Genomic DNA, 56,497 nt, shown 5'->3' with positions numbered 1-56,497 from the left:
ACGCACTCGGCAGCCGCCGTGGGCGGGACCGGATTGGCGGTCGGCGTGCCCCGGATCATTTTCGCGTTCTTCGGCGGTGCACTGTCCGACCGTGCGGATCGGCGGCGGTTGGTTCTCATCAGCGGGCTGGGGTTGATTGCGGGTTCGCTCGCGTTGACCATGCAGTCGGCGGCCCACTGCAACAGCATCTGGCTGCTGTACCTGCTTGCTGCGGTCAAGGCGGTACTGTCTTCGGTCGCCGGTCCGGCGCGCGCTACCTTCGTCCCGTCGCTGCTGCGACCGGACCAGGTCGCATCCGGGGTCGCGCTGAACCAGCTCGCGAGCCAGTGGTCGGTGTTCGCCGGCCCTACCCTGGCCGGATGGCTCACTGTCTGGTTCGGACTCACTGTGTGCTATGCGCTCGACACCGCGAGCTATGTCGCCTCCTTGTACGGCGTGTATCGGCTGCCCCCTCTGGCTTCCGGGGCGAAAAAGCAGCCGACGTTCGGTCTGATCGTCGACGGTGTCCGCCACATCGCCAGCACACCGGTGATCGTCGGCTGTCTGTTGGCCGATCTGTGCGCGATGGTGTTGGCCTATCCCAACGCGTTGCTTCCGGCGTTGAACGCCAACCACTTTGGCGGGGGTCCGGCCACCCTCGCCTATCTGATATCTGCGATGGCGCTGGGCGGTTTTCTGTCCAGCGTGCTGTCCGGCTGGGTGACCCGGTTCGACCGGACGGGGCTGTTGATGGTGCTGGCGGTCATGGTGTGGGGCAGTGCGCTGTTCGCCGTCGGTCTCGTCGGCCCACTGTGGTCTGCACTGGCACTACTGGTGGTGGCCGGAGCGGCGGACACGGTCACCGTCGTGTGCAAGGGGATCGTGGTGCAACTGTCGACGGGCCAGGATTACCTGGGCCGGGTGAACGCTGCATCCCAATCGATCGGGGTGGCCGGTCCGGCGCTCGGTAACTTCCGGGCCGGACTGACCGGTTCTGCGTTCGGTGCCGAGACCGCGATAATGCTTGGGGGATTGCTGTCGGTGTGTAGCGGATTGTGTCTGCTTGTAGGCATCCCTTCAATACGGAGATTCTCGAAAACCCGAGCAGAAGCAATCCGCCAGCCCGCATGAGGATCGTTGTCGCCAATATCCGGCCTCCGCAGTTGCGGTTCGGTGAGAGATGTTGAGAGATGTAAGGAGTGGTTATCCGGATGGAGTTCCACCAGATCGAGCGACCCCCGGATGCGTTCCAGCAGCCGGTGGCTGCGGAGACGATCCTCGCGATGAGCCATCGCGCCTTCGGCACGGATGCTGACGTGGTGTCGGTGCGCGAGCTCGGGGGCGGGCTCTACAACACGACCTACGAGGTGGTGCTGCGCGAGCAGGTGACCATCCTGCGAGTGGCGCCCGAGGCCGCCCGCCAGTCGCGGCTCGAACGGTCACTGATGCGCAACGAACACGTGGCCTTGCCGTACTTCGCGCCGATCGCTGCGATGATGCCGCGCACACTGTTCGCCGACTGGACCGGGGAGCTGTGCGGACGGGACTATCTGTGGCAGACCCGGCTGGACGGTGTGCCGGGACTTGAGGGGCTCAAAACCTATCCCCGTTCTACGTGGCAATCCTTCTACCGGCAGCTCGGCGCAATCACCGCGCAGGTGCACAAGGTCCGCGGCACACGGTTCGGCCGAGTGGCCGGCCCGGGTTTCGCCACCTGGAGCGAGGCGGTGCTCGCGACCTTCGAGGACACCATCGCAGATCTGGTGGACGCCGGACTCGACGTCGCCGATCTGCAAGCAGCGGCCGCCGCTGTCTTGGCGAATGCCGCCGTCCTCGACGAGATCGAGGAACCGCGCCTGCTCCACGGGGACTTGTGGACATCCAACGTCATGTTGGCCGCGGACTCACCGGCGCCGACCATCGTCGGTGTACTCGACCACGACCGAGCCTCATGGGGCGATCCCGCAGCAGACTGGGGACTTTCTCTGATAAACAGCAAACCGCCCGAAGCGCAGGAGGCATTCCGGGCGGCCTACGGCGCAGCGCACCCGACCCCGCAGGCCGACTGGCGTGCGACCGTGTACCAGGTGCTGCATCTCGGAGCCATCAGGCTGGAGCGGCACCGAATGGGCCGATTCGCGAAAATCCCGGAGAGCTATGACGCAATGTCGCCACTGATCGGGCGACTGTGAGCCTTCAGGGCTTGCTTGAGCCGGTTGCCTGAAAATCAGGCAAGGCCGCTACCCGCCGAAGCCGAGTTCGCCGCTCTGCGCTAGTTCACGCTCAACGGCACCGACCACCGCAGCCACGGCGAGCAAGACGACGCGATCGCCGCTTACATCCGCTGGCACCACCAGCACATCCCGACGCCCACATCAACATCTCCCCGCTGCGCTGGGAACACTATCCCGCCGAGCTGCGCGCCACGTTCAAAGTGTTCTTCCTGGCCGTTCTCGACCATCCTTCGCCCGGAAGCCCCGACGGCGCGCGCCCTGCCGAACGCACCAGCGTCGGCACCTTCAACTACTGGTTCGCCGATCTGCGCATGTTCGCCCACTGGCTGATCGACCGCGGCACAACACAACTCAACGCCCTCACCATGGAAGGGAGGGCAGAAGCCGGATCGACGGCAATAATCGGCCTGAGCGGGTTGTCGAGGGCGTGTGCGACGTGGGGCTGCGGGTTCGTAGCGGCTTCGCCGCCGCTGGCGAGCGGTGCTGCTGATGGCCCCACTCCAACGTCGGCGCGTTCGCTGGTGGCGCCGCCACGGCGCGCAGCTGGCGGCGGGTTATATTGGCGCCGTGAGCACCCAAAGGCTGGTGGACACTTGTCGGGCAGACGACGAGACCCCGCCTTGTGCGGAGCCGGGCTGCGGGCAGTCGGCCGCCTTCGATCTCGTCGATTCCGACGGGTTTCGCACACCAGCGTGCCGCGAACACTATTCGAAGATTGTCGCCGCGGCGCTGGAAGACAGGCCACCCCCGTGGGCGAATGAACTGATAGACGAGTGCACGACAGGGGATGCAGATCCACAGGTCATCACCGAAAAACTCCTCAGTCTTATCGAGCCGTATGATGAATGGAACCTTTTCGACTACCTCGCAGACGCCGCACGCGAGCCCTTCACCGGCAACGAGGGAGGCGAGGACTCGATCGGAGAGCGCCTCCAAACCGTCGTTGAGGAACTTGGAGGGTACTTCGACGACGCTCTGATCGCCGCGGCAATCGCCAAGGCGGGGGACCGTGCGGCCGATCTCTGGTTCGGCTCCGAATGGTCGTCAAGCCTTGTAGCCGACCTGAAAGCGCTGGCCCACAGCGCGGATCTCGCGCAGTTGCTTATCGCTTACTACCGCCAACGGGACAGGCGGTGAACCATGTCCCCGCAACCAGAGGTCTTCACCACCCTGATCGAGCCCGGCCGCACTCAGCAATGCGCGAAGCCTGAATGCACTGCTCCAGCGGTATTTCTGATCCACACCTTGGAACCCAGTTGGACACCCGCCTGCGTAGAGCACAACCTGGCCCTCGTAGAAAGTCTTCTGGCTACGGACTTGACGCTGGGCTCCGCACGCCTCGTCAACCGGGCGGTCATCGAGGCGACGGGGCCCTGGAACGCGAAGATTGTCGCTGAGCAGTTGCTCGCCGTCATCGATCCCGACGATCTCTGGTTGGTGCTACTACACCTGTCCGCGGTCCTTGCCGTCGACCCGCAGTTCAAACCCCCGCTGGATATCCGCGTTGCCGCCGCAGCCGTGGTGCTCGCCGACGGCTACCCGACCGAGGCCGCAGCGCTGCGGAACGCAATCGTCCAAATGTCGGAGCCCTGGTTGGACGAGCACGCCAGTACGGACATCTGCGTCGACTTCCGTACCGTCGCCGAGTCGGCCATGGCCGCGGCCAAGATCTTGACCCGCTTCCCGGACTTCAGATAGCCCACAGCCTTCCTCCGCCCAACTCCGCGATGAGCGCGATTGCCGCCGCGGTCGAGTCGTCGGACTGGGTGAAACCCGCACAGCTATACGGTTCGGTTTCACCTGCCCCGGGTGACGACTCATGGGTTGGCTCCGGACAGGTCCCACTGCGACGTGATTGCCTCCGATTAGGCGGCGAGCGGATGTGGGATTCCAGTCATAGCGGACAGCGCCTCGGCGACTTCTTGGACGCTGGCGCGAATGTAGGTGACTGTTTGTCCGGTACGGCTGTCTGGTTCGGTGTGTCCGGCGTAGGCGCGGGCGACCGCGTAGCCGAAGTTGCGCTCTACCCAGGTCAGGGTCGTGTGGCGGAGCCAGTGGGTGCTGATCTGCTGGCGGCGGACCCACTCGAGGTGGGCACCGATCCGATTCCATAGGGAGTCGTAGCGGCGGTGCGTGACCACTCGGCCGTTGTGTTGACGGAACAAGGGTTCGGATTCGACGGGGTTGTCACCGTGTCGTTCGGCAATGTGGTGGAGCATGGCTTGCATGAGCGGGCGCGACACTGGTTGCCAACGGACCGTTCCGCCCTTCTCGCGCAAGTAGACGAGGCATTGCTGCGGATCGAGGTCCATTGGCCGTAAGGCGAGAGCTCCAGCGCGCCGACAGGCGGTTTCGATATGAAGGCGAAGCAGCATCGCATCCAGGCACGGGTCATTTCCGGTTGTCGCCGCGACGTGCACGATTTCGGCGAGTTGCTGGTCGGGTATCGCCCGCCTGGTGCTGGCCAGCCTGCGGGGTTTGGGTACCTTTCGCGCCGGGTTGTCATCGGGGCGGATGAAACGGTCTTCTTCGGCGTGCCGGTAGAGATACCGGGCAGCGGCGATGAGACTCTCGGCTGCGCTACGTCCACCGCGCGAGTTGCGACGAACGATAGCCTGTTGTTTGGTCCGTTCGGCGAGTTGCCGCAGCTCGGTAGAGGTTGGCTCGGTGATGACACGCGTACCCCATGCCTCCTCGATGCGTCGCAGGTACGGGCCGTAGACGCGGAGCGTGGTCGGCGGCATCGTGGCGATGATCGCAGGTATGTAGGTGTTAAAGGTTGGGACGTTGGCAGGTGGGGCCTCGACGAGTTGCTGCGGCGTGAGTCCGAGTTTCGCAAGCAACAGCCTGGCGGCCTCGATCTCGGTGGCGGTTGTCATCGGGCATCACCCATCGCTTGCTCATGCAACGGTGACAACGCCCGCTCGATAAGCCGCATCGGATAAACAAGGAGAAGCTTGCGGCGCACTGACGCTGCGACCAGAACTCGCTCACCCGGTTTGATCAGGCAGCGATGGCGGCAACCTGCCGGTAGAAGCAGATGGCCTCGATCTGTTAGCCGACAGTCGCCGTGCTGGTCCTCCCTGATGATGATGGTTCGTCCGACGACCTCGATTGCCAATCTGGACTCGGGTCTCCAGTTCAAGACTCCGACTGGCCTGCGGTCACTGAGACGGCCGTTGAGGCTGACCGACGCGACGCTGTAGTGGAATTGTTCAGCCTGGGCGTCGATGTCGCCAATTAGCTCCGGCATCGGAAGTTTTATCGGCAGATCGGAATCTGCCGGAACCGCGGATTGATTGGCGGACCAGGTCAGTGGTAAGGCGGTGCCTTTCGGGTCGCTACTCATTCGCTGTCCTGTTCGAGTGGTGTCTTCTTGCCCGCGACCCACTCGTCGACGTCAGCTTCGTCGAAGAGCAGAGGAGAATTTGGGGCATCGCCCGCTTTCCAGGCCCTGTCGTAGAGTTCGTGGCCTTTGACACGAAGATGGCGGATACGATCCGGGCTGTGTCCGGTACGGGCCGAGACCTGGTGGATTCGCAGAATTCGTCCGCGACCACCACCAGGGCGGCCTTGGGTGGATTCCATGACCGCACCCCGGGTCAGGTGAGGTCGGCCTGGGCGGCGAGGGTTTGCGCCTCGTGGGAGAACCAGAGCGCCAGCTCCTCCGCGTCGTGCTGGTCTATGCCCTTCTTGAACTCGGCCAGCAAGGTAACGATGACGAAGGCGGGGCGCACCCCCTCGTCAGGATCCTGGATCATGTCGACCAGAGCCGTCACGGCTTTGAAATCTCCACGCACCGTGTGAGCGAGCGCAGACATAGCAATCTGCTGTTCGCGGATCGAAGCTGGGTCTTGCTGGACGTGCGCCATGGGAAACACCTCATAGGGGTATCCGACGGGCGTAGCAAGGCTGACTATCAGCCGGCGGGCCGCCGGAGGCAGCGTGGTAGACCCGATCCGTGACGGCGAACGGGCCGTGGTCATCAAGATCGGGAACCGTCGTAAGAAAACTGCTTATGTCGACGGCGCTACATCCGGATTCGCTGCCAGCGATTACCGGGAAACCCCTTGAACAGGGGCGCAGCTGCAATTGTAGACCAGGCGGTATTGCAACTGCAACCGAATGGCTATCGGAATGCTTGAGCGGATCTGCCGCCGCACTCGGTGTGGCAATCGCGTGATTTTTGCCGAGGAGGGGCATGGTCGTGGCCCGCGCCCGGGTCACCCGACCATGAGCGTGGAGCTACTCGTCGTCCTCGTTGTGGGTAGCTGTTGCATCGGCGCGTTCGCCGACCCCGGATCGAGCGGTGTCGGATTCGGGGTCGCGCTCGGCCGCAGCCGCGATGCGGTCTGCAGCTTCGCGATCCATTGGGCATCGCTGGCACTTCCAAGCCGGATGAAGCACTGTGAAGTAAACTGCGGTCCTCACGATTTCGGGCGGTGGCCACAATGCAGTTGAAGCGCACCACCGCGTCCGGCGAGTCGGACCTCGTCCACACGCAACGCCTCCTAGACTCCAATCGAAGTAAGCGTGCCGATTCCGCCGGCCGGAGTTCGAGTCGTCGTCCGCCCACGCCGGACACGATGCCGACAACCGAAGGGTCATTGACCGTCGCGGAATTGTGGCACCTCTCGCCCGGAACGGATCACGTCAGGCGGGGAGGAGCGTGGGCTTCACCCGCCGGAACGAGGATCGTTCGATGACCCGCAACAACAGTGCCGCCACCCGGGCAGCTCGCAGCACTGCCCGCAGCACGGGTATGTCCTATACTGCGGCCCTTTACGCGCAACGCGCCGCAGTTCCGGTCACCCCCGAAAGTCTGGTCATTGCCGGATGGGGGCCTGACGTTGAGATATTCGCTCCAGTCACCGATGTTCGCGCCGACACCAACTACAGGCTCGTCTGGGTACATCACAGCTACCCCTCAATCTCCTGTCTCGGTACCGCCACCGGTCGCCACCTTCTCGCCCAACCACGTGTGACCCACCACCGCTACGGAGATCAACCACTGGTCGATATCCGCCCCCTCGTCGACTTCGATACACAGCGAAACGAGTACGGATCGATCACCATCAGCCTTGGCGTGGCGTCGTTCGATATGAGCGTCGGGGTCTTGAACGTCTACTGCGACGGTTGCCCTTTTCACCAGATGGAACTCGGGCTTGAACGCGCACTCGACACTGCGCGGGACCACAACGACCAGCACCGCGAGTTCCCAGGTGACTGGGGATATCAGCGAACGCCCGACGGCCGGTGGCGACGCATCCGCTCTTGACGAGAACACCCGAATTGGCCTTGGTGCGTCGATCCTTCGACCGGCCGCGTCGCGGCCTCGACATGCGCGCCTTGCGGGCATAGCGGCGCTGCTGCGGGCCACCCACGGATCGCTTACCGCTCGCGACGATCGCTGTCACTGCGGACTGAGTTGAAGGATGTCGTAGAAGCTTTCGCCCCACATAGCCCACCGGCGGACTCCGTAATCGTCTATCAGGTGGATCTCGTAGTCAGCGGCGAATGCGGTGGCATTCGCGGAGAACGTGCCGTTGGTGACGACGACGGGGATGTCGGCGTTATGGACTTGGCGTGCAGTGCCATTGACTTCGTAGAGGACGGAGGGCCGGATCGAGCCACGGTGGCGTAGCTTGCACTGAACCACGACGCGTCGTCCGTCCGGCGTCACCGCGATGACATCGGCGCCCTGGTCACGGGCCCCACCGCCGCGCCGCAGAACGGTCAACCCGTCGCGGTGAAGAAGGTCGGCTGTGAGCTTTTCGAACCCTGCCGGGTCGCATCGCTGGAGGTCGCGTTCTGTCCACCCTCTCCGGGATTCCACATAGGCGCGACGGCGGGCCTCCACCTTCCGAAGCTCTGCGATCCCTGCCGTATCACGAGCGACGGCAGCGTTGTAGGTGTCGACCAAAGGGAACGTCGCTTCCCATGCCTGCCAGATCGCATCGGATGGCAAGATGCCTGCGTCGGTGCTGGTGAACTTACGCCGGGGATCTCTTCCGAAGGTGTTCTGAAGTTCGGCTATTTGTGCTGTCACCGTGGCCTCGAGGGAACGAATCGCCTCGATTGTCTTGTTGCCGTGTTCGATGTAGGAGTTCAGCAGGTCGGCCATCTCCCGGCGGGTGTAGTCGCAGCTCCACCCGAACGGTCCTGGAGACTCGAGGCGCGTCCTTGCGTCCTCGATGCGCTTCTGGATCGATTCTCTGTCTGCGACGAGAAGATCCAAGGTCTCTCGGGCGATCCGGCCTTCGGCAACCCAGAGAAACGCTGCCAGCAAATCGTCGGCGTCAGCCTGGGCGATGAAGTCGCCCATGTGTTTTCTGAGACCTGCTTCTCGATACCTCCGCGGCCACACTGTGGTCGGATGCAGCACGGTGGGAATGGGTTAGGCAGTTTCCGATCCGGTTGTCAACGAGGCGGGACGAGCGATTCTCACCGCGGCAATCTAGCGGAGGAGTCCGACTGAATATCAAGTTTGCACGATGTGGGCTACGTGATACTGGGGGCATCAGCTGACTCAGTTAAGAGTCGACCGGAGTAGCTCCTCTGCTTTCGTTCTCGGCGTGCGTATCTTGAAATATATAGCAGCTGAACAACATTGGGCTATAGATGGGAGATATTTGCGGTGCCGACCTTTTGTGTTCTGAATCATTCGGCCTGGTCAAGCCAGTTGCGTGGCGGGTGATGGAACGGGTCTGTGTGGGCTTGATTTGACGAGGAATGTCGGTGGCATCTGTGAGACTGCTCGACCGTTCTACTGGTTCGGCAAGAGAGAAGAAATGGCCCGGCGTAATAACCAAGAGTCTGTTGGCGGTTTGACGAACTGCCCGAGTTGCGGCGTCGACCTTGGATCGGTGTTGAGCGAGCGACACCTTGCACCACTGGTCGACGAGATCCGCCGCGATCTCGAGCGGCAGTACGCTGCGGACAGCGACGCCAGGCTGGCGGTGAAAGAGCGTGAGATCGCAAGCAAGACTTCCGAACTCGCTGAGCGCGACAAGAAGTTCGGGCAGACGCAGGAAACGTTGGAGGCTGCGCTAAAGGAACTAGCGCAAATGCGCGCGGAGAAGGTCGGTTTCAGCGTCGAAATCGAGAAGGCCCGCCTCGCCGGCGCGGACGAGGCACGTCAGGAGCTCACACAGACGCTGGAAGAGCAACTGGAACTGGCGGAGAAGCGCGGCAAGGGCCAAGCAGTCGCCGAACTGCAGGCTCGACACAACCTGGACAAGCAGCAAGCCGCTGCGACAATCGAATCGCTCAGGACGCAGTGCGGTCAGCTGGAAGTCGAGCTTGCGGCTGGAGCGCGCGATCACGACGAACTGGTCCGCACGATCACCGCGCAGGCCCAGGCTACGGTGGCCGAGCAGATTGAGTCGCTCACGATGCAATGCGGTCAGCTCGAGGCCCAGCTTGCGGCCGGAGCGCGCGATCACGACGAACTGGTCCGCACCATCACCGCGCAGGCCGAGACCACCGCGGCCCAGCAGATCGACGCGTTGCGCGCTCAGTTGTCCGAGCAAGCCGCTGCTGCGCAGGAAGAACTGCGCGTCGCGCGGGAAGCTCGCGAATCCTCTGAGAATCAACTGCGCGATCAACTACGACGATCAGAAGACGACAAGGCCCAGCTTCGAGTAGAGACCGCCAGCCTGCGGGATCAGTTCGACGACGAGGTCCGCGAGAAGGCAGTCAAACTCGCCGAGGACAGCACACGCAAGGAACGTGCACGTGCCGAGGCGAAATCAGCGGCCACCATCGAGGATCTCAGAAACCAGCTGGCCTCGGTGACCGCCGAGCTGGAAAAGGCTCATCAGCATGCGTTCTCGTTCGGGATCCGCCGCTTGCCCGAAGGCGTGATTCGCCAGGAACTGTTCGCCGAGGAACTGCGCAAGCGCTGGCCTCAAGACGACATCGTCGTCGTTCGATCCGGTCAGAAGGGCGCCGATGTCCACCAGACGGTTGTAGAGAACGGTCAGGTCTGCGGGGTCATTGTGTGGGAGTGCAAGGCCACCAAGAAGTACAACAAGGCATGGATCGAGAAGCTGATCAAGGACCGTGACGAGAAGCGAGCACAGATCGCGGTGTTGGTCACCGAAGCAATGCCGACCGTACCTGCCATCGAAGGCTCGGGATGGATTGACGGGATTCTGGTGTGCGATTTCGAAACTGCCGTACACGTCGCGGGACCGTTCCGTCAGATGATCGCGACCGTCCGGCAGCATGAGCTGACTGACGCGGCGCGTGGGGACCAGACCCCGGAAAGGGTGTACACCTACATCACGGGCAGTGAGTTCATGTACTGCCTGGAAAAGATCGTCAAAATGGCGCAGATGGCACTCGACGAGATGGCTCACTTCCGTCGCCACGTCAACCGGCTCTACGGGAAGCTCGACACGGCCCAGCAGGAGATCATCGACACCATATGCACCATCGCCGGACGCTTCGAAGCGACTGGAACCATCGTGCCACCACAGCTGCGCGGCGAACTTCCTTCCAACGAGCGGCTGGCCCTGCCACCAGGCGACGACTAGTCCACATCCGAGCACATGGCGATGAACGACTGAATCGCTCGGAGAACTGGGGTGATCGGACGCAGGTCGGCGCGGGACTCCGCGCCGACCTGGCGCAGATCCGGACGGCGAGTGACAACGAATTCTTGAAGTACAGGGACTGGCGGAAATCCGACTCTTCATGGACAGCGAATGTGCAGTCATGGTGATGGCTCGTGCGGTGTGAGAACGACGATGGCCTGGGGGCGTCGCGCGCCGACGAGGGCTGTCCACTCGGTGTGGACTGAAATCCATCGGCATGACGGCGTGAACCTGACTTTCAATTCCGCGGTGGCGCCGGTCGCACCGCGATTCAGCTCCGCGCAACATCGAGCAATGGCGGCGGCGCTATGGTTGTCGATCTGGGGATTCTGGTGACTCCATGGTTCGAGAGGACCTGGACCGAGACAGATCCAGCGATTGATGAGGCAGGTTCCAAGATCGATGCGCGCGATCGCGTGAGTTGTCGGGCCGGGGTAGCCGGCGAGCGTGACCGAGTCCACATGCGGCGGTGGTGGGGGCTGTAGGGCGGTGATGTCGTGAACGATTCCGCGCACGGATCGTTTGCCATTCTCGACATAGACCTGTGCCACGATGCGCAGGTGTCGGCGTATGAGGCTGAACCGGCCCGGGGTGGTGACGGTACCGACCCAGCGGTCGACTGTTGATGCTCGATCGAACAGGTCGAGGAAGCCGAGGAAGTCGTCGAATCCGTCGATGTAGCCGAGGAGTTCGGGCAGGGTGTACTGGGATCGGGATAACGGCGCGGGGATCCCGAGTTGCCGTTCCAGTGCTGAGTTGAGCCGAGCGACTCCGGTCGCGGCGTCCCATTCGACGGTGCCGACTGGCCCCCGCAGGGGTGGCTTTTGTGCCGGTGTGCCGGTCCACAGTTGCACGGCATGAACCGCGCCGGCCGGACCGACAGCGGGAACGACGTGGACGTTCAGCGGGTGGACGCCGGGGATATCGCGGTATTGGCGTTTCCGTGTGACGAGGCACTGCTGAACAAGGGCGGATATCGCGGTCGATGCGCGCCTGCTCTGCGCTATGCGGGTGCGGTCGAGCTTCCCGAAGGGCTTGAGCTTGTCGCCTTCGGCAACGACGACGATTTCGCCGTTGCCCGATAGTGTTTCGGCGAGCACCCAACCCAGGAGCTGGGGCTGGGAAGTCGGCTCGATCGAGTGTGTCGCGGGGTCCTGGTTCGGGGTTGCGGGGCGTCGGCGCGGCAGCCGCGCCGGGGACGGGCACTCGGCTGGAGCACCGCCACGCTGTTCGTCGTCTTCCTTTTGTGCAGGTGTGTTGTGGAGGACCCGGTTCGGAAGATGCTTGGCTGGAATCGATTCAGCGTCGGCGTGCGGGTCGGTAGTCATCGCGGCTCCTTGGTTCTCTCGGCTATCGGAGCCGCCGGTGAGCGGGGGATGGGGCTGAGGCGGCTCCGTTGGATGCGACCGAGGTTGAACAACGACTATGTAGTCGGGTGGATCGGTCGGCCGGGCCACGGATGGCTGCAGAAGTCATCGGGTGGTTCGGCGGCTACATCCGGCGTCGCCTCCAGCTGATGCCGGGAAACCCTCACGGGGAGGGCGCAATTCACTTGTCAGTCGGCTGGGCCCTGTGGGCCCGGCTTGTCACCCGGCCTGGTGCCGGGTCACGTCGAGCAAGGCTTGTGGTGCGCCGTCGCACGGAACGGCGACGCAGCGGACGTCCACGCGAATCCACGGCTCGTCGTCGTCGAATCGCACTCGGAACGAACACTTTTCGTCGGCAGCTCCACCGAGAAGAGCGGCGCGGCACCGTTCGAGCTCATGACAGTCGTCGGGATGAGTTTGCGGGACTTCGCACTGCCAACGATCCAATGGCGGCGGCCCGAGCGCGATCCACTCGTGTACGAGGCCAGAGCGGAGGTCCATCAATCCCGCGGCATGGTCGGGCGGAACCGGCAGGCTTCGGAGGACCCCGACATCGAGGGAGGCCGGTGTCGGTGCCTGCATTCCGGTGATGTCACACACGACGATTCGAACAACCGGGCCGGTTGGTGTGGAGCAGCAACGTGCTGCGATGCACAGGTGCCGACGGATCGGACCCACGCTGGTCGCTGTGCCGATCCAGCGTTGCCCGACCGGCGCGGACAACAACCCCAGCAAGCCGGCGCGATCGTCACACCCGTCGAGTTGGGTCAATAGGCGCGGCAGGACACTCGTGCCGGTGATCTCGGGATTCTCAGTCTTCCTGCTGATCTCGCATCCGTGCGCGATGCCGGTGCGCGGATCGAGGGACAGTATGCCGATCGGCAGCCTGGGCGGAACTGCGGCGTCGGCGCGGCCCACCCACAGTTGAACGGCATAAACCTGAGCGAAGGGTCCGATGACAGGCACTCCGACGATCTGTAGCGGAAGCCCTGACGCAAGGCAGACTTGTCTCCGAACGGGATGTGCGGCTGCAAGGACTTGACAGAGGACCTCATCGAGCTGGGCAGCGACGTTCGCGCTGCCCGCAATCTTGGTCCTGTTGGTCTGCGAGAACTGCCGCACGCGGCCCTCTTCGAGGATCACCGAAGGCTTGCCGGACATGGTCTCCATGAGCACCCAGCCCTCTTTCGACCGTGCGTGGTGAGCACCTGAGCGGCGTGGCCCGCAGCGCTGTGTGCCGGACGAGCGAGCCGTATCGGAGTCGCTACTCGGGGCGGTCATCGATGATCACCTCCCGCCGTCGGCCGTATCCATCGCTGCGAACACCAGGGCCTGTGCAGTGAACCGGGCAGCGACCGCATCGGAGCAGTGGCGCGTCGCCCACTGACATTCGTCCAGGATCATCCTGATGATCGAGAACGTGTCCTCGGTGCTGAACGGCTCGGCGAACACCGGCACCACACAGCCGCACTCATCGACAATCACGCAGGCGATATACAGCGGGTCAACGACGCTGCCGGGCGCGGCGAGGACGGCGAACAGGGTGGCGATGGCTTCATGGTCGCCCCGCGCGGCATGAGCCAGCAGGGCCATGGCGATTTGCTGCTCGCGAGGCGACGCCTCGAGCGGAAGCGGAGTCATGACAACCTCCGGGGACAACAGTCCGGCGAGAAGCAGGCACGGGCTCCAGTCACAGCCGGAGCGTGGCTGCCCGCCGGAGCGGGGTCATCGGGTCCCTACGGGTCCCCGGAGAAACCAGACCTTATGGTCGGCAAACGTCAGAATAGCCGTGGAGTGTGACGAACGCAACACTGATTTGCCAAAAATTCTCTGAGATTGGTGGACACTGGTCGCCATGACCAGCGCCCCTAGCCCTGCCGTCACCCTCCCTCATCCGGAAAATCGCAACGCGGTCACGTTCGACCGGGGGGCGATGGAGCCGGATCGGCCCACTCAACGCGAGTACGAACTCTCCCGCGAACTCGGTCCCATCTACGAGGTGCGATTCGCCGAGCAGTTTCGGATGATCGTGATCACCGGAACTGAACTCGCGCAGGAGGTCTGGGACGAGTCCCGGTTCGAGAAGCACGTAGCCGAGGGCACGTTGAAGATGCTGCGCGACATCACCGGCGACGCGCTGTTCATGGCCCACACCCATGAGCCCCACTGGGGCATGGCCCATCGGATCCTCACCCCGGGTTTCACCAAGGAGGCAATGGCCTTATACCACCCCGCCATGGTCGATTCCATCGAAACCATGTTCGCATACTGGGACGGCAAACCCTCATCCACGCCGCGGGTCAACCTCACCCAAGACCTCAACAGCCTCACCTTCGAACTGATCGGCCGCGCCGGCTTTTCGACCAGCTTCGGCGCGTTCGAGCACGGCGAAGAGCTGCACCCCTTCCTCACCCAGCTCAACCGTGCGATGTGGTGGATTTCCAAGTCTTCAAATGCGTCTTCGCTCACCGAGCGCGTCCGGGCGACGCGTGAGCACGGCCCGCAGTACAAGGAAGACCTCGCCGCGCTGCGCGAGTTCGGATTGGCGCTGGTCGCCAAACGTGCCGCCGAGCCGCGCCAGGGTCCGAAGGACTTGCTCGACCTGATGCTGACCAACGCCGACCCCGAGACGGGCGAGAAGCTGCCGGAGGACAACATTGCCTACCAGGTCGTCTCGTTCCTGCTGGCTGGTCAGGAGACGACCGCGGGGACGCTCGGGTTCGCGTTCCACTACCTGATGCAGCAACCCGATATCGCCGACAAGGTGCGCGCCGAAGTGCGTGACGTGGTCGGCGAGCATGAGCGAATCTCCTTCGAGCAGGTTGGCAAGCTTCGCTACACCCGAGCCGTGATCGACGAGACGCTGCGCTTGTGGCCCTCGGCACCTGGCTACTTCCGCGCTGCCCGTGTCGACACCGAGCTCGGCGGGCGGTGGCCGGTCGCGGCGGGTGAGCCGATCTTCGTCCTGAGCTTGGGTTTGCAGCGCAACGACGACTGGCCCGACGCCCTGATCTTCGATCCGGACCGCTTCTTGCCAGGTGCGCCGCCCAAAGGTCCCTATCGGCCATTCGGCACCGGGGCCAGGGCCTGTATCGGCAGGCAGTTCGCCCTGCACGAGGCGGTGCTCTCGCTCGCGATGGCGACCCGGCGGTATGATTTTGGTCCGGATGCCGACTACACGCTGGCTGTGCACGAGCAGATCACCATCCGGCCATCCGGACTGCACGCCACATTGCAACGTCGCACCACCTGACGGGGGCCGGCAGACCCGGCAGGGGTCGCCAACGGAGGTGACCGATGGACAATTCGGCAATGCTGGACAAGATTCCATGGGTCATGGTCGAGACCCTGGATCCGGCAATCGATCCGGCGGTTGTGTCCGTCGGCGGGGATCCCCGGCCGTTCACGCCCCTCGATCGCGTCATTGAGCGTTTGCTGAAGAACCAGTCAATTCCGGCCAGCTACAACAAGATGGTCCGGCGCAAGGTTCGCCACGCGATCGAGGAGGTGCGGCAGAACGGCCGCGAATTCGACAGCGGCGACAACCCGGTCAGCATCGGCAGCGTCCACTATCGACTGGTCGCGTTGCCGGTGCCGGGACCAAACGGTGGGGTTCACGCCGTCCAGTTCTGGTTTGGTCCCGAGACGTCGCCGCGCCATCATCCGAAGGAGCGCCGCGCCGCAGGGGTGGTGTGGGACCTCGACAAGCAGGTCATCGCTCAGCCGATCGAATCGCAACGGCTCAGTGGTGTGCCGGATGATGAATACTTTCCGGAAGTCTCCCTGGCTGGCATATTCGATCGGGCATCGCAGTTCGATCAGCACGACGAAGTAATCCGGCTGCTCTACAACCCCGAGCCTGGCGATCGGCTTCAGTTCGAGGTGACGGTTCCGCACATGGCTGGAACGCTGATGCAGTGGCAGGTCACGATCCGCGCGCGCGATGACGACCAATGCCGGGGTGCCTGGTGGATGTGGGAGGACATCACCAGCCCTCTACACCCGCCGCGGCACCCAACACTCGAGCAGATCGGATACCGAGCTATCCACCGCCAAGCGGGCACGCACGCCGCCGTCGTGATGATCGCCTACCCGGCGACAATCTGCTACTGGCTGACCGAGGCCGCCCCGTGGATCCGGTGGACGTTCCTGAAAAAGCCGGCCGACGTGTTCCACCCTGAGGACCGGGCGGCGCTGAACATGCTCAACGCCGAACTCGAAATCGGAAAGTCCGCCGAGGTTGTGGTCCGCACCCTCAGCCCGGATGGCGACTACGTCCGCACCCGGTTGCTGCTGTCCCCATACCCGGGATACATCGGCAAGGGGATGATGATCGGACAGTTCCTTCGCGACGATGACGACCGCTCGCACATCCCCCTGTATCCGACAATCGTGTCGCCACAGGACATCGGGCACGACGAACAGATGCGACGGCACTCATCCCGGTGGCCCGCAGTCGCGCCCACACCAGGACAGCATTGGTCACAAGCGGTGCTGCCGGAAATCATCGAGACTGAAAAGTCTGACGACGAACCGGGTCAGGATGCTCCGGGGCGATGTAAAGGCAGGTCGGGCATCACCGCAGATCAACGCCGTGACACCGGTCGCGGACAGGCCACCGATCTCGAACCCGATATCTGACCGGGCTATCAACCAGTTTCGCGCGGTACGACCTGCCGTCACTGTGGTCCTGGCATCTGGCGCGGCTACCCGGTCGACTCGGTAGCCGGGTGGGGGTGAGTGTGCATCAACGCCGCGCGGATCTGCTCAACCGGATCGACGTTCTGCTCGACGAGTTGGTCGAGCTCCACACCGCTCTGCGTACCCTGCGCTGAGCTTCGCCGCTGCGCGGTACCGCCACCAAGACTCGCGTCCTGGTGGCGGTGCCGGGCCTTTCTCGTCGCTGGTCAGGTGGCGCGGCGGCCGGGGCGTGTGCGGTTGCGGATCGTCGGCCGGGGGCTGGGCGGGGCGGAGCCTCAAGGATGTGTCGTCACGGGGCTGGCGTGGTGGAGGTGTCGGGGTGGCGTAGTGGGCACCAGGAGCGGCGGTGTGCCGCGCCGAGGGCGAGCAGGATCCCGGTGGCCAGCCACGGCAACTCCAGCACCGCAGGGGTCAGGCGGGTGTGCTCGCCGAGGAGGCCGCAGCAGACGATGGCGATGGAACCGGTCGTGGTCGCGCACCAGGCCACCGTCGCCGCTGTGACCGCGCGGTGCAGCCGCGCCCCCTGGGCCACGGCGTGGTCGGTCCCTCCTTCGGGCGGCCGTCGGCCGTGGCAGAGCGCGCACTGTGGCCGCTTGGTGAGATGGACGACGGCGACGGTGAACGCGGTGATCGAGGCCAGGCCGAGGCCGATATCGGTGGTGACAGGGACCGCGACGATCGCGAGGGCGTGGAGCTCGGAGGCCACCGCGCTGAGGATGAGCACGGTGGGCATGTGCCGGGTGATCCGGCAGGCCGGGGTCACCGCGCAGCCCCGGGCGCCACCGGGTGCGGGTGCACGGCGCGAGGTATCCAGCCTGGTTCCAGGTGGCCGTGGCCGCAGCCCTTGCACCACAGCAGCTCGATCGAGCCGAGCCACGCTGGGGCCAGCCCGTCGGCGAGCCGGTGGTGGGTGACCCCGTACGGGCGCAGGCACACCCGGCACGGTCGGTCGACCTCGTTCACCACCGCGAGCAGCGTCGTGCGCTGCCCGCGGTCGGTGCCCCGCAGCTCAAACGACCGGTCTCCGAAACTGGCGTACCCGCTGCGCTGGGGCGCGGTCGGTGCCGGGCTGATCAGGGCGGGCGTGCGGTGCACGACGAGTTCGGCATGCCCGCCGGAGCAGGCGTGGATGTGCGCGGTCAGCCACCACGGGATCTCGCGACTGCTCACCCGGTAGGTGGTGACGGTTTGAGAGTCGTCGGGATTGCGGCCCGGGCAGCGTCGGCACGGATGATAGGTGTCGGCCCTGGTCCCGGTCACCACGACCGGGGGCGATGTCCCGGCAAGGGGCTCGACGGTGAAGGTGCGGACCTCGGCCGGGCGCGGCCGGGACCGGAACAGCGCTGTGAATGTCATTGGCGCAGATGCTCTTTCGATACTCGAATTAGTGGGGTGGGATTACGGTTTGTGGCCCACCGCGCCGTAAGCGGGGACAGCCAGCTCGCCCACAGCCCCGGCGGCGGCAGGACGTGGTCGGGGGTCGGGTCGCCAGTGGTTGACCGGCACCACGCCGGGCTCGACCAGCACCAGACCGTCGAAACAGGCCGCGATCGCCTCGGGCGGGCGTGGGGTGTAGACGGCGGCCCCGGATGTGGCGTAGTGGTCCCACATCAGCCGCTGGCAGGGGTCGTCGATGCTGTCGTGCACCATCAGATAGCTGCCCGGCGCGGTGGCCGCCATGATCTCGGTGACCACCCGGTGCATGTGCTCGACGCCGGTGATGTGGCCGAGGACGTGCCCGCACAGCACCGCGACCGGCTGGCGCAGGTCGAGCACGTCGCGGGCAGCGGCCAGTACGGCGTCGGGGTCGCCGATGTCGGTATCGGCGTGGCCGACGGCCCCGTCGTCGGTGGCCGAGGTCAGCAGGGCGCGGGCGTGGGTGAGGACCATCGGGTCGTTGTCGGCATACACCACCCGCGCCCGCGCCTCGATGGCCTGGGCGATCTCGTGGGTGTTGGGATCGGTGGGCAGCCCGGCCCCGAGATCAAGGAACTGCCGCACCCCGGCCTCGGCCAGCCCGCGCAGGACGCGGCACTGAAACCGACGACACTCGACTGCGGTCACACCGATCCCGGGGAAGATCCCGAGGCATTGATCGCCGACGGCACGGTCGATGTCGTAGTTGTCCTTGCCGCGCATCCAGTAATTCCACACCCGCGCCGAATGCGGGATGTCGGTGCGGATCTCCCGGCGGTCCGGCCCGCTCATCGCCCAGCAGAGGCGGTCTCGGGCTGCGCCGTCGTCGCGGTCACCCCCTCCAGCCAGCCGACGAACCCCGTGTAGTCCACCTCGGCGCTGACCTGCACCACATGGCCGTCGGGATCACAGGACAGGCGACCGTCCTCGCCGACGAGGATCCGCTCGTCGCGGAAGGTGACGAATCCGAGGTCGAGGGCGGCGGTGAGGGTGAGCGGGTCGTGCATCCAGCTGCCCGACCGGCTCCGGCACCAGATCGCGAAATTCGCCGCCGGGAGCCGCGCCCACTGCGGAGCGTCCGGCGCGGTCAGGCGCTGGTACAGCAGCCAGTCCGGTGTCACCCGCAGCGCCGGGACGCCGGTGTGCTCGGACAACACCAGGCGGGGGCGTCGGCACATCCGCAGCACCACCCCCGCCGACCGGGGATCGACCCGCAGGTTGTGGGACGCGCGCGAGGGATCGCGATACCGGGCCGGGTCCAGCCAGCCGCCCATCTGCACCAGCTCGATCCGTTCGGCGACATGGGGTGCGGTAGTGAGGATTTCGGCGAGGTTGGTCAGCGGCCCGCAGCCGATCCACCGCAGCGGCTCGCTCTCCTGCGCGCACAGGCCCACGATGGTGTCGACCAGGTCGATCATCGGCGGAGACGGCAACCACATCAGAGTCTCGTAATCCATCGCCAGCCGATAGCCGCCCGTTCCGAATCCGGTGATCACCGGCACGTCGGGGCGGCCGAGGGCATCCAGCATCGCCCGCGCGCCTCGTGCTCGCCACCCGCCCCCGCCGGGGGTACAGATTTCATCGGCGGTCACCACGACCAGCCGCCGGATCGTGCGGGCCGCCACCACCAGAGTGATGGCGTCGTCGGGATCGTGGAGCACGTCGGTATCCAGGACCACTAGCCGGTCGTCTGCGACCGGACTCGAGGCCACCGACCCCTGATAGGTAGGGGTGAGCGTACCGATATTCATTCAAATCTCCTGCAAGAGAACAGACATGGGGTGCGCAGGTGCGCCCACCCGCACACGACAGAGGCGGGCGCGCCTGGCCAGGGGGGTGGGTCAGGCAGGCCAGCTGTCGGAATCGCTGTCGAGCCCGAAACTGCAGTCCGCGGAGCGGATCCGGTGGTGGATAAGCACACGGGTCAGGCGAGCGATCCCGACGATCACGTCGGCGATGATCACACCGGTCACGATGTAGGCCAGCAGGGCGGCCAGACGGCGTGTTCTGGTCAACAAAGGGATACTCCTCATCTCGAATCTCTGAAAAAGCAATGACGTCAAGGGGTTTCGATGACGGGCCGGTGATCACCCCCTGCATGGGAGTCGTGCTGCTCTGAGTGGTTGCGGGCCGGGCTGGTCATGGTGAGGAGGTCACCGATCAGCCCGTCGAGCGTTGCCAGGACCGCTTGCGCGGCGGGCCCGAACTCCACCGGCACCCCGGCCTCGGCGGCGGTGGTGGCGGTGGGTGGTGCGGTCGGCCTGTGGTGCAGAGACATTCGCTACCGAGGGTCAGGAGTTGGTTTGTGGGCTAAGGCCCCAGGAACAGGCGCTCGCAAGGCAGGCGGCGTAGGTTCTGCAGGGCTTCGGGGGTGTCGTCGATGACTTCGGCTGGCTCGCAATGGATTCGGCTCCAATCGTGGAGGAAATGCCACGCCGCGATCGCGCATGCGCGGTAGTCGAAGGCCACTTCGCCCAGCCGCACCCGAAGATGAACATCCTCATCGTCGGGGTCCTCGGCTGCGGCGTCGGCCATGACCAGCTCACCGCCTCCGCACAGGTCCGCTGCCCGGCTCGGCGGCTGTGGTCCGGCGCGGCGGTGTAGTCGCGGGTTGGAAGCGCCGCCGCAGCGCGGCAACCTCGCCGGAGCGTGCTCGGGTAGGTATCGGTAACGGTTCGGTCGGATGTTTGCCCCTGCGCTGGGTGATCGTGCGCTCGACGACCGGGCGGGTGATGGTTCCGTCGGGGTTCTTGCGTGGCCAGTCCACGACCGGAGCGCTGTGGCGAGGCGGCTGCCCCAACCCGGTGATCCACCCCGCCAGCGTGATCATCGCGGCGAACGCCAACCCGGCCAGCCCGTAAACGAGGGCCTCGGGGGTCACGGGGTGCCCCCTTTCCCCTGCAGCTTCGCCGCTACCTGCTGGCCCTGCTCGTCCAGCTTGTAGGTGTTGACCCGCTTGAGATAACCGTGATGGGTCAGCCACGTCGCGGTCGCCTGCAGCGCCGGTACCGGCCTCTTGAGCTGTTTGGCCAACTGCACCAACGTGTGCGGCTTACCATCGGCCAGCGCCGCAATCACCTTCACCTGCAGCTCGGTCAGCTCCCTCTCGATCATCGGCGTGTCTCCTTGGAAACGACTCGGACCGTCGCATCGACGATGTCGCCGAAAGGCGGGACATCCCCGGTCGTGATCCACCGATGTCGATCGGAACCCGGTGTGGGAAGAGGGATTTCGTCTCCTGGTAGCAGCAGGAGCGTTCCTGGGTGGCCGTACAGGGTGTCGATCATCGCCGCGACGTTGTCGCTGGCAAGAGGCCGCGCGGTGATGAACATCCACACCGCGCGCGCCGCCACGACCGGCACCGTGCGCGGGTGTAACACCTTGGCTATCTCCTCACCGCGCCGGTTCGAGGTCAGCACGGCGGCGTACTGATCCGACATCAACGTCAGAGCGCCGGTCGTGGGACTCAGGAAGGGGGCGCAACCGAATGCCGCCATATACTGCTGACGGCAAGCCGCCAAGTCCAGGACGCGTCTGTGGACGTCCGAAACCACTATGGGACTCATAAGAACTCCGTGATGCTGTTAAGCAGCGCCCCAACTGGATCGCAGCAGATAGTTCCCGGGCTGCCGTGAGACACTGGTTTGTCGATGGATTAGGTCACTGAGCTGGCGAGTTCCCGCGTTTGCTGCCTGGCCAGAAGGCATTCGGGAGACTGAATGCCCACCCGTGCGTAACGCGTTGGACGGGGGAGCCCCAGGGCGGTTCGATAACGGCTAGCTGGACGGCCTCGATCGCAGTGAGGCCCACGCACTGCGCGAGTGCTGCTGTCGCCGTGGCCATTTCCGCGATCTGGATGGCGGTTATGGCCTGCTCCTTCGTCAGCGTGCGTCCCGGCAGGAAAGACACCACCCAATCGCCGTCGCCGACCGACTTGGCTCGATGCTCACTGCGGTCGCTGACGATCCACGCCTGATCCACCTGCACAGACATCGTTCCTCGATCCACCGGCGAGCCGGATCCGAACGCCTTCCACCCTTGTGGTGGCCGTCACATGAAGCGTAGACGTGTATACGCTACAGATCAATATGCCTACTAAGTTTCTTTGGCGGAATTGCGGTATGGTCGCTAGCGGTACGAAGGAGGGCTGAGGCCATGGCACCTATGTCGCCGACCGTTGCTCGTTGGGAACTCGTTCTGCGCATCCGCCGCAGGCGGGAACAGCTCGGGGTGGACGTCGCCTCGATCATCAAGGCGCTCGGCATCGCCAAGGCGTACTGGTCTCACTTCGAAACCGATCGCCGCCTCATCCCGGAGGACAAGCTGAAGATGCTGTTCTCCGTCCTAGAGTTCGACGCCGAGGAACAGTCCGAGCTCCTCGCGCTCCGTTCTGCGGGTAAGGAGCGAGGCTGGTGGCACCGATACGGTGCCCTGTTCTCTGAGGAGACGATGCGGTTGTGGGGCATGGAGTACGGCGCTGAGAGCGTCCGGATCTACGAAAGCCTCATGGTGACCGGCTTGCTGCAGACCGCAGACTATGCCCGCGCGTTGATGTCGACGGACACGACCTTTATCCGGCAGGCTGAAGTCGACCAGCGTGTCGAAGTCCGCATGAAACGGCAGGAGCGCCTGGGCGGGGACGATCCGGTCGAACTAAACTGCGTCATGAGTCAAGCCGCTCTCCTACAGCAGGTAGGCGGGCCCGAAGTGCTCAAAGGACAGTTAAACCATTTGATCCAACTTCTCGAAGATCACGAGAATGTCGACGTGCGGATCCTGCCCTTCACGGCGCGCGGCGGTCTTCCGCTGGGCGGCGCGACGTTCTACCTGTTCGACTTCGACGGGCCTGTCCTTCCGACCCTGGCGTGGCACGAGTTTCCAGTCATACCCGGATTCATCGAAGACAGCGAAAAGGTGCGGGCACTCAATATCAGCTTCTCGCAGATGGAGTCGACGGCCCTAAACCGCACCGACTCGCTGGCCCTCATCAAGCAAACAGCACGTGAGATAGGCTAACCAGCATGAGCACGACCAACCGCCCGACCCGAACCGGATGGTTCAAATCCTCGCTCTCCACCCAAGGAACCAACTGCGTCGAGATCCAGTTCGACGATGGCGTTGTGCTCATGCGTGACAGCAAGTACCTGCGAAACCCTGCCAACGACCCCCAGCAGCAGCCGATCATCGCCATACCCCTGGCCCACTGGACTGCCTTCCTCGACCTCGCTGCCGGGACCGCCTCACTGGGACCAGCTGGACTGCCGACCATCGGTATCCAGCAGGACGGCAGTGCTCAGCTGACCGCCGCTGATGGCACGACCTTGCTGTTCACGCCGGATGAATGGCGTGCATTCACCGCAGCGGTCGGGACCGGAGAGTTCGTGGCGGCCTGAGCCGGGGTGCCGACCGCCGCCGCCGGATTGTCAAAGATTTCTGGCGACCGAGATGACTACCTCGGCAAGTTGGTGCCCGGCATCGGGGCGACCCTGTAACCGAGCATGTGCCGCGAGGCCAACTCGACTGCAGGGGTTTTCGAGTAGCGGGTCAGTGCTGCTCGGACACTATCTGATGTCACCTCATCCAGTAGCGCGACGGCGGCTCCGGCATCGGAAAGGACTTGTGCGTTGTACGCCTGCTCGTTCCCGGCTGCTGAGGCGAGCGGGATCAGCAGCGCTGGTTTTCCTGCCGCGGTCAGGTCGGCGATCGTGCCGGCCCCGCCTCGTGAGATCACCACGTCGGCCAGGGTGAGAACGTCCGGCAGCTCGATCCCGATAAACGCGGTCACCCGGTAGCGCCCAGCCAGGTCCGGATCCAGGGTCTTCGCATGCCGGGTGAGGTCGGTGATCGACGCCGTACCGCACTGATGAATCACGTTGGCGCGCTGCAGCAGCACGGCAGCAGCCGCTGCACGATGACGTTGATCTGGATCGAGCCTTGCGCGCCCCCGGTGATGTAAACGGTGGGTCAGGGACCGGTCGAAGCTCGTGAGGCTGAGCGCCGCCTTGTCCGGATGACCCTGTAGAATCTCCGGTCGCACTGGTGATGGTCGCTGGCGGCGGATCTAGAGTTCGTTTGCGTGAACTCTGCGAGAATCGCGGCGTGGTCGAGAGGCGCGCAGGACTTGTCATTTGGGATGTCGACGGCACATTGATTCCGGCCGATCTGCGTTGGCTCCGTAGGGCTGTCGCTCGCACCTACGGTTTGCAGGAAGAGGACGTCCTCTTTCCGTCGAAGCGGGTGCACGGATACACGGACGAGTCCATCGTGGTCGACACGGCGATCGCTTCTGGTCTTTCGGCAGAGGCGGCCGAGGACGGTGTTCAACGCTTCCATATCGTCCTGGCAGACGTGATGAGGGAGGGGGAGCAGGAGCTGGCGCGCGACCAGCCCGCGTACCCGGGTGCTGCGGAGTCGTTGGAGGCGCTGCAGAGTCGGGGTTATATCCAGACGGTGTTGACCGGGAATTTGCGTCCGGCCGCGCAGATGAAGCTCGAAGTCGCGGGTCTGGCTCAGTGGGTCGATTGGAACATCGGTGCGTATGGTTCGGATGCGCGAGATCGTTTCGATCTGCCCGCGGTGGTCGGCCAGCGCTTTGCGGACCGCTATGGCGGCGAACTCGACCCCGATAGGACCGTCATCATCGGTGACGCACCCAACGACATCGCCTGCGCCCGCCGCGCGCGGTTCCGTGTGGTGGCAGTGGCGCACCGCATCGGCCGTGACGAACTTGCGCAGTATTGCCCGGATGCGATCGTGGACACGTTGGCGCCAGGTTCAGTGATGGCTGCGGTGAATTCGGTTGTCGGGGCGGATGGTCACTGACCTTCCGGGGCTGATCCGCTCGTCAAATCGTCGGACCGGGTGTTCGTCTGCAACATCTCTATGTCCCCGCCTGTTGCGTCCGATCGAGCCCGCAGCGCACGAACGGTAGTCAGCGCTGGAAAGGCATGTTCTTTCCCGCCACCCGCACTGCCTCGGGCATGGCTGGCGGCCTAAGCCCTTCACTCCGCGCTACTCACGCTGCGGCGGCCAACAGTGGTCCGGATCGTGATATGGGCTGCTACCGTCACCGCTTGTGACTCCTGCTGGTGACGCCCCGCACCTGTATTCGATAGACGGTCTTGAGCTGGATGCCGCCGTGCACGATGCGGCAGCAGATGTGGGCCGTCGTGGTGCCGTTCTTCTCGTGCATGGGATTGCGGTGGACATGGACGAGGGCGGTGGGATGTTCGTGCGATTGGCCGCCCGGCTGGCCGGGGCCGGATTCGACGTGGCGCGCTTCTCGTTCCGTGGTCATGGCCACAGTGGTGGTACTCAGCGTGGTGTGACGATCGCCGGTGAGTGCTTGGACTTGCAGGCCGCGATCGGCTTTGTGCGTCAACGGTTCACCGGACCGATATCGATCGTTGCCGCGAGTTTCGGTGCGGTGTCGACCGCGCTAGCGTTACCGTGGCTAGAGTCTGGTCTGCGTCGTCTGGTGTTGTGGAATCCTGTGCTGGATCTTCGGCATACGTTCTTGGAGCCCCAATTGTCGTGGGGCATTGAGAATTTTGGTCCGGCTCAGCAGAAGTCCTTGCAGGAGAACGGGTTTCTCCGTGTTGATGGCGAGTTCGAGCTGGGCCGGGTGTTGTTCATGGAGTTTGCCAGGTATCGGCCGCTGGAGGAGTTCGTGGCTAGTCGTGTGCCGGCGCTGGTCGTGCACGGTGACAGAAATTCTTCTGTGTCGTATTCCGTTGCGGCTGACGCTGTTCGGGTTCGGCCGGGGACGCAGCTGCACACTGTTGCCGGCTCGGATCACGGGTTCGATGGGCGGGAGCGGGAGGATGAGGCGATCGCGGTGACAGTGGACTGGCTGGTCGAGCAATCGCCCCTGTGATGAAGATCGACTATCTGCGCGGCCGAATCCCGGCCCACCGCATCACTCTCCATGCGCCCAGGCCAAACGATCGATCCCCGAACGCTACCCACGGGTCGGCAATCCCGGTTAGGGCAGACACCGAAGCGAAGGCGCGCGGATGGCCAGCGTCGCGCGTTTTCATGCATGAAGCGCTGCCCGGATTTCGTCGGCGAGGTCTGGGTTTCCGGCGGCGATGAATTTCTTCCGCTGGTTCATCGCCTGGTTGATTTCTGTCATCGAGCCGAGTCCGTAGTCCAGCGGGATCGGCGTCCCGTGGAGGTCTGCCACTACGCCGCCAGCGGCATGGAGGATGTAGTGGCCTGGTGATAGGTCCCAGATTGCGAAGCCTTTTGCGAATTCGATCATGGCGTCGGAGAATCCGGCCGCTACATGGCACAGGCCGACGGACCCGAAGTCAACCCCGATGCGCCCCTTGGCTTTTCCGTTGCTGGACGTGGCGCCGAGTGCCTCTAAGAATTTGTGTTGCTGCGCGAGGGGCTGGAATCGTTGGGCTGGGCGCATCAGGTAGTTGGTGACCAATGCTTCGGACAGGGTTGCGTGTGAGGGTTGGTCGAGGACGTGTTGGTTGCCGTCCGCTGTGATTGCGAATGCCCGGTCGGTGCCGGTGTTGTCGACTGCCGCGAAGTAGATCTGGATGTGGTGGAAGATGTCGCCGACCACGGCCAGGAGGGGGCGTGCTCGTGCGCGTGAGTAGATCATGATGTGGGTGTAGCCGTAGAGCCCGCGCACGGCCAGCTCGCTGGTGTCGAGCGGGTCGACCAGTACACAGAGGTCGGGGTCGGTCTCTGGTCCGATGACTTCGGGGTCGGCTTCTTCGGAGGCGTAGACGAACGAGGGGATGAGCTGGACCAGTAGTTGCTTGTAGCGCTGGTGCATCCACAGGTCGTAGTCGGAGAGGAAGTTGTCGGTGTGGCGCAGGTTTTCACTCTCGGCGCGGCGACCGGTCAGGGCGGCCTCGATCAGTCGGGGCCGGATTTCGGTGATCATCTGGCGGACCAGGTCGGCGATGGACTGGGCGAGGTCGATGCTGGTGCTCGGGGCAGTCATCGGGTGGTTTGCCTTTCGTTGGGTCATCGCAGTTCCAGTGGGGGCTCGATACCGGGCGGGTTCATGGTGGCGGCGATGAAGACGGCTCGCAGGCCAGCTGCGCGCATGATTTTCGCGCCGGTCAGATCGTCGAAGTTGTCGACTTTCAGGTCGCGGCTTTTGGTCATGGCACCGAACACGGCGAAATAGAGGTCGGCCTTGGGGTATTTCACCCTGAGCTGGCGTGCGAGGTAGCCGATCACGTCGGCGTGTTTGACCTCGAAGTCGCAGATGACAATGGTTGGGGTGTCTTTGGTGTCGGGGAAGAATGATGCGCCGTCCAGGTCGATGCCGTCGCGGATCTTGTTGCAGCGCAGGTAGCCGATTTTGCAGCGGGAGAACCTCGACGATGCCAAGAAGGTGGCCATCACGAGGCCGGCCTCGTTGACGCCGAAGCACGCGTCGACGTCGAGGCGTCTGCCGACATTTTTGATTTGCGTGGACAGGCGTTCGACGCCGTGCCCGAATGTCTCCCAGGTCAAGTCTAAGAGTTGGCCTGGACGTGGGTTGGGCAAGGTGAACACGCAGATGTCGGGATTGCCGTACTCGACCGTGGGCACCGACAGAATGAACTCCTCGCCCACCTGTCCGGCCTGTCCACCCGAGACACCCGCGAGAAGCTCCGGCGTCGACAAGGTGGTATGTGCCGGTTTACGAGGGGCATCCGGTCGCCGCAGGTCCAGGGTGAACTGTCGGAGGGACAGCTGGTCCTCGATCGGTAGGCGTTCATAGGCTTCGGCGATCAATTCGGTTGGCGAGATCTGCTCCTCGGCCACACCGAGGGGACCACGACCGTATGCGGTGCACAGAATGAGGACGCTCGACAACGAGGGAGGCGAACCACGTCCCCGTCCGCGAGCCCAGGTTTCCCAGGCGTTGATCGAGGTGCCACCGAGACTTGTCTGGTTGCCGGTGACCTCGTTGTAGCGTTCGGCGGCCTGGTCCTGGGACAGACCGGCAGCGTAGCGATATGCCTGCAAACTCGGCACATCCGGGTACCGCGCCATCAGTTCCGTCGCCGCTCGTGTTACCGAGCCCAACGTGGTCCACAGCTTCTTGCCCACGGCGGCCATCTCCCGGCCCCGCGCCTGCGGGGTCAACGGTTGATTGAGCTGAGGAGTCGAGTTCGGCGGCCTTGATGAGGCTCCCACGACGCATAGCCCTCCACACCCGGAACATCCACGGCCCACTCAGGTTACCCATCACGATGGGCAATTCGAGCGTTTACCGGAAAACAGCAGGCCAGCCCAGCCCACAGACCGGATGGTTGTCGAACCGTCAGGCAGGTGTCACGAACCGACCCAGGTGCAACGGTTGTTTGGACGGCAAATGAAGCGACCCGCTTCGTAGGCGAACGTCTGCCGAGTTGATCTTTAATCCTATTGGGAGGGAAAGTGCCGATTACGTGCGTATTCCGCGACACCTCCGATGATGTCGCGGTGTCGGCGGCCGAATTTATTGCGGCACAGGCGCATTCAGCGATTGAAGCGACTGGAGAATGCTTGATCGCTTTGGCGGGAGGATCGACTCCTGTGCCGACCTATCGTCGGCTCCGCTGTCTCGACATCGACTGGGCGAAGGTACATTTCGTTCAAACCGATGAGCGGTTGACCGCTAGCGCGGATGGCCGCACGGCCGCTCTGATCGAAACGACGCTCGGCCTCGACAGCCCCGAGCATCTCGCCGCATGGCATCCGATACCAGTTAACGGTGATGCCGCGAGTATCGCTGCGGCCTATGCCGCACAGCTTGCCGCGCTGCGTGCCGACGGAGGCCCCGATATCGCTGTTCTCGGTCTCGGGGTCGACGGCCATACGGCTTCGTTGTTCAGCCACAACGTGCATTCAGGTACAGGCGACCGTGTGGTGTCCACCCTCTATCACGGCGAACCGCGGATCAGCCTCGGGCTCGACTACCTCCGGGCGATCCCGACACGCGTGCTACTGGCCACTGGTGCCAGCAAAAGGGCAGCCCTGGGCTCGGTGTTGTCACCCGAGCCGGGCGCGGCGCCGGTGCCGGCGGCCCTCGTCCTCGGCGAGGACGGATACGTCTTCGCCGATGCCGCCGCTCGGCCGGAGAGGGATTGAGATGCGCCCGGCGCCAACCGACGACAGGCCGGTGATCGTGTTCGACCTCGGTGGTACCTGGTGGCGGTCGGCGATCCTGACAACAGACAACCGGCTCGCCGACCAGGACCAGCATGAGGCAGTCACGAAGGCGCGCACGGGCAGCAATGCGGCAACCCTCCGCGACCTCATGGTGAAGTACCTGCTCGGCACGACCCGCCGCCTGATGGAGCGCCAGCCCGACCTCCGCACTGTCGGCATCTCCATCGGGGCCGCGACGAATGGGCATACCGGCCAGGTCCTGGCCAGTGCTCCCTTATGGGGTGACTGCACCGACCCGTACGACTTGCGCGCCGCGCTCGCGGGCGCCGCGCCCGGACTGGACTGGTGGGTCGTCAACGATGTGACGAGCCTGGCGCTGGCGATCACCGCGAGACAGGATGTCCGCGAGAGCGGTCTGCGGGTGATTACCGCCGTCACGGTGAGTAGCGGAATCGCCGCTCGCACAGTCGATGTGGTCTCCGGTGAGATACCGCTGGATCGACAGCACGGGGTCCAGGGAGAAATCGGGCATCTACCGGCGCTGGTGACGGTACTCGCGGGAGTCGACCTGCCGGTGTGCGATTGTGGCGCGGTCGGGCATGTGTCAGCGATCGCGGCCGGAAAGGCGATCGAACGGCTGCTGTCGCAATTGGCGGGCATCCTCGGGATCGCCGACGACTCTGAGACCGGAGCCGTCTCGCATCTTGAGCACCTGCGGACGGCGTTGGAGGCGCATCACCCGTCGGCGATGTCGTTCCTCGATTACGTCACTGCCCCGTTGGCGCGAGCGCTGCTGTATTTGCTGGCGATCGATGCTCGTGTAGACCACATATTCCTGTCCGGCGGCGTTGTCGACGCGCTGCAGGACCACTACATGAACAGCTTGTATCGGACCATGGAGGCCGACGGCCTGTATCTCGTATCCACGTATCAACCGAGCGTTTTCCGCGACCGGATCTCGCGCTGGGAGTCCGATGGTCTCGATCCGCTGCGCGGCGCGGGGTTTTTCGCTCGCCAACAGTCACTACCTGCCAGTGCGCGGTATGGGGGAAGGCGTCACTGACGTGGACCGCATGTGGGCTGTCGATGCGACGCAGACGATTTCGTACCGGATCCGCCGCACCCGGCGGTGCCTGGATCCTGATAACAGCGACCTGGCCGACGCGGTCGGGATCGGCAATCGGCGCACGCTGGTCTTCGTCGATACCACCGTGATGAGCCTGTTCGGAAGCCGCATCACCACCTACTTCGACACCTACACCTCCAACTGCACCGTGGTCCCGATCGACACCACGGAACGCACGAAGAACTCGGATACGGTGAGCCGGATCATCCGCGAATACGACAAGTTCGGGCTCAGCCGACGCCGCGACGCCGTGGTCGCGATCGGTGGCGGTGTCCTGACCGACGTGGTTGGGTTCGCCTCGAGCATCTACCGCCGCGGTGTGCCCTACGTCCGTGTGCCGACCACCTTGCTCGGCATGGTGGACGCCGCCGTGGGCGTCAAGACCGGAATCAATTTCAACGGCCGCAAAAACCGCCTCGGCACCTACTTCGCGTCATCGGAAACGATCGTCGACCCCAGCTTTCTCACAACTCTGCCCGACCGCCAGATATCCAACGGTATGGCCGAGGTGCTGAAGATCGCGCTGGTCAAAGACAGCGGACTGTTCGACCGTGTCGAGCGGGAGTGGGCCACCGCCCGCGGATTCCGGACCGACACGACAGTCAGCGGCCCGATCATCGATGCAGCGATCACCGCCATTTTGGAGGAGCTGGAACCGAACCTGTGGGAGGACAACCTCGCGCGCCTGCCCGACTTCGGACACACCTTCAGCCCGTCGTTAGAGCTGGCCGCGAAACCGAAGCTCTATCACGGCGAAGCCGTCGCGATCGACATCGCGCTGTCGTGCCTGGTGTCGCTGCACCGCGAACTCATCGATGACGACTGTTTCACCAGGATCATCACGCTGATGTCCCATCTCGGGCTGCCCCTGAGCCATGCCTGCCTCACCGAGGACATCCTGCAAGCCGGGCTGGCCGACTCGACCCGCCATCGTGACGGCAACCAGAACATTCCACTGCTCACCAAGATCGGCACAGCCGTGTTCGCCCAAGACATTTCACGAGAAGAACTGATGACCGCCGCCACAGCTTTGCGCCCGATCCATACCGAACTGTGCGGAGTGTGAATGCAGATGCTGCCGCCCGCCCTCGACAATCGTGCACTCGTGCGTGCTAACTGCGGCCTCCGCCTGCGGCGCAGCATCGACCACCTCCATCCAGGGACCGGGGTCGTGCGACGGATCCTGCGGGTCGGAGTGTGTGGGACCGATCTGCAGATGCAACGCGGGGTCCGTTCCGACCGTGCCACAATCCTCGGCCACGAGGGTATCGCGATGAGGCTCGGTGGCCGCTTCGGTGACGGCGGGCCCTGCGAGATCTTCAATCCGGTCGACCCGGACAACCAAGACGTGATTCTCGGCCACAGCTACGACGGGATTCTCCGGGACTACCTCGTCGACGAGATCCCTTCTCACAGCGTCGTTCCCGCGCACAGCGACCTGCCGGTCGATCTCGGCCCACTTGTCGAGCCCACAGCGACCGCCCACTACGCCTGGGAACTGATGCGAGCACACCTGCACCCCGCCGGGTCGGTGGTGATCTTCGGTGGCGGATCAGCTGCGCTGCTGCTGGCGATGCTCGGTGAAGATCTCGGATACCGCATACACCTGGTACACCCGCGCCACGAGCGCCTGCGATTCATCACCGAACTGGGTGTGCTGCGATCGGCGACTGTCACAGACACCGCACCACCCGATAGCGCCGACGGCGCCGTCGTGTGCGTCCACCGCGACGCCGCCAACGCAGCGATCGAACAGGCCGTCAACAGCGTGGCCGACGACGGAGTCCTCGACCTGTTCGGCGGAATCCCCACCGGGCTGCACCATCCGGCGCTCCCTAATAACGATCTGTCCGCGGTGCGACGCGCCAACGTGTGCGGGCGAGGTGACCCAGTGGTCACCAGCACCGTCACCAGCTGTGGGAAGCGTTTGCGACTCACCGGTCACCGCGGTACCTCGGCGACGCACATCCACCAGGCCCAGCGGCGCCTGGCTACCGCGAGTCCCCGTTACGGGACGTTGATTACCCAGGTGGTTTCCCTGGACGAGGCAGCGCATCGGATCCCGTTGATGGCCCAGCGTGACAGGTCCTGCGGCGAACACGTGAAGGTCGTCGTCGATCTGACCATGCCACAGCGAGCTCGGTCGGTCGATCTCGGCGCCACTGTCATCGACCAGCTCGGGAGCCACCAATGACCCGACCCGTCAGAACGACCTACCGACGCATCGAGCACCATGACCGGGTCGCATTCCTGACCAGCGCAACCGTCGCAGACACCACACTGGACGGTCGAAACGCCACAGTGCTCCTCGCTCCCCATGTGGTCGGGGTCTGCCGGTCGGACCTGCGGGAGATCAGCGGCGTGCGGTTCGGCCGCCGCGACTTCGGCCACGAAATCGTAGGCGCCGTCGTCGATGCCCCGCCGTCACTGTCCTCCCTGCTGGGGCGAACTGTCCTGTTCGATCCCCACCCCACACTGGCCCGACGGACCTCCGGGTTCGCCGAACTCGTCGAACTCACCGCTGCCCCAACGCAACTGCGCGCCGCGCTGGTCCCTGTCCCTGCAGGAATCCCGGACCGGATCGCGGTCTTCGGCGAGCCGTTGGCGTGCGCGGTGCATTGCGTGACTCGCCTGCACCGGGTCACCGCCGAACTCGGGCTGGAAGCACAAGCTCCGGTCGCGGTTGTCGGCGCGGGCATGGCCGGCACGTTGATCAGCGCTGTGCTCGTCGCACAAGGCCAGCCGTGCGTGCTGCTGAACCCCCACCGCGAGCGCATCGAATTTCTCCTCGACCACGACGCGCTACCGTCCGAAGTCCTTATCCCCCACCGCAACGACATATCGTTCAGCCGGGTCATTCTGGCCACTGCTGCCGCCACATCCGACCATTTGGCCACCTGCCTGCGGATGCTCGCCGACGACGGGGTGCTGCTGTTGTTCGCCGGTACCCAACGCGGCACCCGCCTGCACGGGGTGGACATCGACCCGGTGCGGCGCCACCAGCTGACCTACCGGATCCGAAGCGGCAGCACGCGTGCCGTCGTGGCCGGTACTTACGGAGCGACGCGAGACGACTTCCTCGAAGCCCTGTCCCTGCTGACGAAGCCACCCGGCGACCAGTGGTCTCTCGCGTTATGCGCACAACGCCTGACCACGCGGGTTGTCGGGCTGGACGAGGCTGCCGACTACCTCACCACCAGCGCGCCGAACGGAGTCCTCGGCAAGACGCTCGTGCAAATCCACCCACCAATGCATCGGGAGTCGAAATGAAGGTCCCCAGATACAACTACCCCGCCCAATTCGAGAATCTGCCCGCCACCGCAGAACAGATCCGCTGTGCGCTGACCACCGGAAACTACGTGCTGGGGGAGTCCGTTGACCGCTTCGAACGCCGCTTCGCCGACTACCTCGGCGCCCAGTACGCGGTCGGGGTCAACACCGGCACAGACGCCCTCACGCTCGCCCTCACCGCCCTCGGCATCGGTCCCGGCGACGAGGTCATCACAGTCGCCAACACCTTCCACGCCACCGTCCTGGCCATCGCCACCGTCGGAGCCACTCCGGTACTCGTCGACTGCGAACCCGACACCTACCTCATGGATCTCGACGCCGTCGACGCTGCCTGCGGGCCGAGAACCCGGGCGATCCTGGCCGTCCACCTATTCGGCCGCAGCCTCGACATGGACCGGCTCACCGCGGTCGCGAACAGACACGGAATCGCGATCATCGAGGACTGCGCCCAAGCCGTCGGCTGCACCTGGCGAGGCCAGCGAGTCGGCACCTTCGGCATCATCGCCGCCGTCAGCTTCCACCCCAGCAAGAACCTCGCCGCCGCCGGTGACGCCGGTGCCCTGGTGACCAACGATCCCGACATCGCGCGCACCGTGCGGATTCTGCGCGGTCTCGGCCAGGACGGGCAAAACAACCATGTCGCCCTCGGGGTCAACTCCAAGCTGGACGCCATCCAGGCGATCGTGCTCGACGCCAAACTCGACCATCTCGACGAATGGAACGACGAGCGCAAACGCATCGCCAGCCGGTACACAGAAGCGTTGGCCCGCAGCGGGATCACGACACCAGCACCACCGTCACCTCCGGGCGATCACGTTTACCACCTCTTCCACGTGGCTGTACAGGGCCGAGACGCTGTATTGACCCGACTGCGCGCCGACGGCGTGGACGCTGTCGTCCGCTACCCCGTCCCCATCCACCGCCAACCCGCCTTCGCCCGAAACAAATTCGACGCCGTCTTCCCCCACGCCGACTACCAGGCAACCAACACGCTATGCCTTCCGATCCGCCCAGACCTCACCGAGACCGAGATCGAATACGTCTGCCACAGCCTGCACACCGCAATCACCGCACCCAAGGAGATACCTGCATGACCGTCTTCGTCGCACCAGCACTGCTGGGAGCCGATCCGCTCGAGCTGCGCGCCGCGATCGACCAAGTCGAACAAAGCCAAGCACCGTACCTGCATCTCGATGTCATGGACGGCCACTACACCAACGACATCAACTTCGGCATCCGCACCATCGCCGCAATCCGAGACCACACACGCATGCAGCTCGACGTCCACCTGCAAACCCTGCAACCCGAACGCTACGTCGACGACCTCATACGGATCGGCGCCAACCGCGTCTCGATGCATGTCGACGCAGCGACCCACATCGACGCCGCTCTCGACGCCCTCCAAACTGCTGGCGTCCGCAAAGGTCTCGTGTTGAACCCCGACCTCGGCATCGAACAACTCGACCCCTACCTCGGCCGATTGGACTTCATCATCCTAATGACCAGCAAGCCCGGCACAAGCACATTCGACCCCGCCGTCGCCAACAAGATCCGCGACCTGCGCGCCCGTCTCACCGACCGATATCTCGACACCGTCGAACTGATCGCAGACGGCGGCATCACCGTCCTCACCGCACCCCAGGTGATCGCAGCCGGCGTCGACACACTCGTCGCCGCCAGCGCCATCTTCAAATCGGAGGACAAGACCATCGCGACCGCCATCAGCCGACTTGCGAAATCCTGCGATTCGCCTGCTGACGGAAGCGATTCGTAGCCACGCAGGCGATCGGTCCCAGATAGAAGTCCATCGAGGACATACAACTTCACTATGGATACACACCCGGAGTCGGTGCATCCCCAGCTACGCTGAGCACCCCGGTCCAGTCCAGCAAACAATCACGACCGTGTATCACACAAGGAGGATTTCGCAACCTTGCCGGATGGATCTGTACCCGTCGCGATCGAGGTCGTGGCACAAGCAAGCGAGGAGGCGCTGGCAGCTCTGGCGAACCTTCTGCCACAACTGTCCGCTACCGCATCGCCTCTCACTCGGCAGAGGCTCGAAGCCGTCGTGACCGGCCTGTGCACACAACTGCTCGTCGGACGCATCGGCGGCTCCATCGTCGGCGCACTGACCCTCGTGATGTACACAATTCCTACGGGTCTACGCGCCCGGATCGAGGACGTAGTGGTGGATCAAACTGCGAGGGGACAAGGTGCCGGAAAAGCCCTGATCATTGCGGCATTGGGCATCGCGAAACAGCGCGGAGCACGGACGGTCGACCTGACATCCACCCCCTCCAAGATCGTCGCCAACCACTTGTACCGGGACCTTGGGTTCACACCGCGCGAATCCACGACGTACCGGATGAGCCTTTGAACTCCCGATCGGTAACTGGAAGGGGTGGCGGCGCTCCTTTTCGGAGACCACCGGCCCTCAACGTTACCGCAGCAGCAGAGCAGATTCGCTTACGCGACGGCGTCACAACGATCAGTTCGCTGAACTTGCCCTACACGTAGGCCCACCACGTGACAGACCAAGGAAATGGATTCGAAGGGAAGCGGAATGGATGATTCGCAATCATCGACCGAGACACAAATCCGCACACTCGCGCTGACACTGGCTTCGATCGCCAACAACGGCCTCGTATTCGCGACCGATGTCTTCGACAGGCAACGGTACGAGCAGACCAAGACCATCGCCATCGACCTGCTTGCGCTGATCAGCAAAGGCATCCCGAGCGAGCTGGACAAGATTGTCTCGCTCGAAGAGGGATATATGACCCCGAAGGTCGACGTCCGCGGCGGCGTGTTCGACGATGGAGGCCGGATACTGCTGATCCGTGACCGCAGTGACGAACGGTGGACGTTGCCCGGGGGATGGTGCGACATCCTGGAGCCGCCGTCCGAAGCAATCGAACGTGAGGTGCAAGAGGAGTCCGGACTTGTCGTTCGTGCCCACAAGCTGGCCGCTCTACTTGATCGAGACGTCCAAGGGCACGAGCCGGTGTTCCCCTACCACGTCTACAAACTCTTCTTCCTGTGCGAGATCGAGTCGCACGGTGAACCGAGTCCGGTAGAGACCATGGAGATCGGCTGGTTTTCGATCGACGAGCTGCCCGAACTATCCAAAACGCGGGTACTGGAAAGCCAGATCCGATTGCTCCACGATCATTGGCGAAAACCGGAACTGCCAACCGTGTTCGACTGAAGCCTTCCGGCGTTCGCGTAGGAAAGTCGGCCTGTCGGCATGATTTCCCCCGCTTCCGAACGCGGCCGGATGACCCACGTTTTTTCACGGACGATCGCCGAAATCGCCGCCGCGTCCGGTGTTTCTACCGGTGCTCCCCGCCACAATCGGTCAACGAGGTGGCTCCGGCACGGTCCTCGGGGAGGGCTGCAGGTCATTTTGCTCGCCACCCCGCGCCAGAACCGGAGGCCGACCTGGGGATTTGCTTAAAGGTTGCGCGGTTGAGTGATCCGTCTTACATTGGATGTGCGCCCTCTTCTCGAGGGTTTCCCGGTGATCGCTGGCAGCGGATCCGGATGTAGCGCCACAAGAGCACGGAAAGCGCGGTGAGCGCGTGGTTGTGCTGTGGCTTCCCGACACGTGAGGTGACCGGCGTTGTTGCGTCGGGGCCGCTGGTCGGTGCGCATTCGCCTTGATCCTGTTCGAGCATCGTGTGCCGCGAACGGCGTTGATCGCCTGCGGTTTTCGCGGTTGCCAGCGGGATCGCCGTGGAAGTGGGTCCGCCGATGCGGAAGTCCAGTCGCGATCAACGTCGTTGTCGTGGAGTCGTCATTGCCGGTGTGTTGCCGCTGGCTGTCACCGTAGCGTGCGGCGGTCTCGCGGTCGCCGATACCGGCCAGGTCGGGGTCACGCCCAGTCAATCGGATGTGACGGGGCCCGTCATACCCAGTGGCGGGACAGTGTCCGGCGCTGAGCGTGTGGTGAGTCAGGTCCGTGGAACGGTCGTCGAGGTCGCCCGCCAGTTCGCGCCGGGGAGACGGCACGTTCAGTGGCTGGTCGATGCTGCCCCATCGCTGGTCCATCAGGTGGTCGAGCCCGCGCGGCAGGCGCTGCAACAGCTACATGGACAACTGAGCCGACCTGCGACGCAGCACCGATGGGTGGTTCGGCGATGACCACCACGCAACGACACCTGGATCGGTTCCTCACTGCGCTGGATCTGGACCGAGGCGCTGCGGCGGAGCTGCGCCACCTCGCTGAAGCCGACACACATGGCAGTAAAGTTTGCGACCCGACCGATTTGGTCGAGGACTTCGACGTTCGTTGGACGCAGGTCGAGTCTCGGCGAGCCCGCGACGATGCCGTTAGAACTCGTGGTCGCAGGGTCGCGCTGACCGCGGTGAGCGCCTTCGTGGTGACAGGTGCGGTCACCGTGGGCGTATTCCTGCACGACACTGACCGAAACGCTGCGCCTGTCCGCTCTCCGCTTGCCGCCGACCTGGACAGTTCGGGGCAAGATCGTGCCGCGCAGGCGGCCGGCGACTGCCCTGCGACGCCGGTGGTTACCGGACACACCGTCCGCGGCTCGGGCGGCGGCGGGACCGATTCGGGCCCCGGCGCCGTGATGGCGTTCGAGACCGCCTACTACGTCACGCGGTCCGGGATCGCCGCACGAGCGGTAACCACCCCTGATGCGAATGTGCCTGCGGCAGAGACCATTCAGGCCGGCATCGACACCATCCCGGCGGACACCCGGTTCTGCGTCGTCGTCGACCCGTCGGGACCAAATTCCTGGCAGGTCGAGCTCACCGAGACCCGCCCCGGTCGTGCACCGATCGTGTACCGGCAGACCGTGACCACCACCGTCGTGGACGGTCGGGTCCTGATCACGGGGATCACGCCGCGATGAGCGCCGCATTCGAACTCGAAGAGCAAGCCTTCCCACAGCAGATCGCTCCCGCGGTCCTGGTCGTCGGGGCTGGCGGCGGGGCAGGCGCGACCACCATCGCGTTGGGACTGGCGGCGGCCATCGGCGCCACCACGGACTGGGATGCGGTCGCCGTCGATGCGACCACCTCCGGCGGCGACCTCGGCGTGCGCGGAGCAGACGAGCTGATGCGGCCGATGTCGCTGCAAGCGTGGCTGACCGAAATCGCCGACGGCGCAACGTCGATCACGCGCGAACTGCTGATCTCGTCAAGCATCGGCGCGGGATTGCTGTGGCGAGACGACACAGCGTTGCCCGCACGAGCCACGATCGGCACGATCGCGCGACTGCTGATGATGTCGGGGTATCTGGGTATCTACGACGGCGGCGGGCACGTCTCGGCGCGGCAGCTGCTGCCGCTGATCTGCGACGGCCGCACCAGCCTGATCGTCGCGACCCCGGCCCGACGCGGCACCGCGAACCGATTGTTCGCAAGCCTGAAATGGCTGGCCCACAACCTCGGCGACGACGTCGTCGCCGACACCACAGTTGTTGTGACGCACCAGGATCAGCGAACGGACTCATTTGCCGACGAGATCCGCCGAAGCCTGAGCGGCTGGGTGCGCGACGTGCTTGAGGTCCCCTACGACCCGCATCTGGCGGGCGGGGTGGCTATCTGCGTCGACCAGCTGCATTCCTCAACCACCACGGCCTACGCCGACATCGTGATGGGAGTCGGCCTGTGAAGCGACCGATCGTCACCCCCGCAATCTGGATCGCGGCGCTCGCCGCGACCGCAGTACTCGCCGGCACGACGCCCGCCGTCGCCGCACCCGCCCCTGCACCGGCGCACCCGAGCGGATCGGGATGCCCCTCGGTGGCGGGGATCTTCGTGCCCGGCACGTGGGAAACCAACTCGCAGGCCGACCCCGCAGGCCCGATCGGGTTGCTCGCGCCTGTGGGCACCGGACTAGCCGCCCGGTTCGGTGACCGGTTTCTGGCTCGATTCCCCGGCTACAGCGCGTCGGCGTGGGACCGCGGGATGAGCTACGGCGCCAGTGAGGCTACCGGCATCACGGCCGCCACCGGGGAGATCACTGATATCGCTGGACGCTGTAGCGCTGCGAAGTTCGTGCTGGCTGGCTATAGCCAGGGTGCCGACGTCATCGGCGACCTCGCCGCGAGCATTGGCTGCGGCAAAGGACCGATCCCGCCGGACCGCGTGATCGCGGTGGGGCTGATCGCCGACCCGCAACAAGGCACGGCGGGCGGCAAAGTCGTCGGCCCTCGGCTGGACGGGCACGGCATCGCGGGACCGCGTCCCGGTGGGTTCTGCCAACTGTCGGCCGTGACCGCGCAAATATGCGACCCACGGGACAAATACTGCAACACCAACGCCGCGACGAACCCGATCCTGGCTGGCCTGGGCCGCATCCTCACCGGCGGAAGCGACCAACCCGGCGCGCCCACGCCCGCCGAACCACCACCCGCTGGCGACAACCCGACAGGCAACACTGATCAGACTGGTGCGCCCGGCGTCGATGCGGCGAAGCTGCAGGCACTGACTCAGTCGTTGATGTCCGATTTCGGACGCGGCGATCTTTCGAAGCTCGCCGACAATCTCAATGCGGTTGTCTCGCAAGCGCTGTCCGGACGAATCGACTCGGGCGCGGTCACGGCGGTGCAGGACACGTTGCGGTCTTTGGCCGATCTGGTCCGCTGGGCAAGCGGCAATCCGTCGGTGACCGAACGCCTGGCACAAGCACCGGCCAGCTCGCCCGAACACCACGCGAGCCAGGTGCTGGCCGCCGCGAAGAACAGCAACCTCGGTACCGCCCTGGACTCGTTGGCTGCGATCGCCTCACACGCCGGTCAGGCTGACGGAGCCTCCGCGACCGATGTCGCCGACCCGGCGAACGCATTGGCGTCCTCGACTGCGCCGCTGACCGCGATGCCAGCGGACACCTTGTCGCAGGCCACGACTGTGCTGTCGATCCTGAAACCGTCGACGGTGTTCGAGCAGGTGGTCAACGTCGCGACCAACACCCTCGACTTCGCCACCAACGTCCCGAAGATCCTGGACACCCTGCGCCAGATCGCCACAGTAGTCGCGGACGGCGGCATCGATCTGCCCGCGAAAGTCCGTGGCCTGCATGAGCAGTTCGGCACCTTGAACAACCTGTGCAACCCGCTGGTGAAAATGGCCGCCGGGGTCGACCTGCACATGGTGTCGAGCCTGCTGGCCCTGATCCCCGACCCGCACGGTGTCGCCCAGATCGCGTCGGTGATCGTCGGCATGCTGGGGAACCTGGACGTTGTCAGGCTGGCGTTGCAGGTCGGCGGGCTTCAAGAACAACTGTGGGGCATCGCCGAAGCGATCACCGGCGGCGGCAACCTCGTCGATATCGGCGCGCGGTTCGTCGGCCTGATCCCGACCCTGCTCGGATTCGCCACCACCGCGGTGAACACACTGACCGGGGCCGCCAAGACTCCCACCGCGGCGCTGGACACCCCGCAGTCGGGTGAACTGCCAGCCACGATGGGCGGCGCGTCGAGCCTGGCGGGCCTAGCCGAGTCACTGGTCAACGGCGCGTCGCAAGGCGCGGCTGACCTCGGCCAGCTGGTCGCCGACGGCGTCTCGGCTGCATCGTTTTTCGCCTCGGGCGCGCATCAGGGTTACGACCGATTCGTCGTCGATGAGTCCGGGCGCACCGCTGTTACGTGGCTGACGGAGTGGTTCGCTGGGCGTATCCGGCAGGTCGGAGTCGTGTGATGAGCACGGACATGACGGTGACCTCCGGCAAGGCGATCATGGTCATCGGACTGGTCGTCGTGGCGGTCGTCATGCTGATCATCGTCTCCGGACGATCCCGACACACCGACCCCAACTGTCTTCCCAACATGCCCCGAGGCGAGACATCTCGTGGGACCGGCCGCGTCGTGATGCCCATGGCAGCAGGCACTTTCGTCCCGAGCTCATCGTACGGGCCCCGGGGAGGAGAGTTCCATCGCGGACAGGATTTCGCTGCCGCAGCCGGCACGCCTATCTACTCGGCCACCGACGGCACGGTGGTGGAGGCCGGGCCAGCCGACGGGTTCGGGAACTGGATCGTCATCGACACCACGGACAGCGACGGTCGGACCGTGTCGACGGTCTACGGGCACATGTCGGCCGCGGGCATTCTCGTCCACAAAGGCGACACCGTGCGCGCAGGCCAACACATCGCCGACGTCGGCAGCGAGGGCGAATCGTCCGGGCCGCATCTGCATTTCGAAGTCGTGCCCGGGGGACGGTTATCCGGCGGCAAACACACCGATCCGATGCGGTGGCTTGCCGCCCGCGGCGCGGGCGGAACCGCGACGGACGCCGCGGATCTTATCGCGAACCGCAGCGGGTTGATCGGGCGATCCGGTTACGGCAGCGGGTGTGGTCCTTCGCCGGGCGCCGCGCGGCTGAAGGCGGGTTCGGTACCGGAGGCGTTCGAGCCGTGGATCGCCCGCGCCGCCGCACTGTGCCCTGAGGTGACTGCGCCGCTGCTGGCCGCCCAGCTGCAACAGGAGTCCGGGTTCAGCGTCGACGCGCGCAGCTCGGCGGGCGCGGTCGGGCCTGCCCAGTTCATGCCCGGGACGTGGGACGCACACGGCGTCGACGCCGACGGCGACGGCCGTAAGGATCCCCGCAGCATCCCCGACGCGGTCATCAGCCAGGGCCGCTACGACTGCGAGCTGGCCGGCATCGCGAAACGTGGCCTGGCAGAAGGCAAACTGCGCGGCGACCTCACCGAACTGTGGCTGTCGATGTTCAACTGCGGCGCTGGAGAGACCCTGCGTCAGGGGCAGGTCTGCCAGAACGACGAGACCCGCAAATACGTGCGCGCCATCCCGGCCGCCGCTCGTGCGTTCACCGGCAGCGAATCGGTCGGTTCCTCTGTTGGCGCGGCGATCGTCGCCGAGGCGATGCGCTGGCGCGGACACCCCTACGTGTGGGGCGGCGGCGGACCGGACGGACCCACTGCCGCCCAAGGCGGAGCGCCGGGATTCGACTGCTCCGGCCTCACCAGCCGCGCGGTCGCCGTCGCCACCGGAGGCCGGATCATCCTGCCGCGCACCAGCCAGGAACAAGCCGAAGACCCGCGCGGGACTCCCGTACCCGACTCGGCGATCCAACCGGGAGACCTGGTTTTCCCCGCCGGGCCCGCGCCGGGCCACGTCGCCGTCTACGTGGGCGAAGGGACCGTCGTGCACGCCCCGCAAACAGGCGACGTCGTCAGAACCGCCCCCATGAGCGTTGTCGGCTCCAACCCGTCAGTCAGGAGATTCGGATGAGCACCGAACACCAGCAGCAAGCCCAGCCGGACGACATGTCGGAGGACACCGAAACGGCCAACGCCCAGGGCGGCACAACAGAATACGACGCCGAGGCGATCGTAGACCTGCGCCGCCAGCGCCTGCGTCCAAGCCCGGTATCGGGCGGGCCGTCGGAGCCCGACAGTGCCGTGGACGATCCCGACGATGCGATTGGCGACCCGGCGGAGTCGATCCCGGACCCATACGGGGTCGGGCAATACAACCTGCGGCCCGACACCATTCCCGGAGACGATGGACACCGGGCTCGCCCGGTCGTGCTCAAAAACGCCGACGGCATACACACCGACCCGGCCGAATGGGGCTGGCGCGGCCGGGTCAACGCGTTCGGGGCACGGCTGCGTCCGCCTCGCGACGGCAGCGAGGTCGCCTACCGGCGCGCGGTCGAACGGATCCGGCAACCATTACCGGGCACCCCGGTGATTCTGGTCGCCAACCCCAAAGGCGGCAGCGGAGTTACCCCGGTGACGATCTTGCTGTCCAACATCTTCGGCGTGCACCGCGGCGGCAGCGTGGTGGCCTGGGACGCCAACGAATCCCGCGGCACCCTCGCCGTGCGCGCCGCAGTAACCACAGACACCGAGCCGACCGTGGTCGACGTGCTGGCCAATGCACGCGCGTTGTGCTCCCCGGCCGCCGACGCCTCGAGCCTGGCGCGGTATCTGCGACTGCAACCCACTCTCGACGAAGTCCTGGCCTCGGATCAGTCCGGCCGCGTCGAGATGATAGGGCGCAACGAGTGCGCGGCAATCATGGCGGTGCTGAGACGGCACCGGTCCATGGTGGTGATCGACAGCGGCGACAACGAGCGAGCAGAACCGTTCTCCTGGTCGGTCGATAACGCCACTCAGCTGGTCGTGCCCCTGGTATGCCGCCGCGACGCGGCCTACATGGCGCTGACAATGCTCGACACGATCGCCGCGCACGGGCGCCGGGACCTGGTGACCGGAGCGGTGGTCACCCTCGCCACGCAGTCCGGGAGCGAACCGGCCGCACGCGAGGCGATCGTCGGCGCGCTCGAACACGCAGGCATCACCCGGATCGTGGATGTGCCGCACGACCCGGTGCTGGCCGGAGGCGAGCGCATCGTGTGGTCGCGCCTGGCGGCCTCGTCGGCACGCGCGTGGATACAGGTGGCCGCGTCGGTCGCCGACGGGCTCGCCGAAGCGTTGACGCGCATGTCGGCTCCCCTGGAAGCGGCCTACCTGCCCGACAGCTACCGCACCCCGAGCAGCCGCGACCCGCAGCGCTGCCGTCGCTGCACCCCCGACGACACGCACACCGCGGCGCGGTGCGGATCGGGCTGTCCAAGCGCGAACGTCGCGGTCCCCCACCACGGCCGGCCCTACGGCGAACGGTGGTGAACGCCATGACAACCCGCGACCACACCCATCGTCACTCAGAGAGGCCACACCCATGACAACCATCACCCGGTCGCAGCGGCTGCTCGCCGCCTGGCGAACTGCGGTAAGCGCTGCCGCAGCGTGCCTGATCGTCACGATCAGCGCCGCCACGGCCGAAGCGGCGATCCCCAACCCCCTCGGCGGCGTCGCCCCCGACTTCGGGCTGTTCGGACAGGCGATGGACTCCACCTGGAAACGGCTGGTCGCGTTCATATGGGCCCTGGTGCTGATCGGCTGCGTCGTGCGAGTGATCGTCGGCGCCTTCAAAGTGCGCCGCGCCAAAGCCCGCGGCTACACCAACGACCTGGCCGAAGGCTCCGAGGAACTACAAGACGCCCTGATCGCCCTCGGTCTCGTCGCGCTGGCCTCACCGATGGTCGGCACCGTCCTGTTCGTCGTCGGCGGCTGAACCCGGCCGCACACCGAAGGGAAACCATATGAGCACAACAGGATTCGGATCACTCTCTCCCGATGCCGAGCTGCCGTCCACATCACCGGCACGTCCGGGAGCAGCGGCCTCGCGACGACAAGGGCTTGCACACCGAGTGTCGATGCGGTCGCTGCTGGCCGTGGGCGCCGCCGGTGTGCTCGTCCTGGTGGCGGCGTTGTCGATGCACGGCTGCAGCGACACCGGCCCGGGTGGCGGGCAAGTCCGCGCGGGGCACGGACCGACCACCGTGACCGGTGGGGTGCCCACCGGCTACACCCGGGACCGGGCAGGCGCGGCGACCGCAGCGGTCAACGTCGTGCAGGCGCTGGCCCAGGCCGGGCAAGGCCGCGTGACCGCGACTGCGGTGCGGTCGGCGTTGGCGGCGTCGGAGCCCGGATCGGGATTGACGAAATCGATGGACATCGCGTCCGGACGTGAGCACGACAGCAATGTCCTCAACGTGCTGCCGGCGGCGGTGACCGTCGAGTCGGTGGACGCCGACACGGCGCAGGTCGCGGTCTGGACCGTCGCGGTGTCACGAGACGCGATCGCCCCCGGCGACCCGGTCTCGGTCATGACGCTGTGGTCGAGCACCACCGTGTCGCTGGTCTGGGAACACGGCGACTGGAAAGCCAAAGACCTCGCCACCCGCAGCGGACCGACCCCGGACGAGGTCGTGGCCCCCGACTCCGGATCACCGCTGACCCGCCCGCTGCAGGGCGGCTACTACACCTTCTACGTCGACTAGGGGCCCATGATGCGGCGAGTTCTGATGCTCCTTATCGTCACAGCGCTCTCAACGCTGACACTGGCCAGCGCTGGCACAGCCGGGGCTGACCCCGCGCCCGGCCCGGTCGCCCCGTCGGGGTCGCTGCCGAACGGATTCCCCGCGGACCTGCGCAAGTTCGTCGGCAACACCCCCGAATTCAAAACGGCGTGGTTCACGGGGCCGTGCAAGGACCGCGGCGGTGACATCGGCGCCTACACCAACGCCGCGCTGGCCAACGAGGACCGCCTCATCTACTGGTCGATGACCGACGAACAGAAGAAGGTGTTCGTCGTCGGCGCAGCCGGGGCGCAGGGACGCCACTCGCTGGGCCCTCATCTGGAGGCAGGCGTCGAAGCAGGTCGAGAACCGTCGAAAGAGCTGCTGCCCAGGGTCTTTCCCTCAGGCGACCCGGCTTACGCGTTGCCGCAGCCGGCGTGCGCGGACGACTTGAAGAGATGGGCGAGTCCCCAATGGAACACGTGGGGTTTCGTATGGTCGGCCGTCCCGGACAAACAGTCCCTGACCGAGATGCGCAAGACGAGCGGGGCAGGAGAGGTACCCGATAAGGCATGGACCGCGCCGTGCGGCGGCGGTGTTCCCGGAATCTACTGTGCTCACGCGTTTTTCGTGAACTGCGACCAGGCCGACGCGCCGAGCGGAGACCAGCGCAACTGCGTCGCATGGAACACGCAGGTGGCGCGGCTGTTCGCTGGCACCGCGAACTGGATCGACCAGAACAAATCGCTGAACGACCGGATCGACGAGACATTGCGCGATGCGGGCGTCTACGCGGCCGGCAACGCGATCGTGAGTGCGTTCACCTGGGTGTTCGGCACCGCAATCCCGACCGCGATCAAATTCGTCGCCGATCCGCAGTCCGTGATCGACGATTGGGCGAACGCCACCAAAGCCTCGGCCGTCGACCTGAGCAGCAAGGTTCTGCGCGGCCTCGTCGCCGTGGGCGCCTTCGACCCCTCCCAGGGATGGTTTCTGCGCTGGTACGCGCTGTCGACCGGCATCGGCATCGCCGTCATGGGCCTGATGACGCTGCTGGCGCTGTGGCGAGCGGCAGCCAAGGGTGAAACCGCGAAAACCATCGCCGCCGACCTGTTTGGCTACCTTCCGGCAGGCGTCATCCTCATGCTGTTCGCACCGTTCCTCGCGCAGTTGATCGTCGGCGCGGCGAACGCGATGTCCGAGAGCATCGTCCACATCTCCGGCCCGGACATGGGCGAAATGGTGACGAATCTGGAACACTTCAGCGGCAAACTCACCGCGCCCGCGCTGCCGGGCGGTGTCGTTGTCGGACTGATTCTGTTTCTGCTGCTCATCGCGGGTTCGCTCGCTGTGTTCTTCGGCTTGTTGATGCACGCGGTCGCCTTGCCCGCGTTGGCGATCGCGTCCGGCATCGGGTTCGGCATGTGGGTCCACCCGAAATGGCGCACCAAGGCGCTGCGCCCGGTGCTGCTGTTCATCGGCCTCGTGGCCTCGAAACCGTTGCTCTTCCTGTTGCTGGCGCTCGAAACCTCCGTGGTCAACGCCGCACTGACGGGTCAGCCCGCCGGGCAGGGCACCCTCGGCACGCTTGGGCAACTGTGCCTGGTCGTCGTCGCCTTCATCGTCGTCGGTCTCGCCCCGTGGTCACTGTTGAGATACGCGCCCCTGCTGCCTTCGCGCAGCGACGCCAACGGATTCGGCGGGCACTCCAGCTCCCTGCTGGCCGGCGCCGTAGGCGGACTCGGCGCGAACGCCTTGTCACGACGACGTTCTCGCCACGACTCCTCGACGCCGAACAGCGACGCGTCGAAGGGACAGAAGGATCAGCGAGGCGGCAACGACGACGGCGATCCGAGCTGGCGGACCGCCGACCGGGACGACGGCCGCAGCCCGACCGAGGCACATCTGGGCGCGACGATGGGCAGCCGTCGAAACGAGGCGACCTCCAACACGAAAACCGGTGACCGCGACCGCAGCAGCGGCATCGGCAGGAAGCTCGCGTCCGGACTCGGCAGCGGCGTTAGCAAGGGCGCGGCGATCGTCGCCACGGCGGGCGCGGTGGCAGTTCCCGTCGCGGCGGCCGGAGCCGCCGCAGCCCTGGAGAAGGGCCGGGCCGCCGCAGAAGCCGCACCCGGGGAGGCCGAGGAATGACCGACCAGCAACGCACCTACATGCTCGGCGGCGAAATCGCCCGCCGCTCCTGGCTCGGACTGTCGCAGCCCGTGCTCGCGACCTGGGGATGCTCGATCCTCGCCGGGATCGCGCTGTACGTGATCGGCGGCGGAGCGACCTGGTCGATCATCGTCATCGCCGCCGGGCTGGCCGCAGTGTTCGCCGCGACCATGGAATTCGGTGGCAAACGATCCTGGGCATCGCGATGGCTGCACGCATTGCGGACCTGGACGCGTCGCCGCCGGGGCGAACACGTGTACCGCAACCCCGCCGACCCCGCCTACGGTCGCCCCGGCCTCGACCCCGGGTGGGCGGTGCCGCCGCCGTTGGCGAACACCGGCCCGCTGGATGTGGCCGGAACCGGCCTCGACGAGATGTTCATCCTGCGCACCGCGAACCCGGGAGAGCGGACCTTCTTCACCGTGATGCTGGCCGTGGAGGGTGTGGCAGGCGGACTGCGCGGAGATGCCGCCTATGCGGCGACTTCGGCGGCGTTCGGCAGCCTCCAGGCGCAGCTGGCCCGGCCGGGCAGCTTCATCCGAGGGATTCAACTGATCCACCGGTCGGTGCCACTGGACATGACCCCACACCAACGGTGGGCCGAAGAGCAGGTCGGCAGGCTCGGCGACACGCGGCTGCTGCCCGCGGTCGAGTCCTACGGGGCACTGATCGACGTGCTCACTCCGCTCGCTGAAGAGCATCGAGTCTTCGTCGTGCTGCGCATCCCGCAAACCGACGAGTTCATGGCCGCCACCTCCCGGGCGGCGCGGACGAAGAACGCGCCGATCGAAGGCGGCATCGCCGCGGTCATCCGCGACGAGGTCGAACGCGCCGCACGCCTGCTGGTGTTGTCCGGGATGGGCCGCGTCGAGGTCTACGGACGCAAACGCGCCTGCGCGGTGCTGCGCGGCTGTATCGATCCCGACTACCGGCTGGGCCGGCACGCCGACTCCGAATGGGACACATGCTGGCCGAGCTACATTGGCGGAACCGACTGCGTGGCGATCGGCGCCGCGGGCGCCTGGCGCACCCGCGTCGGGTTCATCCCGCCGAGCGCCATCGAACCGGTCCCGCTCGGCCCGCTGTGGCTCTCGCCGCTGTTGACCGGTGTGGAAGCCGATCCCGGCGACGACGAAACGCCGCCTATGCCGACCATCCGCACGGTGTCGGTGCGCATCGACTTCGTCCCCTCACACAGGGCCCGCGCCGCCGCCAAAGGCGACTTCACCGCCGATGAAGCCCGAAAACAGAAGGAACGCGCCAAAGGCAAGATCAGCGACGGCACCGCCGAAGTGCTCGCCTCCGCATCCGACCGCCGTCGCCAGGACTTGATGCCCGGCTCCGGGCACCACGGCGCGGTCTACGCCATCGCGGTCGCCGTCACCGGCCGCGACGCCGACGACCTCGACCGCGCCTGTCTGCGTGTCACCGAAGCCGCAACGGAGTCCGCCCTCGCCGAAATCCGCTGGTGCTCTGGGGATCACGACGTCGCCCTGTTCTCCACGCTGCCGCTCGGGCGCGGCTTGGCCGAAACGAGGCACACCCGATGACCAGCAGACTCAGCGGCGCCAAGCACCCCGACAAGGCCGGCGGCGAGCCGAGATTCAGCACAAGACTTCCGTGGCGCGCACGCCGGGGTCGCAGGGCCACAGCGGTGGCCGAGCACGCCGAGCAGCCCCGCCGCAGCGTGCCGAGGCGGCGTCGACTACTCGACAGGTACGGCTGGTACGAGCAACGCCCCGAAGGGGCATGGACCACGACCCGCCAAGCGGAGGCGCTCAACCTGGCCACCAGCCGCCGCTCCTCGCGCCACGAAGGTGTGGTCGCCGGACTCAACATCGTCTCTGGCGAACTCGAGATCCTCGACCCATTCGCCCTCTACGGCGACGCGATCTCCGGCATCAACGTCTGCGTCATCGGCGACATCGGCCAAGGAAAATCCGCGCTGATCAAAACTGCGTTCGGGCTGCGTCAACTCGTCGCCGACCGGCAAGTCGTCATCCTCGACAAGAAGCCGCAATCCGGGCGCGGCGAGTACACACCGATCGCCCGGACTCTCGCGGCGGCGTCGATCCGGTTCCGAGCCGGCGGGGGCGGAGCATGCGTGAACCTGCTCGACCCCGCGATCAGCACCGGCGGCGAACACGCCGGCGGCCTGTCGGGCATCGTGCCCGCTGGCCAAGAAGCGCTCGTATTGGCGGTGCTGGCCGACAGCATGGGCCGTGAACTCGACGAACGAGAGAAATCCGCTGTCGGACTCGCGCTCGAACTCGTCAACGCCGAAGCCCGCGACCAGGGCCGCGCCCCAGTGATCCGCGAGCTGGCGATGCGACTGCTCGATCCCCAGACAGACGACTTCGACACCGTCGGTGGTCGATGGGCCGAGCGCGGTCTCGAATGGGGCCTCGAGCCGGGTCTGGCGCTGCTGCGGCTGGCCGACCGCGACCTCAAAGGACTCGTCGATACCGAAACCAGCCCGGAAATCCGCGACAGCCTCGACACCCACCCGCTGGTCCATTTCGACCTGTCCGCCCTGCCGACCGACGGGCCCGCGCTGCGGGTCGTGATGACCGTGATCAACACCTGGCTGGCTAACCGGCTCGCCGCCCGCTCCTCGCGATTCGCCCAAACGATTCTCGTGGTCGAGGAAGGCTGGCACGTCGCCCAGGGCAGCACCGGCGAAGTGTTTCAGGCGAACATGAAACTTTCACGCGGACTCGGTCTGTGCACCGTGTCGGCGTTCCACCACATCAGCGACCTGCCGGTGGACTCACCGGCCCGGGCGCTCATGCAGGAAGCCTCGATCGTCGTGCTCATGGGGCAAGGCCGCGAAGACGACGTCCGCGAAACCTGCCGCATGTACCGGCTCCCGCCGGGCACCGAGGAAACCCTGATGCGCCTGGGCCGCGGTCAAGCCCTGGTCAAGATCGGGCGTCGTGACCCGTTCCTGTTGCAGCACATCCGATCCCCGCTGGAGGCCGAACTCACTGACACCGACAGCGCGGTTAAGGGGGTTTCCACAGCATGAGCGCCGAACGACCGCTGCCCAACCCCATCCGCATGGAACCGGTCCTTCCGGCCGGGCTCGTGCTCGCCCTGCACATCGTCTGCGCCGGGTTCGTCGCCGTCTTCGGTGGCGGGGCCCTGTCTGCGCTGCTGTGTCTGCGCGGCCCCGCCGCTCCGGGCTGGCATGAGCTCACCCCCACGCTGGCCCGGCTGACCGAACACTGGAGTGATCCCGCCGCCGCGTGGCCAGCCGACCCGCGACCCGGCCCCGCCTGGCTGACCTGGACCTGCATGATCTTCGTCGCCATCATCTGGTGCAGCGCGGTGGCGATCGTCGGCTCCGAAATCGACTCCCGCCGCCGTCACCGCCATCGCCGTGTCGGGCTGGCAACCCGTGGTGACCTGCGCAGGATCGGACTCGACCCGCACACGGCCGCCCGCAAATCCGCCGCCGAATTCCCGGAACAAGCACGGCGCGAGCCGCGCCGGTATCGACGGAGGTGGCGGCGATGAACCTCCGGAGTCGACTCCGCAGACGGCCGGTAGTGCCGGATCGGCTGACCGTCCGGGTCGGGGTCCTGGCCACCGACCCCCGATCGTGGGTGTGCCTGTCGCCTCGCGACGGCGTTATCGTCTACGGCCCCACCGGATCCGGCAAAACCTGGCGACTGGCATACCAGCGTGTATGCGACGCACCCGGATTCGTCGCCGCCACCTCGACCAAAACCGATCTGATGGCGGCGACGTTCCTCGACCGCGCAGCACAGGGCCGCATCGCGGTGTTCGACCCCGAAGACCTCTCGGGATGGCCCGGGAAAATCCGATGGTCACTGCTGTCCGGCTGCGCGGACCCGGACGTGGCCATCCGCCGCGCCGAAGCGCTCACCAAGGCGATGCCGCTGGAAGGCACCAAGAACGGTGGCTACTTCGAATCCAAAGCCGCCACCCTGCTGCGCTGCTACCTGCACGCCGCCGCCCTCGACGACCGCTCGATCCGCGACGTGCGCGTCTGGGTGCCCAGCCGCACCAACCGCACCGCCGTCGACATTCTCGGCGCCCACCTACCCGACTGGGCCGCTGAACTCGAACAGATCCTCAACTCCAGCTCCGAATCTAGCGACGACGTACTGGCCGCTGCCGCACGCCTGCTCGAACCCCTCGCCTCGCCCAAGATGCTCGCCGCAGTGGATGTCCCCGCCGCGGAGTCCTTCGAGGTCGAATCGTTCGTCCTCGACACCGCGCACGCGAACACCCTCTACCTGCTGTCCAAAGGCACCTCACAGAGCATGGCCCCGTTCGTCGCCGCGCTGGCCGCCGAGGTCCACCACGTCGCGGACCGCGCCTCACAGAAGCGGCCCGGCAAACGACTCGACCCGCCCGTGCGGCTGGTGCTCGACGAAGTCAACAACGTCGCGCCCATCCCGGAACTGCCCAGCATCATGACCGACAGCGGCGGCAAAGGCATCACCGTCTGGGCGTTCGCGCACAACCAATCCCAGAACGAACTGCGATGGGGTCAGATCGGCGGGCGCATGCTCGGCCAATCACCACCGGCCATGCTGCTGTTGCCCGGCCTGCGCGGCGACGAACTCGAAGCCGTCTCTCGGCTGCTCGGGCAACGCAAACAATGGGAAGCCAGCCTGTCGCGGACCATGGGCCGCAGCTACCAGCAACGCGACGAACCGGTTCTGCGCGCCGACGAAATCCGCGAACTCGACCAGGACCAAGGGCTGCTGATCTACCGCCACGCGCCCGCCGCGGTACTGCGCCTGCCCAGCGTATGGGACGACCCCCGCACCAAACGTCGGGTCCGGGCGGCACTGGAGACCTTCGAAACCATCGTCGGCACAGGCGAAGTCCCATCACACCTGCGGCTCGACGCACCGGAAGCGAGGCAGCCATGACCGTCGAACCGCACACACGCCAGGACACGACGCTGGACCGGCCCCATCGAAGCACGGGTCGCGAGGACGCCTGCCGATTCAGCTGGGCCGACCTCGACACCGACACCGCCGTACAGCTGTGGCGCGAACTCGCCGACTGGGTCGACTGGCTGCGGCATCGCTACCAACTCGGCAGCCGCATCCCCACCTGCTGGTACCGGCACGGCAGCGCCGTGGAAACGCTCACCGCGCTCATGGCCGCACACCACGCCGCCTACCTACCCGGACCCGACCAACACGACACACCCCGAGAAGACCTCATCGCCTGGCACCAGCAGTGGCTCTGGCCGGCCATCGACCAACTCACTCGGATCAGCGACTTCTCCAGCTGCGGACCGGGACGCTGCGGCTACCGCACCCAACCACAACCCACGCATCCCGGATTCGACGACTTCGTCCACAGCGATCTCGCCGACCGACCCGAACCCGCGCGCAACCCCGCGGCACCAGAGGAGACCACCGGACCGGAACTCGTCGGCGACGAGGACATGGCCGAACTCATCGCAACCCAATCAGCGCAATCGATCCAAGCAGCCGGACGCACCGTCGCGGTCCGCTACGACGGCCGCGTCTGGGTGTACTCGCGCATCGCCGGCGGCTGGATCCCCGAACGCGGCAGCAGGCGACGGCCATGACCACCCACCGTCCACACCCCGACATCCGCGAAAGGCGGTGACAGTCAATGTATGTCATCGACGGGCAGCTCCTCGACAGAGACCGGAGCAACGCCCAAACGGTGCTCGCCGCAGCACACGCCACCGGAACCCGGCCACGCTGCACGTGCCAAGGCGGCGACGGCGTCGACATGTACATCGCGAAGGTCAGCGGTCGATACCTGATCAAACGAATGCCCGGCACCGGATCGACTCACGACCCGCTGTGCACCTCCTGCGCACCGCCACCCGAAGTCTCCGGACTGGCGCACCTACTGGGAAAGGCAGTGAAGGAGGAACCGGAAGCCACCCGGATCACTCTCGGATTCCCTCTGAGCCACCACGGACGCCGCGTCGTCACCGCAGCCGCGGCCACCGAGGCCGATGACAGCGGCGGCGATCCCACCAAGCTGACCTTGCGCGGTCTGCTGCATCTGCTGTGGGACGACGCGGGATTCAGCCGGTGGACACCGGGCATGCTCGGCAAACGCAACTGGGCCACGATCCGCAAGTATCTACTCTGCGCCGCGGAAGACAAGACGACCAACCGGACTCCGCTGGTCAATCGGCTCTGGATACCCGAAACGTTCAACTCCGAGCGTAAGGCCGAGATCATCGCCCGGCGCACGGCCGCCCTGTCGCACATCGCCGGCAACCGATCGCACCGTCGGCTCATGATCGCCGTCGGCGAGATCAAGCGCGTCACGCCGACCACAACCGGCGCCGCACTGCTGCTCAAGCACGTACCCGATCTCCCGCTACACCTCGCGAATGAGACGTACACGCGGATGGTCGCGACGTTCGACACCGAACTGTCGCTGCGAGCCGACAACCCCGACACGCATCTGATCGGAATCCTCACCATCGGTGAATCCGCCAAGGGCACAACCGATGTCGAACAGATCGCGGTCATGACAGTGACCCAGCACTGGATCCCCGTCACCACACCAACCGAAAAGCACCTCGTCGACCGGCTCACCGACGATCAACGACGGTTCGTGAAATCGCTTCGCTACAACCAGGGCCCGGACACCCCCATGGCCGCGCTCACCCTCATCGACACCTCCCCGGCCACGGCGTGCTACATCATCGGCCCCGACGACAGCGACCTGCTGCGCAGCGGCATCGACTCGCTCATCTCGACATCGCAGCTGGACTCATGGATCTTCGACGCCGCCAATGAAACGCCACCACCAGCGGCGGCACGGCGTGACCGTCGATCTCACGACGAACCCGACCAGCCCACCCTCGACGTCGAACTCCCAGACCCGCCTGAAGGGAATCACGGCGATGAGTGACTTCGACTTCTGGCGCGACGTCATCGGCGACGACCTGGTGGTCGGCGGCGTGGCCTACTCCGCGACCGAATGGGAGAGTGACGGCGAAGGCGGGGTCCAACGGATCGCCGACCGTGTTCGTCGGGAACTCGACGAACGATTCGACCCGGAGGTGCGGGCGCACGCGGACCTGGTCGATCTGCTCGACTCGCCGTTCTCCGTCACCTTCGCCGCATCGGCGCCCGACGCCGACAACCGAGTCATTCAGATCACGTTCTACCACGGATGGACCGCATCCGAGCTGGAAGCGGAAGCGGGCCAACGACCCGAAACCGACTCGAGAGGAATTAGTCCGTACGACCCGGCAGACCTACGAGTCGCTGGCGAATATCGAATCGAGAGCGAATCGCTCGAGCGGCTGCTGCAGTACCTGGCCGCCGAACCGGTACTCCAGGACCACAGTTCCTCGACCGACCAGACGACCGGACGACCGCCCGTCGTCGTGCCGGAGAAGGAACGAACAATCCTGCAACAACATCAGAGCCGGATCGACACCCTTCGTGACGCTGTACGCAGCGCCCGCAGTCCCGCAGCGCTTGCGGCGGCACGGGTACAGGTCGCCGCAGAACTGCGGCGCCACGAGGCGTCAGCACCGGACCTGCACGGCGGCGCGTCCGATACCGACATTGCCGTCTACGACATCACCCGTGACGGGTACCGGGCCTTGGTCGCGTCGCTGGACGACCGCATTCAGCGGCGGTCCGGCGCACAAGCCGAGCCGACAACTCAGATCGGCGCGCAGAGCGCACGTCCCGCCGCGGTGAGCGAGCAGAACAGGGCACTCGTCTTCGGCCCGAAGGAGCGTGTGCTCCGCGAAGACGAGATCATCGCTCTGCCCGATGATCTCGCAGACGCGAACGATGTCGTGAATCCGGGTGGCGCGAACCTTGGTGCAGCAGTGCGAACTCAGCCGCCCGATGCGGCAGTCCGCGATCATCGCGATCGAGTACGGGAACGCTTCGATCCGCAGTACGAGGCGTATTCCGAACTCGAGAAGGTGCGCAGCCAGGGAGTGAACGTCGTGTTCGCCGCCCCGACCGACGCCCAGCCGCATCGCGTCGTGCAGATCACCTTCACCAAACAGCGCGGCTTCGCTGCCCGAGAACTGGTGGCAGATCCCGAGTGGTCGCCCTCGCCGTCAATACCTGCACCCATGTATCTCGACGGCATCCCCTTGCGTCCGATTGGCGACTATTGCCTGGACGACACGGAACGTCTGGGAGCGGTGATTGGCCAACTCAAAAGGGGGCCAATGCTCAACGGCACATCACAGACCCGTGGTGAGCCCGTCCTGGTGCCGGCGGCGCACGAAGCAATCCTTCTCGAGTTCCTGACCGATCTCGACAACCACCTCGGAAGAGTCCAGGAAAAGGGCACGTTGGACGCACTACTTGCTGCTCACCAGGCCGTGAGCAGCGAAATGAGCGTCATGCGACTCGGAGATATGCACCCGGAGATCTACTGGGAGTGCGAGATACTACAGGCCGAACTCGACGGAAGGATCAGGCGGGTCCTGAACGGGCTCGAGCCTCTCGATGAAAAGGCAACGGGATACGTCGACCCCGACCCATGGGGCGACTACCTGGATCCACCGACCGCCGGTCTCATGGACTCCGCCGACACCAGGTCGGGGCAGATCGCCGATCAGATAGAGATTGCCGTTCGACAGCGGTTCGACCCGACATACCCGCAGTGGAA

Annotated in this window: 59 protein-coding genes (2 of these 59 only partly in view); 36 read left to right on the top strand and 23 right to left on the bottom strand. The window is 65.5% G+C overall.

The window, feature by feature from the left end:
* The 4 genes from IU452_RS32560 to IU452_RS32545 form a co-directional block, all read left to right on the top strand.
* On the top strand, nt 1-1,110 hold the 3' portion of the coding sequence (locus IU452_RS32560; protein ID WP_195113049.1) for an MFS transporter. Its footprint begins 141 nt before the window's first position; 1,110 of the gene's 1,251 nt are visible here — the last part of the coding sequence; its start codon lies off the left edge, out of view; it ends in the stop codon at nt 1,108-1,110.
* Nucleotides 1,111-1,190: 80 nt separating this feature from the next.
* Nucleotides 1,191-2,171 carry a phosphotransferase family protein gene (locus tag IU452_RS32555; protein WP_195113048.1) on the top strand — a complete coding sequence of 327 codons (981 nt, stop codon included), beginning with the start codon at nt 1,191-1,193 and terminating at the stop codon, nt 2,169-2,171.
* Between the two features lie 609 nt (nt 2,172-2,780).
* On the top strand, nt 2,781-3,350 hold the full coding sequence (locus IU452_RS32550) for a hypothetical protein (protein WP_195113047.1): 570 nt from the start codon (nt 2,781-2,783) through the stop codon (nt 3,348-3,350).
* 3 nt (nt 3,351-3,353) lie between these two features.
* Complete coding sequence (locus IU452_RS32545) at nt 3,354-3,911, top strand: hypothetical protein (protein ID WP_195113046.1); 558 nt, start codon at nt 3,354-3,356, stop codon at nt 3,909-3,911.
* Nucleotides 3,912-4,078: 167 nt separating this feature from the next.
* Here IU452_RS32545 and IU452_RS32540 read toward each other — a convergent pair whose 3' ends face one another.
* The 5 genes from IU452_RS32540 to IU452_RS39045 form a co-directional block, all read right to left on the bottom strand.
* Nucleotides 4,079-5,092 carry a site-specific integrase gene (locus IU452_RS32540; protein WP_195113045.1) on the bottom strand — a complete coding sequence of 338 codons (1,014 nt, stop codon included), beginning with the start codon at nt 5,090-5,092 and terminating at the stop codon, nt 4,079-4,081.
* Entirely contained in the window at nt 5,089-5,562 is a 474-nt protein-coding gene (locus IU452_RS32535; RefSeq protein ID WP_195113044.1) for a hypothetical protein, read from the bottom strand. The genes IU452_RS32540 and IU452_RS32535 overlap by 4 nt, the downstream gene beginning before the upstream one ends.
* On the bottom strand, nt 5,559-5,801 hold the full coding sequence (locus tag IU452_RS32530; protein ID WP_195113043.1) for a hypothetical protein: 243 nt from the start codon (nt 5,799-5,801) through the stop codon (nt 5,559-5,561). Before IU452_RS32530 ends, IU452_RS32535 begins: the two co-directional genes overlap by 4 nt.
* Nucleotides 5,802-5,815: 14 nt before the next feature.
* Nucleotides 5,816-6,085, bottom strand: coding sequence for a hypothetical protein (locus IU452_RS32525; protein ID WP_195113042.1), 270 nt, complete (start codon nt 6,083-6,085; stop codon nt 5,816-5,818).
* Between the two features lie 373 nt (nt 6,086-6,458).
* Entirely contained in the window at nt 6,459-6,584 is a 126-nt protein-coding gene (locus IU452_RS39045; RefSeq protein ID WP_267467698.1) for a hypothetical protein, read from the bottom strand.
* Between the two features lie 331 nt (nt 6,585-6,915).
* Between IU452_RS39045 and IU452_RS32520 the strand changes: the two genes are divergently transcribed.
* Nucleotides 6,916-7,491 carry a hypothetical protein gene (locus IU452_RS32520; protein ID WP_195113041.1) on the top strand — a complete coding sequence of 192 codons (576 nt, stop codon included), beginning with the start codon at nt 6,916-6,918 and terminating at the stop codon, nt 7,489-7,491.
* 135 nt (nt 7,492-7,626) lie between these two features.
* Here IU452_RS32520 and IU452_RS32515 read toward each other — a convergent pair whose 3' ends face one another.
* Nucleotides 7,627-8,538, bottom strand: a complete 912-nt coding sequence (locus tag IU452_RS32515; RefSeq protein WP_195113040.1) for a restriction endonuclease — start codon at nt 8,536-8,538, stop codon at nt 7,627-7,629.
* 544 nt (nt 8,539-9,082) lie between these two features.
* Here IU452_RS32515 and IU452_RS32510 point away from each other — a divergent pair.
* Nucleotides 9,083-10,753 carry a DUF2130 domain-containing protein gene (locus tag IU452_RS32510; protein ID WP_195113039.1) on the top strand — a complete coding sequence of 557 codons (1,671 nt, stop codon included), beginning with the start codon at nt 9,083-9,085 and terminating at the stop codon, nt 10,751-10,753.
* A gap of 179 nt (nt 10,754-10,932) precedes the next feature.
* Here IU452_RS32510 and IU452_RS32505 read toward each other — a convergent pair whose 3' ends face one another.
* The 3 genes from IU452_RS32505 to IU452_RS32495 form a co-directional block, all read right to left on the bottom strand.
* Nucleotides 10,933-12,141, bottom strand: a complete 1,209-nt coding sequence (locus IU452_RS32505) for a GAF domain-containing protein (RefSeq protein ID WP_195113038.1) — start codon at nt 12,139-12,141, stop codon at nt 10,933-10,935.
* Between the two features lie 258 nt (nt 12,142-12,399).
* Nucleotides 12,400-13,350, bottom strand: coding sequence for a GAF domain-containing protein (locus IU452_RS32500; protein ID WP_228819179.1), 951 nt, complete (start codon nt 13,348-13,350; stop codon nt 12,400-12,402).
* Between the two features lie 117 nt (nt 13,351-13,467).
* On the bottom strand, nt 13,468-13,821 hold the full coding sequence (locus tag IU452_RS32495) for a hypothetical protein (RefSeq protein WP_195113036.1): 354 nt from the start codon (nt 13,819-13,821) through the stop codon (nt 13,468-13,470).
* 214 nt (nt 13,822-14,035) lie between these two features.
* Between IU452_RS32495 and IU452_RS32490 the strand changes: the two genes are divergently transcribed.
* Nucleotides 14,036-15,433 carry a cytochrome P450 gene (locus tag IU452_RS32490; RefSeq protein WP_195113035.1) on the top strand — a complete coding sequence of 466 codons (1,398 nt, stop codon included), beginning with the start codon at nt 14,036-14,038 and terminating at the stop codon, nt 15,431-15,433.
* Between the two features lie 59 nt (nt 15,434-15,492).
* On the top strand, nt 15,493-16,821 hold the full coding sequence (locus IU452_RS32485) for a GAF domain-containing protein (RefSeq protein WP_195113034.1): 1,329 nt from the start codon (nt 15,493-15,495) through the stop codon (nt 16,819-16,821).
* A 349-nt stretch (nt 16,822-17,170) separates the two neighbouring features.
* Here the strand turns inward: IU452_RS32485 and IU452_RS32480 are convergent, their stop codons facing one another.
* The 11 genes from IU452_RS32480 to IU452_RS32430 all read right to left on the bottom strand — a co-directional run bounded on the left by IU452_RS32480 (nt 17,171) and on the right by IU452_RS32430 (nt 22,290).
* Nucleotides 17,171-17,614 (bottom strand): hypothetical protein, encoded by a 444-nt coding sequence (locus tag IU452_RS32480; RefSeq protein ID WP_195113033.1) that lies wholly within the window; start codon nt 17,612-17,614, stop codon nt 17,171-17,173.
* A gap of 26 nt (nt 17,615-17,640) precedes the next feature.
* Entirely contained in the window at nt 17,641-18,237 is a 597-nt protein-coding gene (locus tag IU452_RS32475) for a hypothetical protein (RefSeq protein WP_195113032.1), read from the bottom strand.
* Nucleotides 18,238-18,279: 42 nt separating this feature from the next.
* Nucleotides 18,280-19,089, bottom strand: a complete 810-nt coding sequence (locus IU452_RS32470) for an SAM-dependent methyltransferase (protein WP_195113031.1) — start codon at nt 19,087-19,089, stop codon at nt 18,280-18,282.
* A complete protein-coding gene (locus tag IU452_RS32465; RefSeq protein ID WP_195113030.1) occupies nt 19,086-20,048 on the bottom strand; it encodes a nucleoside hydrolase in 963 nt (320 codons plus the stop codon). Before IU452_RS32465 ends, IU452_RS32470 begins: the two co-directional genes overlap by 4 nt.
* Before the next feature lie 90 nt (nt 20,049-20,138).
* The gene (locus IU452_RS32460; RefSeq protein ID WP_195113029.1) at nt 20,139-20,312 is read right to left on the bottom strand and encodes a hypothetical protein; all 174 of its coding nucleotides are present in this window, start codon (nt 20,310-20,312) and stop codon (nt 20,139-20,141) included.
* A gap of 44 nt (nt 20,313-20,356) precedes the next feature.
* Entirely contained in the window at nt 20,357-20,575 is a 219-nt protein-coding gene (locus IU452_RS32455; RefSeq protein ID WP_195113028.1) for a hypothetical protein, read from the bottom strand.
* 32 nt (nt 20,576-20,607) lie between these two features.
* On the bottom strand, nt 20,608-20,832 hold the full coding sequence (locus tag IU452_RS32450; RefSeq protein ID WP_195113027.1) for a hypothetical protein: 225 nt from the start codon (nt 20,830-20,832) through the stop codon (nt 20,608-20,610).
* Between the two features lie 7 nt (nt 20,833-20,839).
* The gene (locus IU452_RS32445; protein WP_195113026.1) at nt 20,840-21,178 is read right to left on the bottom strand and encodes a hypothetical protein; all 339 of its coding nucleotides are present in this window, start codon (nt 21,176-21,178) and stop codon (nt 20,840-20,842) included.
* Entirely contained in the window at nt 21,175-21,411 is a 237-nt protein-coding gene (locus IU452_RS32440; RefSeq protein ID WP_195113025.1) for a hypothetical protein, read from the bottom strand. The genes IU452_RS32445 and IU452_RS32440 overlap by 4 nt, the downstream gene beginning before the upstream one ends.
* Nucleotides 21,408-21,863: a hypothetical protein gene (locus IU452_RS32435; RefSeq protein ID WP_195113024.1), complete on the bottom strand. Its 456-nt coding sequence runs from the start codon at nt 21,861-21,863 to the stop codon at nt 21,408-21,410. The genes IU452_RS32440 and IU452_RS32435 overlap by 4 nt, the downstream gene beginning before the upstream one ends.
* A 94-nt stretch (nt 21,864-21,957) precedes the next feature.
* Complete coding sequence (locus tag IU452_RS32430; protein WP_195113023.1) at nt 21,958-22,290, bottom strand: hypothetical protein; 333 nt, start codon at nt 22,288-22,290, stop codon at nt 21,958-21,960.
* Nucleotides 22,291-22,452: 162 nt separating this feature from the next.
* Here IU452_RS32430 and IU452_RS32425 point away from each other — a divergent pair, with 162 nt between their 5' ends.
* Both IU452_RS32425 and IU452_RS32420 read left to right on the top strand, forming a co-directional pair.
* Nucleotides 22,453-23,313 (top strand): helix-turn-helix domain-containing protein, encoded by an 861-nt coding sequence (locus IU452_RS32425; protein ID WP_195113022.1) that lies wholly within the window; start codon nt 22,453-22,455, stop codon nt 23,311-23,313.
* A 5-nt stretch (nt 23,314-23,318) separates the two neighbouring features.
* Entirely contained in the window at nt 23,319-23,690 is a 372-nt protein-coding gene (locus IU452_RS32420; RefSeq protein ID WP_195113021.1) for a DUF397 domain-containing protein, read from the top strand.
* A 56-nt stretch (nt 23,691-23,746) separates the two neighbouring features.
* Here the strand turns inward: IU452_RS32420 and IU452_RS32415 are convergent, their stop codons facing one another.
* On the bottom strand, nt 23,747-24,190 hold the full coding sequence (locus IU452_RS32415; protein ID WP_324192964.1) for a glycosyltransferase: 444 nt from the start codon (nt 24,188-24,190) through the stop codon (nt 23,747-23,749).
* A 206-nt stretch (nt 24,191-24,396) separates the two neighbouring features.
* Here IU452_RS32415 and IU452_RS32410 point away from each other — a divergent pair, with 206 nt between their 5' ends.
* Nucleotides 24,397-25,119 carry an HAD family hydrolase gene (locus IU452_RS32410; protein WP_324192963.1) on the top strand — a complete coding sequence of 241 codons (723 nt, stop codon included), beginning with the start codon at nt 24,397-24,399 and terminating at the stop codon, nt 25,117-25,119.
* A 253-nt stretch (nt 25,120-25,372) separates the two neighbouring features.
* On the top strand, nt 25,373-26,173 hold the full coding sequence (locus tag IU452_RS32405; protein WP_324192962.1) for an alpha/beta hydrolase: 801 nt from the start codon (nt 25,373-25,375) through the stop codon (nt 26,171-26,173).
* A gap of 159 nt (nt 26,174-26,332) precedes the next feature.
* Here IU452_RS32405 and IU452_RS32400 read toward each other — a convergent pair whose 3' ends face one another.
* Complete coding sequence (locus tag IU452_RS32400) at nt 26,333-27,262, bottom strand: inositol monophosphatase family protein (RefSeq protein ID WP_195113020.1); 930 nt, start codon at nt 27,260-27,262, stop codon at nt 26,333-26,335.
* Between the two features lie 23 nt (nt 27,263-27,285).
* Nucleotides 27,286-28,365 (bottom strand): helix-turn-helix domain-containing protein, encoded by a 1,080-nt coding sequence (locus tag IU452_RS32395; protein WP_195113082.1) that lies wholly within the window; start codon nt 28,363-28,365, stop codon nt 27,286-27,288.
* Between the two features lie 330 nt (nt 28,366-28,695).
* Here IU452_RS32395 and IU452_RS32390 point away from each other — a divergent pair, with 330 nt between their 5' ends.
* The 24 genes from IU452_RS32390 to IU452_RS32275 form a co-directional block, all read left to right on the top strand.
* Complete coding sequence (locus IU452_RS32390; RefSeq protein WP_195113019.1) at nt 28,696-29,388, top strand: 6-phosphogluconolactonase; 693 nt, start codon at nt 28,696-28,698, stop codon at nt 29,386-29,388.
* Nucleotide 29,389: 1 nt separating this feature from the next.
* Nucleotides 29,390-30,472: an ROK family protein gene (locus tag IU452_RS32385; protein ID WP_195113018.1), complete on the top strand. Its 1,083-nt coding sequence runs from the start codon at nt 29,390-29,392 to the stop codon at nt 30,470-30,472.
* Nucleotides 30,473-30,482: 10 nt separating this feature from the next.
* Nucleotides 30,483-31,601: a sedoheptulose 7-phosphate cyclase gene (locus IU452_RS32380; protein ID WP_228819173.1), complete on the top strand. Its 1,119-nt coding sequence runs from the start codon at nt 30,483-30,485 to the stop codon at nt 31,599-31,601.
* Nucleotides 31,602-31,808: 207 nt separating this feature from the next.
* The gene (locus IU452_RS32375; RefSeq protein ID WP_195113016.1) at nt 31,809-32,729 is read left to right on the top strand and encodes a dehydrogenase; all 921 of its coding nucleotides are present in this window, start codon (nt 31,809-31,811) and stop codon (nt 32,727-32,729) included.
* Nucleotides 32,726-33,805 (top strand): MDR/zinc-dependent alcohol dehydrogenase-like family protein, encoded by a 1,080-nt coding sequence (locus IU452_RS32370; protein ID WP_195113015.1) that lies wholly within the window; start codon nt 32,726-32,728, stop codon nt 33,803-33,805. The genes IU452_RS32375 and IU452_RS32370 overlap by 4 nt, the downstream gene beginning before the upstream one ends.
* Complete coding sequence (locus IU452_RS32365) at nt 33,802-34,920, top strand: DegT/DnrJ/EryC1/StrS family aminotransferase (RefSeq protein WP_195113014.1); 1,119 nt, start codon at nt 33,802-33,804, stop codon at nt 34,918-34,920. The genes IU452_RS32370 and IU452_RS32365 overlap by 4 nt, the downstream gene beginning before the upstream one ends.
* Nucleotides 34,917-35,600, top strand: a complete 684-nt coding sequence (locus IU452_RS32360) for a ribulose-phosphate 3-epimerase (RefSeq protein ID WP_195113013.1) — start codon at nt 34,917-34,919, stop codon at nt 35,598-35,600. The genes IU452_RS32365 and IU452_RS32360 overlap by 4 nt, the downstream gene beginning before the upstream one ends.
* 159 nt (nt 35,601-35,759) lie before the next feature.
* Nucleotides 35,760-36,206: a GNAT family N-acetyltransferase gene (locus IU452_RS32355; RefSeq protein WP_195113012.1), complete on the top strand. Its 447-nt coding sequence runs from the start codon at nt 35,760-35,762 to the stop codon at nt 36,204-36,206.
* Between the two features lie 186 nt (nt 36,207-36,392).
* The gene (locus tag IU452_RS32350) at nt 36,393-37,037 is read left to right on the top strand and encodes an NUDIX hydrolase (RefSeq protein ID WP_228819128.1); all 645 of its coding nucleotides are present in this window, start codon (nt 36,393-36,395) and stop codon (nt 37,035-37,037) included.
* A 931-nt stretch (nt 37,038-37,968) separates the two neighbouring features.
* The gene (locus IU452_RS32345; RefSeq protein WP_195113010.1) at nt 37,969-38,706 is read left to right on the top strand and encodes a hypothetical protein; all 738 of its coding nucleotides are present in this window, start codon (nt 37,969-37,971) and stop codon (nt 38,704-38,706) included.
* The gene (locus IU452_RS32340) at nt 38,703-39,470 is read left to right on the top strand and encodes a hypothetical protein (protein WP_195113009.1); all 768 of its coding nucleotides are present in this window, start codon (nt 38,703-38,705) and stop codon (nt 39,468-39,470) included. Before IU452_RS32345 ends, IU452_RS32340 begins: the two co-directional genes overlap by 4 nt.
* Nucleotides 39,467-41,497, top strand: coding sequence for a cutinase family protein (locus tag IU452_RS32335; RefSeq protein WP_324192960.1), 2,031 nt, complete (start codon nt 39,467-39,469; stop codon nt 41,495-41,497). Before IU452_RS32340 ends, IU452_RS32335 begins: the two co-directional genes overlap by 4 nt.
* Entirely contained in the window at nt 41,497-43,050 is a 1,554-nt protein-coding gene (locus IU452_RS32330) for a peptidoglycan DD-metalloendopeptidase family protein (protein WP_195113007.1), read from the top strand. The genes IU452_RS32335 and IU452_RS32330 overlap by 1 nt, the downstream gene beginning before the upstream one ends.
* Complete coding sequence (locus IU452_RS32325) at nt 43,047-44,453, top strand: MinD/ParA family ATP-binding protein (RefSeq protein ID WP_195113006.1); 1,407 nt, start codon at nt 43,047-43,049, stop codon at nt 44,451-44,453. The genes IU452_RS32330 and IU452_RS32325 overlap by 4 nt, the downstream gene beginning before the upstream one ends.
* A gap of 52 nt (nt 44,454-44,505) precedes the next feature.
* On the top strand, nt 44,506-44,901 hold the full coding sequence (locus tag IU452_RS32320) for a hypothetical protein (RefSeq protein ID WP_195113005.1): 396 nt from the start codon (nt 44,506-44,508) through the stop codon (nt 44,899-44,901).
* 142 nt (nt 44,902-45,043) lie between these two features.
* Nucleotides 45,044-45,670 carry a hypothetical protein gene (locus IU452_RS32315; RefSeq protein ID WP_195113004.1) on the top strand — a complete coding sequence of 209 codons (627 nt, stop codon included), beginning with the start codon at nt 45,044-45,046 and terminating at the stop codon, nt 45,668-45,670.
* A gap of 6 nt (nt 45,671-45,676) precedes the next feature.
* Nucleotides 45,677-47,839, top strand: a complete 2,163-nt coding sequence (locus tag IU452_RS32310) for a hypothetical protein (protein ID WP_195113003.1) — start codon at nt 45,677-45,679, stop codon at nt 47,837-47,839.
* Nucleotides 47,836-49,410 carry a hypothetical protein gene (locus IU452_RS32305; RefSeq protein WP_195113002.1) on the top strand — a complete coding sequence of 525 codons (1,575 nt, stop codon included), beginning with the start codon at nt 47,836-47,838 and terminating at the stop codon, nt 49,408-49,410. The genes IU452_RS32310 and IU452_RS32305 overlap by 4 nt, the downstream gene beginning before the upstream one ends.
* A 269-nt stretch (nt 49,411-49,679) precedes the next feature.
* On the top strand, nt 49,680-50,888 hold the full coding sequence (locus IU452_RS32300; protein ID WP_195113001.1) for an ATP/GTP-binding protein: 1,209 nt from the start codon (nt 49,680-49,682) through the stop codon (nt 50,886-50,888).
* Complete coding sequence (locus IU452_RS32295; RefSeq protein WP_195113000.1) at nt 50,885-51,379, top strand: hypothetical protein; 495 nt, start codon at nt 50,885-50,887, stop codon at nt 51,377-51,379. Before IU452_RS32300 ends, IU452_RS32295 begins: the two co-directional genes overlap by 4 nt.
* On the top strand, nt 51,376-52,770 hold the full coding sequence (locus tag IU452_RS32290; protein WP_195112999.1) for a type IV secretory system conjugative DNA transfer family protein: 1,395 nt from the start codon (nt 51,376-51,378) through the stop codon (nt 52,768-52,770). Before IU452_RS32295 ends, IU452_RS32290 begins: the two co-directional genes overlap by 4 nt.
* Nucleotides 52,767-53,444 carry a hypothetical protein gene (locus tag IU452_RS32285; protein WP_195112998.1) on the top strand — a complete coding sequence of 226 codons (678 nt, stop codon included), beginning with the start codon at nt 52,767-52,769 and terminating at the stop codon, nt 53,442-53,444. Before IU452_RS32290 ends, IU452_RS32285 begins: the two co-directional genes overlap by 4 nt.
* Before the next feature lie 47 nt (nt 53,445-53,491).
* On the top strand, nt 53,492-54,760 hold the full coding sequence (locus tag IU452_RS32280; protein ID WP_195112997.1) for a DUF1173 family protein: 1,269 nt from the start codon (nt 53,492-53,494) through the stop codon (nt 54,758-54,760).
* Nucleotides 54,753-56,497: the 5' portion of a hypothetical protein gene (locus tag IU452_RS32275; protein WP_195112996.1), read on the top strand. The gene runs 754 nt beyond the window's last position; only the first 1,745 of its 2,499 coding nucleotides appear in the window; it begins with the start codon at nt 54,753-54,755; the stop codon falls past the right edge of the window. Before IU452_RS32280 ends, IU452_RS32275 begins: the two co-directional genes overlap by 8 nt.

Source organism: Nocardia transvalensis, assembly GCF_015477765.1.
GTDB lineage: Bacteria > Actinomycetota > Actinomycetes > Mycobacteriales > Mycobacteriaceae > Nocardia > Nocardia transvalensis_A.
Note: the sequence above shows the minus strand (reverse complement) of the source record. Positions and strands in the feature narration are given on the sequence as shown.

What these genes read in the sequence shown, in the direction of transcription:
- IU452_RS32555 (WP_195113048.1), top strand. Translation starts at nt 1,191, where the DNA reads ATGGAGTTCCACCAGATCGAGCGACCCCCGGATGCGTTCCAGCAGCCG.
- IU452_RS32545 (WP_195113046.1), top strand. Translation starts at nt 3,354, where the DNA reads ATGTCCCCGCAACCAGAGGTCTTCACCACCCTGATCGAGCCCGGCCGC.
- IU452_RS32540 (WP_195113045.1), bottom strand. Translation starts at nt 5,092, where the DNA reads ATGACAACCGCCACCGAGATCGAGGCCGCCAGGCTGTTGCTTGCGAAA.
- IU452_RS32535 (WP_195113044.1), bottom strand. Translation starts at nt 5,562, where the DNA reads ATGAGTAGCGACCCGAAAGGCACCGCCTTACCACTGACCTGGTCCGCC.
- IU452_RS32530 (WP_195113043.1), bottom strand. Translation starts at nt 5,801, where the DNA reads ATGGAATCCACCCAAGGCCGCCCTGGTGGTGGTCGCGGACGAATTCTG.
- IU452_RS32525 (WP_195113042.1), bottom strand. Translation starts at nt 6,085, where the DNA reads ATGGCGCACGTCCAGCAAGACCCAGCTTCGATCCGCGAACAGCAGATT.
- IU452_RS39045 (WP_267467698.1), bottom strand. Translation starts at nt 6,584, where the DNA reads ATGGATCGCGAAGCTGCAGACCGCATCGCGGCTGCGGCCGAGCGCGAC.
- IU452_RS32520 (WP_195113041.1), top strand. Translation starts at nt 6,916, where the DNA reads ATGACCCGCAACAACAGTGCCGCCACCCGGGCAGCTCGCAGCACTGCC.
- IU452_RS32515 (WP_195113040.1), bottom strand. Translation starts at nt 8,538, where the DNA reads ATGGGCGACTTCATCGCCCAGGCTGACGCCGACGATTTGCTGGCAGCG.
- IU452_RS32505 (WP_195113038.1), bottom strand. Translation starts at nt 12,141, where the DNA reads ATGACTACCGACCCGCACGCCGACGCTGAATCGATTCCAGCCAAGCAT.
- IU452_RS32500 (WP_228819179.1), bottom strand. Translation starts at nt 13,350, where the DNA reads ATGGAGACCATGTCCGGCAAGCCTTCGGTGATCCTCGAAGAGGGCCGC.
- IU452_RS32495 (WP_195113036.1), bottom strand. Translation starts at nt 13,821, where the DNA reads ATGACTCCGCTTCCGCTCGAGGCGTCGCCTCGCGAGCAGCAAATCGCC.
- IU452_RS32490 (WP_195113035.1), top strand. Translation starts at nt 14,036, where the DNA reads ATGACCAGCGCCCCTAGCCCTGCCGTCACCCTCCCTCATCCGGAAAAT.
- IU452_RS32485 (WP_195113034.1), top strand. Translation starts at nt 15,493, where the DNA reads ATGCTGGACAAGATTCCATGGGTCATGGTCGAGACCCTGGATCCGGCA.
- IU452_RS32480 (WP_195113033.1), bottom strand. Translation starts at nt 17,614, where the DNA reads ATGCCCACCGTGCTCATCCTCAGCGCGGTGGCCTCCGAGCTCCACGCC.
- IU452_RS32475 (WP_195113032.1), bottom strand. Translation starts at nt 18,237, where the DNA reads ATGACATTCACAGCGCTGTTCCGGTCCCGGCCGCGCCCGGCCGAGGTC.
- IU452_RS32470 (WP_195113031.1), bottom strand. Translation starts at nt 19,089, where the DNA reads ATGAGCGGGCCGGACCGCCGGGAGATCCGCACCGACATCCCGCATTCG.
- IU452_RS32465 (WP_195113030.1), bottom strand. Translation starts at nt 20,048, where the DNA reads ATGAATATCGGTACGCTCACCCCTACCTATCAGGGGTCGGTGGCCTCG.
- IU452_RS32455 (WP_195113028.1), bottom strand. Translation starts at nt 20,575, where the DNA reads ATGTCTCTGCACCACAGGCCGACCGCACCACCCACCGCCACCACCGCC.
- IU452_RS32450 (WP_195113027.1), bottom strand. Translation starts at nt 20,832, where the DNA reads ATGGCCGACGCCGCAGCCGAGGACCCCGACGATGAGGATGTTCATCTT.
- IU452_RS32440 (WP_195113025.1), bottom strand. Translation starts at nt 21,411, where the DNA reads ATGATCGAGAGGGAGCTGACCGAGCTGCAGGTGAAGGTGATTGCGGCG.
- IU452_RS32435 (WP_195113024.1), bottom strand. Translation starts at nt 21,863, where the DNA reads ATGAGTCCCATAGTGGTTTCGGACGTCCACAGACGCGTCCTGGACTTG.
- IU452_RS32430 (WP_195113023.1), bottom strand. Translation starts at nt 22,290, where the DNA reads ATGTCTGTGCAGGTGGATCAGGCGTGGATCGTCAGCGACCGCAGTGAG.
- IU452_RS32425 (WP_195113022.1), top strand. Translation starts at nt 22,453, where the DNA reads ATGGCACCTATGTCGCCGACCGTTGCTCGTTGGGAACTCGTTCTGCGC.
- IU452_RS32420 (WP_195113021.1), top strand. Translation starts at nt 23,319, where the DNA reads ATGAGCACGACCAACCGCCCGACCCGAACCGGATGGTTCAAATCCTCG.
- IU452_RS32400 (WP_195113020.1), bottom strand. Translation starts at nt 27,262, where the DNA reads ATGACTGCCCCGAGCACCAGCATCGACCTCGCCCAGTCCATCGCCGAC.
- IU452_RS32385 (WP_195113018.1), top strand. Translation starts at nt 29,390, where the DNA reads ATGCGCCCGGCGCCAACCGACGACAGGCCGGTGATCGTGTTCGACCTC.
- IU452_RS32380 (WP_228819173.1), top strand. Translation starts at nt 30,483, where the DNA reads ATGTGGGCTGTCGATGCGACGCAGACGATTTCGTACCGGATCCGCCGC.
- IU452_RS32375 (WP_195113016.1), top strand. Translation starts at nt 31,809, where the DNA reads ATGAGGCTCGGTGGCCGCTTCGGTGACGGCGGGCCCTGCGAGATCTTC.
- IU452_RS32370 (WP_195113015.1), top strand. Translation starts at nt 32,726, where the DNA reads ATGACCCGACCCGTCAGAACGACCTACCGACGCATCGAGCACCATGAC.
- IU452_RS32365 (WP_195113014.1), top strand. Translation starts at nt 33,802, where the DNA reads ATGAAGGTCCCCAGATACAACTACCCCGCCCAATTCGAGAATCTGCCC.
- IU452_RS32360 (WP_195113013.1), top strand. Translation starts at nt 34,917, where the DNA reads ATGACCGTCTTCGTCGCACCAGCACTGCTGGGAGCCGATCCGCTCGAG.
- IU452_RS32350 (WP_228819128.1), top strand. Translation starts at nt 36,393, where the DNA reads ATGGATGATTCGCAATCATCGACCGAGACACAAATCCGCACACTCGCG.
- IU452_RS32345 (WP_195113010.1), top strand. Translation starts at nt 37,969, where the DNA reads ATGACCACCACGCAACGACACCTGGATCGGTTCCTCACTGCGCTGGAT.
- IU452_RS32340 (WP_195113009.1), top strand. Translation starts at nt 38,703, where the DNA reads ATGAGCGCCGCATTCGAACTCGAAGAGCAAGCCTTCCCACAGCAGATC.
- IU452_RS32330 (WP_195113007.1), top strand. Translation starts at nt 41,497, where the DNA reads ATGAGCACGGACATGACGGTGACCTCCGGCAAGGCGATCATGGTCATC.
- IU452_RS32325 (WP_195113006.1), top strand. Translation starts at nt 43,047, where the DNA reads ATGAGCACCGAACACCAGCAGCAAGCCCAGCCGGACGACATGTCGGAG.
- IU452_RS32320 (WP_195113005.1), top strand. Translation starts at nt 44,506, where the DNA reads ATGACAACCATCACCCGGTCGCAGCGGCTGCTCGCCGCCTGGCGAACT.
- IU452_RS32315 (WP_195113004.1), top strand. Translation starts at nt 45,044, where the DNA reads ATGCGGTCGCTGCTGGCCGTGGGCGCCGCCGGTGTGCTCGTCCTGGTG.
- IU452_RS32310 (WP_195113003.1), top strand. Translation starts at nt 45,677, where the DNA reads ATGATGCGGCGAGTTCTGATGCTCCTTATCGTCACAGCGCTCTCAACG.
- IU452_RS32305 (WP_195113002.1), top strand. Translation starts at nt 47,836, where the DNA reads ATGACCGACCAGCAACGCACCTACATGCTCGGCGGCGAAATCGCCCGC.
- IU452_RS32295 (WP_195113000.1), top strand. Translation starts at nt 50,885, where the DNA reads ATGAGCGCCGAACGACCGCTGCCCAACCCCATCCGCATGGAACCGGTC.
- IU452_RS32290 (WP_195112999.1), top strand. Translation starts at nt 51,376, where the DNA reads ATGAACCTCCGGAGTCGACTCCGCAGACGGCCGGTAGTGCCGGATCGG.
- IU452_RS32285 (WP_195112998.1), top strand. Translation starts at nt 52,767, where the DNA reads ATGACCGTCGAACCGCACACACGCCAGGACACGACGCTGGACCGGCCC.
- IU452_RS32280 (WP_195112997.1), top strand. Translation starts at nt 53,492, where the DNA reads ATGTATGTCATCGACGGGCAGCTCCTCGACAGAGACCGGAGCAACGCC.